Source organism: Actinoplanes utahensis (assembly GCF_016862455.1).
GTDB lineage: Bacteria > Actinomycetota > Actinomycetes > Mycobacteriales > Micromonosporaceae > Actinoplanes > Actinoplanes utahensis.
Genome location: NZ_BOMZ01000002.1, coordinates 56,652 through 112,758 on the forward strand (window position 1 = coordinate 56,652; position 56,107 = coordinate 112,758).

The following is a 56,107-nucleotide window of genomic DNA, read 5'->3' on the forward strand; positions in this document are numbered from 1 at the left end:
CGCGGTGAGGAGGGTGGCGAGCAATCGTCGTCTTCTTCCGGGCATGGCGATGCCCCTCCCTGAGGATCGGGTGGAACGGGGGATGGCCTGTCGGCGCTCGAACGGGGACCCACCGGGATGAGAGCGCTAACAGCTGAACTGAACATTGCCAGGAGATTTCGAGACATTCAAGAGGGCTTTTGCCGTCGGCTCACGGGAAAGGACCGCGGACTTTCCGGAGGCCGGTCGCATAACAGCTTTCTGTGCGGCGATTCTCCGGATGACGCGGAATCGGAGCGCGCGGAATCGTTATGCCGAAGCCGGCACGGTGGTCGTGTCTTGCATTCCCCGGAAATGCGCTGGCAACATTAGCCAACCTTCCTGGGAACGCTCCCAGAAACTTTCGAGACATCCCCCGCTCGGAAAGGTCCCCACCATGTCCCTGCTCCAGAGAGGCCGTTCCCTGCTGCTGGCCTCGGCCGCCGCGGGAGTGGTCGTCGCGGCGAGCGTCGCCGTGATCGGCCCCGCCGACGCCGCCACCACCCTGGGCGCCTCGGCCGCACAGACCGGGCGCTACTTCGGCGCCGCGATCGCCGCCGGCCGGCTCGGCGACGGCACCTACACCGGCATCCTGAACCGCGAGTTCAACTCGGTCACGGCCGAGAACGAGATGAAATGGGACGCCACCGAACCGTCCCCGGGCCGGTTCACCTTCGCCAACGGCGACCGCATCCTGAACCTGGGCCTGTCCAACGGCGCGAAGGTGCGTGGCCACGCCCTGCTCTGGCACGCCCAGCAACCCGGCTGGGCGCGGTCGCTGTCCGGCAGCGCGCTGCGCACCGCGGCGATCAACCACGTCACCCAGGTGGCCACCCACTACAAGGGCCGGATCCACTCCTGGGACGTGGTGAACGAGGCGTTCGCCGACGGCGGCAGCGGTGGCCGCCGCGACTCCAATCTGCAGCGCACCGGCAACGACTGGATCGAGGCCGCGTTCCGCGCCGCCCGGGCCGCCGACCCGGCCGCCAAACTCTGCTACAACGACTACAACACCGACGGGATCAACGCGAAGTCGACGGGCGTCTACACCATGGTCCGCGACTTCAAGTCCCGCGGCGTGCCGATCGACTGCGTCGGCTTCCAGTCCCACCTGGGCACCGGCCTCCCCGGCGACTACCAGGCGAACCTGCAGCGCTTCGCCGACCTCGGCGTCGACGTGCAGATCACCGAGCTCGACGTCGCTCAGGGCGGCAACCAGGCGAACGTCTACGCGGGCGTGACCCGCGCCTGCCTGGCGGTAGCGCGGTGCACCGGCATCACCGTCTGGGGCATCCGGGACAGCGACTCGTGGCGCACCGGCGAGAACCCGCTGCTGTTCGACAACGCCGGCAACAAGAAGGCCGCGTACACGGCGGTGTTGAACGCGCTCAACGCCGGCGGGACCTCGTCGCCCTCACCGAGCATCAGCACCAGCACCTCACCGCAGCCCGGCGGCGCGTGCAGCGCCTCGGTGTCGCTCGACTCCTGGAACGGCGGATTCGTCGCCACCATCCGGGTCACCGCGGGCTCCGCGCCCGTCACCGGCTGGACCGTCGGTCTGACCCTGCCCTCGGGCAGCGCCGTGACCAGCGCCTGGAACGCCACCGCCACCGGCGCCGGCGGCGCCGTGAGCTTCCGGAACGTCGCCTACAACGGGCAGCTTCCGGCCGGCGGCGGCACCGAGTTCGGTTTCCAGGGCACCGGCACCGGCACCGGCCCCACCGCCACACCGGTCTGTTCGGCCGGCTGACCCGCTCCCCCGTCGATCCGGTCCCGGCGCCGGCCACCACGGCCGGCACCGCAAGGAGGGAACACCCGATGTCCCGACGACCTCTCGCCTCACTGATCACCCTCGTCCTGGCGCTGGCCACCGTGACGCTCACCGGCCTGCTGAACACCACCGCGCCCGCCGCGGCGGCGACCGCCGGCTGCGGGAAGGCCCCGGCGCTCGCCAGCGGCGCCCGCACCATCGTCAGCGGCGGCCAGAACCGCTCCTACATCCTGCGGGTCCCGGACGGCTACGACCGCAACCGGCCGTACAAACTGATCTTCGCGTTCCACTGGCTCAACGGCACCGCCAACGACGTGGCGACCGGCGGCCCGGCCGGCGCCACCTGGGCGTACTACGGGCAGCAGCGACTGTCCGACAACAGCGCGATCCTGGTCGCGCCGCAGGGCATCGACAACGGCTGGGCGAACACCGGCGGCCGTGATCTGGCCCTGGTCGACGACCTGACCGCGCTCATCGAGGCCGGCCTGTGCGTCGACACCTCCCAGCTGTTCGCGGTCGGCTGGAGCTACGGCGGCGCGATGAGCTACGCCGTCGCCTGCGCCCGCCCCACCGTCTTCCGCGCGGTCGCCGTCATCTCCGGAGCCAACCTCAGCGGCTGCTCCGGAGGCACCCAGCCGGTGGCCTACCTGGGGATCCACGGCACCCACGACAGCGTGCTGAACATCTCGCTCGGGCGCGGGCTGCGCGACACCTTCGTCCGCAACAACGGCTGCACCGCCCAGAACCCGCCCGAGCCGCCCCGCGGCAGTCTGACCCACGTCGTCACCGCCTACACCGGTTGCCGCGCCGGCTATCCGGTGCGGTGGGCGGCGTTCGACGGCGACCACACGCCGGAGCCCGTCGACGGCTCGACCGGCACGAGCGGCGCCCTCACCTGGACCGGCGGCGAGATCTGGAACTTCTTCTCGCAACTGCCCGGCACCGGCACCTCGCCGTCGGCGTCGGCGTCGGTCAGCCCCTCCACGTCGCCCAGCGGCCCAGCCGGCGCCTGCAGCACCGCGTACCGGGTGGTCAACAGCTGGCCGGGCGGCTTCCAGGCCGAGGTCACCGTGTCGAACACCGGACCGGCGGCCACCTCCGGCTGGCAGGTCGGCTGGACCCCGCCCGCCGGCCAGTCCGTCGCCCAGGTCTGGAACGGCTCCCTGACCGGTGGCGGCGGCGCCGTCACGGTCACCAACGCGGCCTACAACGGCTCGCTGGCGCCCGGCGCGGGCACGACCTTCGGCCTGCTCGCCAACGGCGCCCCGGGGACGGCGCCGGCACTGACCTGCACCCTGCGGTGAGAGGAGACAGATGAGACGCCGTCTGCGCACCGCGCTCGTCGTGGCGCTGGCGCCCCTGCTGGCGGTGGCGGGGCTGCTGGTCGCCCGCCCCGCCGCGGCGGCCGCGCTGACCCAGGTGACCGGCTTCGGAGCCAACCCGACGAACCTGAGGATGTACGCCTACGTGCCCGACCGGGTGGCGGCGCGGCCCGCGTTGCTCCTGCTCGTGCACTACTGCTCCGGCTCGGCCGCGGCCCTCGCCGGAGGCAACGGCAGGGACTTCATCACCGCGGCCGACCGGTACGGCTACGTCGTCGTCCTGCCGGAGGCCACCCGTACCGAGAAATGCTTCGACGTCTCCAGCCCGCAGGCACTGCGCCGGGACGGCGGCGGCGACTCCACCGGGATCATGTCGATGGTCGGCTGGGCACGCGCCCGGTACGACGTGGATCCGGCGCGGATCGTCGTCAGCGGCTTCTCCTCGGGCGCCATGATGGCCAACGTGCTCGCCGCCCAGTACCCGGACGTGTTCTCGGCCGCGTCCGCGTTCTCCGGCGTGCCGGCCGGCTGCTTCGCCACCACCAACGGCTCGCTGTGGAACAGCGTCTGCTCCGGCGGCAACCTGATCAAGCCGGCTCAGCAGTGGGCCGACCAGGCCCGGGCGATGTACCCCGGATACACCGGCGGGTACCCGCGGATGCAGCTGTGGCACGGCACCACCGACGCCACGCTCGCCTATCCGAACTTCGGCGAGGAGATCAAACAGTGGACCGCTCTGCACGGTCTCGGCCCGAACCCGGCCTCCACCGATCGTCCACAGTCGTCCTGGACCCGCACCCGGTACGGCGCGACCGGCACCCGGGCGACGGTCGAGGGCGTCAGCATCGCCGGGGCGGGGCATGTCCTCCCGCAGGCCGGGCAGCTCGCGTACGCCATCTCCTTCCTGGGTCTCGACGTCACCACCACACCGTCGTCGCCCGCATCCCCCTCCACGCCCGCCTCGCCGTCCACGCCGGTCGCGGCGTGCACGGCGGCCGCGTCGGTGAGCGCCTGGAACACCGGCCTGACCGCGAACCTCACCGTCACCAACACCGGCGCGGCCCCGATCGACGGCTGGTCCCTGGGGTTCACCCTGCCCGCGGGACAGACGATCACCGGCGGCTGGAACGCCACGTACGCGCCCGCGAGCGGAACGGTGACCGCACGTAACGTCGCGCACAACGCCACCATCCCGCCGGGCGGCTCGACCACCGTCGGCTTCCAGGCGACCCATTCCGGCGACACCGGCGCGCCGGCCGGGTTCACCCTCAACGGCGGCGCGTGCCGATCGTCGTGAGCGCGGCGACCGCCGCGGGAGACGAGACTAGGTGGTCAGCCCGTACCGTTCGACGATCGCCGGAAGCCACTCGGCCTCGCCGAACCGCAGGCCGTAGCGTTCGGCGAGGTCGCCGCCCTGCCCGGCCGCCTCGGGCCCGGCCGCGATGATCTCCGCCACCTCGCGGAAGAAGTGCTCGAACCCGGCCGGGGTGATGATCTCGATCATCCTGGCCGGGACCGCGCCGGCGTTCCACATCGCGTGCAGCTCGCCGCGCGGCTTGGTGATGTAACCACCCGGGCCGAGCACCGCCTCCCGGTCGCCGGAGCGGAAGCCGATCTCGCCCGCGAGGACGATCGAGTACTCGTCCTCGCGGGTGTGCAGGTGCGGCGCCACCAGCGCGCCGACCGGGAACGGGTGCTCGACCACCGCCATCGCGCCGCCGGTGTCCTCGCCCCACAGCTTGAAATGCACACCGATGTCGCCGAGTGAGCCCACCAGCCCGCCACCCGGCTGCACCACGGTCAACGGCGGCGGCTCCGAAGTCGTCATGCATGGTGACTACCGCATCCCCGGGGCCGCCCGCCAGCGAATTCCCCGGACCGGCGACGGTCACCGGACGGCCGTCGGACGGTGGGCCGCCGGGATGTCCCGGAACCAGACGGTGAACTCGGCCGCGAGATGCCGATCGGCTGATGTCGTTTCGATCCCGCGGCACGGGGCACCTCCCGCACCCGAGGCCGGGATCAGGGAGTGGGCATGTCGTTGACACAACGCAGCGCGGTGGAGCCGGGCACGGCGCTGGAGGATCTCGACGAGATCGCCGAGCGCTACGCGCACGCCCGGCAGACCGCTGACGAGGTACGGGCACGCCGGCTCCGCGACGACATGATCGCCGAGGCGCTGCCGATGGCCGACCGGCTCGCCCGCCGGTACCGGGGCGGGTCGGAGCCGCTGGCCGACCTGGAGCAGGTGGCCCGCCTGGGACTGGTGAAGGTCGTCGACCGCTACGCCCCGGACCGCGGCTCCTTCACCGCGTACGCCGTCCACACCATCGTCGGGGAACTGAAACGGCACCTGCGAGACCGGAGCTGGGCCGTCCACGTGCCCCGCCCTCTGCAGGAGCTGACGATGGCGGTCACCCGGCACGAGGCGGATCTGACCCGGGAACTCGGCCGCCGGCCCACCGACGCCGAGACCGCGCAGCGCGCCGGCATCACCGGCCGCGAACTCGACACGGCACGGATGACCGCGGCCGGCTACCGCTCGATGTCGCTGGACATGCCCCTCGGCGACGGCGACGCGACGTACCTCGACCTGTTCGGCCAGACCGACGCGGCGCTGGAGAAGGTGCCCGACCACCTGACGGTCACCGAACTGATCGCGGCGCTGCCGGCGCGGGAACGGCACGTGGTGATCGCCAGCTACTACGGCGGCCGCACCCAGGCCGACATCGCGGCCCAGCTCGGCATCTCGCAGATGCAGGTCTCCCGCATCCTGTCGCGGGCGCTGATCTGGCTGCGCGAGGGCCTGCTGACCGACCGGGTGCCACGGTGGCCGGGCTCGCACAGCGCGGAGGAGGACGCCTTCGCCATCACGACCGGCAACGGGCCGGACGGGCATCTCGAGATCCGCATCCGCGGCGAGGTGGACCGGGACAACGCCGGCCGCCTGCGGACCGCCCTGCTCGACGTGGTCTGCCGGCAGAGCGCCGGCCGGCAGGTCACCCTGCACATGGCGGAGGTGCCGCTGCTGGACGCGACGGGCGTGCGGGTCCTCCTGGCGGTGTACGAGGCCGCACAGGCCCGCGGCGTCACCGTGACCGCCACCGGATTGACCCCCATGGTCCGCCGGATCGCCGCCACGTCCGGGCTGGCCCCGATGCTCGCCGCGCCGGAGCGGGGCTGACCGTCCGGCGGCCCGTCCTCAGCTCGCGGGGCCGGTCCGCCGGGGTCCCCGAGTCACGTACCCGGCGGCACCGGTGACCGCCAGGAGCGCGGCGGTGACGAGCGCCGTCCGGCTGTCCGGCGGCTGGCCCGCCCAGGTGAGCAGATACAGAGCGAACGGCTCCGGCACGGCGGGGACGCCGGCGGACACGCAGCCCGTCACGACCGGCAGGGTCCAGGCCAGTCGCCTGCCGAACAGCGTGGCGGCCAGGGCGGCGAGCCCGGTGAAGCCGGCCGCGTCCCGCGCGACGACGGCGACCGGAACCGTCGCCACCGCTGTCACCACGGCGACCGCGACCACGAAGATCGTGGCCAGGTGCAGCGCGCGGCGGGGCGCCCAGCGGATCGCCGCGGTCGCGTCCAGGACGCTGTCCGGCCCGCCCAGGCCGTGGCCGAGGACGGCGATGCCCAGCGCCAGCGCGAGGGCCGCGGCCGTGACGGCGTGCCGCGACCCGGCCGGGCCGGCGCCGAGCCAGGCGACGGCGGTCATGGCCGCTACCGCGCACAGGGCCCCGGCCGGCGCCTCACGGGAGCGCAGGAACAGCGCGACGGCGATCACCGGCCGGCTCCGACACCGAGGGCGGCGGCCTGGTCGCCGCAGGCCAGACCGGCCGCGCGGACCGCGGCGACACGGCGTTGCTGCTCGGCGGCGGGCAATGCGACGAGCTTCTTCCACATCGTGTCGCGGATTGCCTGCTCGGCCGGGCCGACGGTCTGACCGGGGACCGGGTGGCTGCCGTGGAGCCAGGCGGCCGTCACGGCCCGGGCCCGCAGCACCGCCAGATGGTCGCCGTCGCCACGGGCGCAGAGCGGTGTGCCGGCGCCGGCCAGGATCCGGGCGGTCAGTTCGGCCGGATCATCGGTCGCGCCGAGGTTGTCGCTGTCCAGCCAGGCTTCCGAGGCCGGCTGCGGACGGCCGGTGCCGGGCGGCGCCTCGTGGACCGAGGCCGGCGCGTTCGGCAGCTTGGCGAGCAGGCGCAACGCCTCCCGGGACGGTGCGACGAGGGCGGGCAACTGCCGCCGGTGGGCCGCGGTGACGCAGACCCGGGGGCCGGCGTCGGCGGTGCAGACCTCGGCGACCGCGGCCGGGTCGACCGGGAAGGCGGTGCCGCTCAGCAGCGGGGCGGCCAGCGCCAGCCCGAGCGCCGGCGGGACGACGGCCAGCGCCCGTGCGAGCCGGCCGGTCGCGAGGAACAGCACCAGTCCCCCGATCGCCAGGCCGCCGAACCACCAGGCCTGACCCGCGCTGACCGTACCGCTGACGGCCTGGAACTCGGAGATCGTGCTGGTGAAGTAAGGCAGCAGCAGAGCGAGCCCGGGTTTCGTGGCGTCGTCGAGTTTGGTCGCCTCGATCGCCGCGAGGAGCCCGGCGAGGCTGCCCACGCCGAGCACGGCGGGGGTGTACGCGTACGGCAGCAGCCGGCCCACACCGAGTCCCAGCATGCCCGCCGTGGCCAGGGCCAGAACGCCGACGGCGGTGACCGCCGGCCAGCCGCTGCCGGGATGGCCGGCGGCGGCCGCGACCCTCGGCGCCCCCGCGCCCAGGACGATCAGGTAGCCGGCGGCCAGGCTGAGGGCCGTGGCCAGGGCGGACGGCCGCAGCCGCCGCCAGCCGGGCGCCGGTGTGGTGCCGAGCAGTTCCGTCATCCGGCTGCGCCGGTCCCGGCCGGCCTGCCAGGCGCCGGCGGCCAGGGCCAGCGGCCAGAGGACGACCAGCATGATGCGCTGGAAGACGGCGAGCAGGTTCCATTGCTGGTCCCACAGGCCGGTCTGTCCGGTGAGCGCGAGCACGTAGAGTCCCGCCACCCCGATCGCCGCCGTCGCGGCCCCGATCGGCAGCGCGGCGGAACGGCGCAGTTCGATCCCGAGGATGCCGATCACCGCGCCACCGCCCGGTGCCGTTCGAGGAGAGCGGAGTAGCCACGTTCGATCGGGCTGTCCCCGGCGTCGGTGGAACCACCGGCGGCCGCGATGTCGTCCGGCGTGCCGTGGAACACGATCCGGCCGGCGTCGGCCAGCACGACACTCGTGCAGGCCGCGGCCACGTCTTCGACCAGGTGGGTGGAGACGATGACGCAGGAGCGTTCGCCGAGGTCGCGCAGCAGCGCCCGGAAGTCGAGCCGCTGCTGCGGGTCGAGGCCCACGGTCGGCTCGTCGAGCAGCAGCAGTCCCGGCTCGTTGACGATGGCCTGGGCGATGCCGGCCCGACGCAGCATGCCACCGGAGAGCGCCTTCATCCGCGATCCGGCCCGGTCGGCCAGGCCCACCCGGGCGAGCGCGTTCTGTACGGCACGGCGGCGCCCGGCGGCGGGCACCTCTTTGAGCCAGGCCATGTACTCGACGAACTCCGCCACGGTGAAACGCGGGTGATAGCCGAACTCCTGGGGCAGGTAGCCCAGGGCGCGCCGTACCGCGCGCAGGTCGGGCCGTGCGTCCATCGGCCGTCCGAGCAGGCGGAGCCGGCCGTCGTACGGGGGCAGCACGGTGGCCAGCGCCCGGATCAGGGTGGTCTTGCCGGCGCCGTTGGGGCCGAGCAGCCCGTGCACGCCGGCGCCCAGGCTCAGGTCGACGCCGTCGACGGCCACGTGCCGGCCCGTTCTCACTCGCAGGCCCTCGGCCTGCACTGTCGTCGCCACGATCTCTCTCCGCTCATCGTCCGGTGCGGTCTCGATCCTGCGGGGAAAGGGCGGGGGCGCGCCTCAGCCGGGTTACCGAGCGGCGCCGCGAGGGCTCGGCCGAAAGAACGAGGCCGCCCGGGTACGGGTGTCGTACCGTGGCCTTCTGTGTTGATCATCTTCCCGGGCCGTTCCGGACCGCAGCGGGTGATGGCGGTCCTGTTCGCCGTCGTGGTGGCCGGTCTCGTCGTCGTCGAGGGGCTGGACGGCCCCACGCTGCCCGCCACGATCGGCGTCGTCGCCAGCGGCCTGTTCGCGGTCGCCGTGGTGCTGCTCGCCGAAGCCCGCCCGTCCGCGGTCGCCGGGGCCGCGGCGACGTCCGTCACGGTCTCGGTGGCCTGCGCGCTGGTACCGGCGCTGCGGTTGGAGCACACGTTCGGCATCGTGGAGTTCGCCGCGCTGTCGGTGGCGGGGATCCGCCTGGTCATGCAGCATCCGGTCCGGCGGGCGGCCGGCCCGGCCGTCCTGACGCTCCTGGCGATCGGTGTGCTCCCGTTGCGGGTCTTCCTTCATCCCGTCAACGTGCGGACGTTGTCGCAGGACGGTGGCCTGGTCGCGGTCGTGCTGACCGCCTGGGTGCTGTTCGTCGCGCTGCTCGGGTCGTACCTGCGCCTGCTGGAGCGCCGCCGGGTCGACGCGGACCGGCTGGCCCGGCAGGTGGAACGCCTGGATCACGCCCGTGACCTGCACGACTACGTCGCCCATCACGTGACCGCGATCGTCGCCCAGACGCAGGCCATCAGGTTCGTCACGAGCTCGGGCGCCGCCCCCTCGCCCGGGGATCTGGACGACCTGCTGGCCGGCGTCGAACGGGCCGGCGGTCAGGCGCTCACCTCGATGCGTACGCTCGTCGGCATCCTGCGCGACGAGACGTCCGCGACCGCGCCCGCCCACGCCACCCTGGACGAGATGCTCACCGCTGTGACCGGCACCCTGCCACCCGGATATCCGGCACCGGCCGTCTCCGTCGACGCGTCGCTGTCGCACCGGCCGTTGCCCGCCGCGACCCTGGACGCGGCGCATCACACCGTTCTGGAGGCGCTGACCAACGTGTTGCGCCACACCACCGGGACCACCCGGATCGACATCCGGATCCGGGTCCGGGACGACCGGCCCGACGTCGCCGAACTGTCGGTCCGCAACGACGGGCGGGCCGCCGTGTCGCCCCTGCCGGCCGGCGGGTTCGGCCTGACCGGGCTCAGCGAGCGGGTCCGGTCCGCGGGCGGCGAGCTGACGGCCGGGCCGGTCGAATCAGGCTGGCAGGTCACCGCGACCCTGCCGATCACCGACGGGAACCTCCGATGACCATCCGGCTTCTGCTGGCCGACGACCAGGACATGATCCGTACGGCGTTCCGCATGATCCTCGGCACGCAGCCGGACATCGAGGTGGTGGCCGAGGCCGCGGACGGTGAGACCGCCGTGGAGCTGGCCCGCCGGCTGCGTCCCGACGTGTGCCTGCTGGACATCCGGATGCCGCGGCTCGACGGCCTGGAAGCGACCCGGCTGCTGGCCGGCCCGGCCGTCCGGGATCCGCTCAACGTTCTCATCGTCACCACGTTCGATCTGGACGAGTACGTGTACCGGGCGCTGCGCAACGGCGCCTGCGGTTTCCTGCTCAAGGACACGTCACCGAACCTGCTGGTGGAGGCGGTCCGGGCGGCCGCCGCCGGGACCACGCTGATCTCGCCGGCGGTGACCGTACGTCTGCTGGCGCACCTCGCTCCCCGCCGCGGCGCCGAACCCGAGGCGCCGGAGGCGCCGCCCACCGAGCCGCTCACCGACCGTGAGCTCGCCGTGGTCCGGCTGGTGGCGCACGGGCACACCAACGACGAGATCGCCGGGCGGCTCTACGTGACGCTGTCGACGGTCAAGACGCATCTGGCGAACGTGCAGCGCAAACTCGCCGCCCGCAACCGGGTGGAGATCGCCGCCTGGGCGTGGCGCAACGACGTCTGCTCCGCGAACTGACCGGGGACGGCGAACAGGCCGTGACCCGTTTCCACGGGTCACGGCCTGGATCTTCGAACGGTCAGATCATCGCGCCGTCGCGGCGCGGACGATCAGGTCCGCGACGGGACGCGGGTTCGACACACCGACCGCGTGCGACGCCTTGCGGATCTCGACCGTGGCCCGGGAGCCGGCCCGGTCGGCCATCCAGCGCTGCGCCGCGACCGGGATGTTGCGGTCGGCGCCGGCGAGCAGGAACCAGGAGGGAATCGTCTTCCACGCCGGTTCCCCGGAGCCCTCGCTGAGCGCCGCGTCCCGGATCGGCCGCTGCGTGACGGCCATCAGCGTGGCCTGCTGCCGGGACACGTCGGCGGCGAACTGCTGCCGGAACAGGTCCTGGCGGATGGCGAGGTCGGTGGTGCCGTCACCGAGCGGCACCGGGGCGAGAGTGTCGCCGAGAGTGCTGCCGGGGAACTTACCGGACAGCTCGAGGGCGCTCTCGCCCTTGTCCGGGGCGAACGCCGCGATGTAGACGAGCGCCTTGACGTCCGGGTCCCCGGCCGCGGCGTTGGTCATCACCGCGCCCCCGTACGAATGGCCGGCGAGCACGATCGGTCCCGGCACCGAGTCGATGACGGTGCGCACGTAGGCGGCGTCGGTGCTGAGCCCGCGCAGCGGGTTGGCGGCGGCGACGACCGGATAGCCGCGCTGCTGGAGCCGCTCGATGACCCCGGACCAGCTGGCGGAGTCGGCGAAGGCGCCGTGCACCAGCACGATGGTCGGCCGGGTGGTGACGTGCGTGCCGGCGACGGCGGCGGCGGCCCCGGAGACCGACGCGGTGCCGGTGAGGACGATGGCGGCGGCGAGAGCCACCACTCGGGAGATACGGACGCGCATGATGCTCTTTTCGATCAGTGGTGAGACAGGGGTTCGGTGCGGCGCCGCCCCCTCGCCGGCGCCGCACGGGGAGGTCAGGCGATCGCGGCGGCGGCCTGCAGGATGATCCCGGCGACCGCGGCGGGTTCGGAGGCGGGGATGGCGTGCGAGGCGCCGGGCAGTTCCACGCGCTCGCGGGCGCCGGCCCGCTCGGCCATGAAGCGGTGCGCTTCGAGCGGGATGTTGTAGTCGGCCTCGGGGTACACGAACCAGGACGGCACGGTCTTCCACGCCGGTTCGCCCGATCCCTCGTTGAGCGCCGTGGTGTTCAGCGGACGCTGGGCGACGGCGTCGAGGGCGGCCTGCGCGGCCGGGACGTCGGCGATGAACTGCTGGTGGTATTTGTCCTGCCGGATGTACAGGTCGACGGTGCCGTCCGGGAGCGGCACCTCCTTGAGGGTCTCGCCGAGCGTGCCGCCGGGGAACCGCCCGGACAGCTCGCCGATGCTCTCGCCGGCCTCGGGTGCGAAGGCGGCGACGAACACGAGGGCCTTGACGTGGTCGTGGCCGACCGCGGCGTTGGACATGACGGCCCCGCCGTAGGAGTGGCCGGCGAGCACGACCGGCCCGTCGACGGTGGCCAGGAGGCTGGAGACGACGGCGGCGTCACCGGACAGGCTGCGCAGCGGGTTGGGCGCGGCGATCACCGGGTAGCCCTCGGCGAGCAGCTGCCGGGTCACCTCGTTCCAGCTGGCGGACTCGGCGAACGCGCCGTGGACGAGGACGATGGTGGGTTTCATGGCAGGCCCCTTCAGTGGGTGGACAGGACGGTGGACAGGAAGTCGGCGGCCTGGCGGATCGCGCCTTCGGCCGCGTGGGTGTCGCGCAGCGCGTTGAGCATCACGAAGTCGTGGATGACGCCCTGGTAGCGCACGGCGGTGACGGGCACGCCGGCGCGGCGCAGCTTGTCGGCGTACGCCTCGCCCTCGTCGCGCAGGACGTCGGCTTCGGCGACGATGACCAGGGCCGGCGGCAGTCCGGTGAGCTGCTCGACGTCGGCGCGCAACGGCGAGGCGGTGATCTCGGCCCGCTGCGCGGGGTCGGTCGTGTACTGGTCCCAGAACCACTGCATGGCGTCGCGGCGCAGGAAGTAGCCCTCGGCGAACTGCCGGTACGAACCGGTGTCGAAGTTCGCGTCGGTGACCGGGTAGAACAGCACCTGGCCGGCGAGCGGCACGTCACCGTGCTGCTTGGCGGTCAGGGTGAGCGCGATGGCCATGTTGCCGCCGACCGAGTCCCCGGCGACGGCGATGCGGGCCGGGTCCAGCCCGTGGGTGGCGCCGTGCGCGACGACCCACTGGACGGCGGCGTAGTTCTCCTGGACGGCGATCGGGTACGCGGCCTCGGGCGAGAGGCTGTACTCGGGGAACACCACGGCCGCACCGACCCGGACGGCCAGTTCCCGGGCGAGCCGGTCGTGGGTGTGGTCGTTGCCGAACACCCAGCCCGCGCCGTGGATGTAGAACACCACCGGCAGCGGGCCGGTCACGCCGGTGGGCCGGAAGACGGTCACCGACACCGAGCCGGTGGGACCACCGGGAATGGTGAGCGTCTCCTTCTCGGTGCCCGGCACGTCGACCGTGGGGCTCTGCACGCCGTCGACGGCCTTGCGGCCCTCGGCGGGAGGGATCTGGAACAGGTACGGCGGGTCGGCGGTCGCTTCGACGAAGGCCTGCGCGGCCGGTTCCAGTACGGGTCTGCTCATCGTGTCTCTCCAGTTCGTTCGGTGCGGTCAGGACGCGATCTCGACCTGCAGTTCCACCTCGACCGGGCTGTCCAGCGGCAGCACCGCCAGGCCGACGGCGGAGCGGGCATGGATCCCGGCCGGGCCGAACACGTCGTGCAGGAAGGTGGAGGCGCCGTTGAGGACCTGGGCCTGACCGGTGAAGGACGGCAGCGAGGCGACGAAGCCGGTCACCTTGACGATGCGGACCACCGCGTCGATGCCGGCCACGGCGTCCACCGCGGCGAGGGCGTTCAAGGCGGCGGTGCGGGCCAGGTCGGCTGCCTGGGCGACGTCGACGCTGTCGCCGACCTTGCCGGTGACCGGCAGGGTCCCGCCGACGAAGGGCAGCTGGCCGGAGGTGTAGACGTACATGCCGGAACGGATCGCCGGCGTGTAGCCGCCGACCGGTGCGGCCACCCGCGGCAGCGTGATGCCCAGCTCGGTGAGCCGGTCGTTCCAGATCCCCATGGTGTGCGCCTCTCGTGATGGTGGGCGGGCCGCTGCGCGGCGCCCGAGTCGATCTCACCTGGCCGCGGCGCCGCGGAACATGCGGGACCGCATGCAGAAGCACTTCCGCATGTGCGGTCGCGCGGCGGCCGCTACGCCGGGACGGGCCCGGCGGGCGGCTCCTCCTCGCTGAGCCGTTCGCGGGCGAACAGGCGGATCAGGTTGTGGAAGCGGTATCGGCCGTCGACGTGGGCCTGCAGGAGGCTCAGCTCGACGAGTTCGTCGAGGGCGTCCTCGATGCCTTCCGGGTCCGCCGGGTCGAGGGCGCGCGCGAGCCGCGCGTCGAAGTCCGAACCGGGCGCCAGCGACAGGCGGCGGAACAACCGGCGCGCCTGCGGCGACAGCTGGGTGTACGACAGGCTGAAGGCGGCCGCGATCCGCAGGTCACCGGCGATGAGCTGGTCGAGGCGCCGGCGTTCGTCGGACAGCCGGTCGGCCAGGTGCCGCACCGTCCACTGCGGCCGGCTCACCAGCCGATTGCCGGCGATGCGCAGCGCCAGCGGCAGCCGGCCGCACAGCTCGGCCACCTCGGCGGCCGCGTCGGGCTCCCGGTCGCCGATGATGCTGCGCAGCAGTGCCGCCGCGTCCCCGGCCGGCAGCTGCGTGAGATTGAGCCGGCGGACGCCCTCCAGCCCGGCGAGCAGCCGGCGGCTGGTGATGATCGTCAGCGACGGTCCGGGGCCGGGCAGCAGGGGCCGGACCTGTGCCTCGTCCGCGACGTTGTCGAGCACCACGAGCACGCGCCGGTGCTGCAGCAGTTCCCGGTACATGCCGGCCCGGTCCGTCTCGTCGTCCGGGATGTCGTCGTCCCGGACGCCGAACGCGCCGAGCAGACGGGCGAGCGTCTCCGCGGCTCCCGCCGGGCGGGCGTCCATGCCCCGCAGGTCGACGAAGAGGACCCCGCCCGTGAACGTCGTGCCGAGCAGGTGGGCCGCCTGCACGGCGAGCGTCGTCTTACCGGCCCCGGCCGTTCCGGACACCGTCACCACCGGCGCGACCGCCGGCGCCGGCTGGGCCGAGGCCGCGACCCGGCTCAGCTGGGCCAGCTCCCGGTCACGGCCGGTGAAGTCGGGTACCGGGCGGGGCAGCGCACAGCAGCCGGCCGGCACGGTCGCCGTGGCCTTCGGGCGGCCGGCCCGGGCCGCGGCGAGAAAGGCCGGCTGCTCCGCCTCGGGCAGGGCCAGTGCCTCGGCGAGGGCCTGGACGGTACGCCGCTGCGGCGCGACACTGCGCTCGCGTTCCATGTCGCTGATCGCGCGGGCGCTGACCCCCGAACGCTCCGCCAGCTGCTCCATCGTCAGCCCGGCCGTGTGCCGGTGTTCGCGCAGCCGGCGGCCGAACGTGTCACTCATCGATCAGGCCGGCCGTTCGTCGCCGGTCGGGCTCACACACTTCGCATCCTCTCGTCCCCGTACCGCCGTACGCTGGCATGGGGTGCGCTCTCCTGCCAGGGACGGACGATCCCTGGCAGGCGCGCCGGCCGCGGCCGGGCCGGCTCTATTCCTTGACGCCGAGGTGTTCCAGCGGCGGCGTCCGCAGCAGATGGCCGATCGGCAGGATCGTCGTGGTCAGCGCCAGCAGCGCGGTACCGCCGACCACGGCGAGCAGACCCAGCGGCGGCACGTACGGGACGAGGCTGCCGGTCAGCGCGCGGACCACCGCGACGAGCGTGAGGGCGGCGACCGTCCCGCCGATCACCAGCGCCACGCCGAGCAGGCCGGCCTGTTCGGCGTGCACCATCCGGCGGGCCTGCCGGGGGGTCACCCCGACGATGCGCAGCAGCGCCAGTTCGCGGCGCCGGGCCAGCGCGGCCATCACCAGGGTGTCGGCCACCGCCAGGGCGGCGTAGCCGATCATCACGCCGACGAGCAGTCGGTTGAGCCAGGCGGACAGGGCGAGGTCGGCGGCGAGCCGCCCGGGGCGCAGGCCGGTGTCGTCCAGTGTGGCCGCCGGGGCGAGGCCGGCCAGGCGCGGATCCGGGACGGCGCCCGGGGCGAGCCGCACGAGCACCTCGTCGTCGGTGCCGCGGGCGGTGTGGCCGGCCACCTCGTCGCGGGGCAGCACGATGTCGCCGAACCCGAGTCCCCGCTCGTAGATCGCCGCCACCCGCAGGGTGACCGGGGTGCCGTCGCCCAGCCACAGCGGCACCTCCTCGCCGAGGTCCCAGCCCTGGCTCCCGGCACGGACGCCGGAGACGGCCATCGCCCGGCCGTGCAGGTCCGCCATGCTGCCCGCGGTGACGCCCAGGTCGAAGGCGGACACGTCGTCCACGGCCATCACCGGCACGGTCTCCACCTCCCCACCGAAGATCTTGACGACGACGGACGTACGCCGGACCGCGGTGGCCGATTCCACGCCGGGCACCGCGCGGACCGCCGTCGCCGTCGTGGGCGCGAGACCGGCCGGGGAGCTCAGCGACCAGGAGGCGACCAGGCCGTCCCGAGCCTGCGTGACAGCGCTGCGCTCGATGTTGTCCTGCAGGAACCAGACCGAGCCGCCGAACCCGACCGCCAGGACCAGGCCGGTGAGCACGGTGGCCGTTCCGCGGGCGTTGGCGCGCAGATTGGCGCCGGCCAGGTGTCCCCCCGCGCCCCAGATGCGCGACAGCAGCGGCTGGAGGACGCGGGCCGCCGCCCGGTTGATCCAGGGCGCCAGCAGCGCCACCGCCGTCACGTACAGATAGAGCATGCCGAGCGCTCCGGCGAGGGCGACCTGTCCCCCGGCGCCGATCGTGACGGTGCTGGAACCGGCTGCGCCGGCCAGGGCGATCAGGCCGCTGATCAGGCGTACCCGGCTGTTGCCGGCCGGTTCGACGGCGACCTCCCCGAGGGCCTCGACCGGGCGGATCCCGGTGACCCGGCGGGCCGCGAGCAGCGCCGCGAGCACGGCGACCAGGATCGTGGTCAGGGCGACTGCCGCCGCCGACAGGAGACCGGGCGACAGGGGGAAACCGTCCGGCAGGAAGCCGCGCGTGATCAGTTCGCCGCGCAGCAGGCGGCTGGCGAACAGGCCCGCGGGCACCCCGAGGGCGACACTCGCGGCGCCGATCAGCGCGGCCTCGGCCATCACCATCCGGCGCACCTGGGCCGGGGTGGCGGCGATGGCGCGCAGCAGGGCGAAGTCACGGCGGCGGTGCCGCACCGAGAGGCTCACCGTGCCGGCGACCACGAAGACGACCAGCAGCACGACGTAGCCACCGAACGAGGCGCCGATCTGCACCAGCAAACCGGCGGCTGCCGTGTCGCCGGTGCGTTCGAGCCGGCCGCGGGCGTCACCGGCGTACACCTCGGCGTCGGCCTCGGCGGCCAGCCGGTCCACCGCGGCACGGTCGGCCCCGGGCGCCAGCAGCAGGCCGATGGCGTCGACGCGGCCCGGGCGCGGGGCGAGCGCCGCGGCCCGGCCCTCGGTGAAGAACACGTGCGGCGCCGGGGCTTCCACGATGCCGCTGATCCGGAAACTCTCGGCGACACCGCCGACCACCAGATCGGCACGGGCGCCGGGTGGTGAGCCCGCCGCCGTGCCCGCGTCGAGCACGACCTCGTCGACGTGCCGCGGCGGCTGCCCGGCGACGAGACGGTACGGCGCCAGCGCGGCGCCGTCCCAGCCCTGCCCGACCGCCGGCCCGGCCGCGGTGAACACCGGGATCGTCCGGTCGGCGACGGCCGCCGACACGCCCGGCACCTGCCGCAGGCGCTGCGCCAGATCGGCCGGCAGCGTGCCGCCCTCGGGCGGATCCACCCGGCTGGTCAGCGTGGTCCCGTCGAAGTCCTTGCTGGTCACGGTGAGTTCGGCCGGGGCGACGACCAGGTCGGCGGCGGCGTAGCGACGCGGTTCCGGCCGGTGCAGCAGCCCGGATTCGACGAGGACGGCCATCGCGACGAGGATCGCCGCGCCGACGGTGAGGGCGAGGAAGGTGGCGAGTGCGGAACCCGGGCGATGCCGGAGCATGCGGACGGCCAGGCCGATCATCGGACGGCTCCGCGGCGGTCCAGGACGGCGAGCCGCTCGGCGATGCGGGCCGCTCCCGGCTGTGGCGTGTCGGACACGATCCGGCCGTCCGCGAGGACCATGACGCGATCGGCGTACGAGGCGGCGACCGGATCGTGGGTGACCATGACGACCGTCTGCCCGTGCTCGTCGACGACCGCCCGCAGCAGGGCGAGGACCTCCGCGGCGGTGTTGCTGTCGAGTGCCCCGGTCGGTTCGTCGCAGAAGATGACGTCGGGCCGGGTGGCGAGCGCCCGGGCGATCGCGACGCGCTGCTGCTGACCGCCGGACAGGTGCGCGGGCCGGTGCCGCAGCCGCTCGGTCAGCCCGATCCGCTCGACCACGTGGGCCAGCCAGGCCCGGTCGGGGACGGCGCCCGCGAGACGCAGCGGGAGCACGATGTTCTCCTCGACGGTGAGCGCGCCGATCAGGTTGAACGCCTGGAACACGAAGCCGATCCGGTCCCGGCGCAACGCGGTGCGCTCGGCCTCGGCCATCCGGGAGATCTCGGTGTCGCCGATCCAGACCCGGCCGTCGTCGGGCCGGTCGAGACCCGCGGCGCATTGCAGCAGCGTGCTCTTGCCGGACCCGGACGGACCCATCACCGCCGTGAACGTGCCGCTGCCGAACGTGGCGTCGACGCCGGACAGCGCGGTCACCGCGGCGGTTCCGCCGCGATACGTGCGGGTGAGTTTCTCGACCCGGACCGTCATGTTCTTTCCTCCGTGTGTCGTGGCTTCGATGCGCACGGAGAACGCTAAGGAGATCGGCGGCCGGCTCCCATCCCGCTGGCCGCCCGATCAGGAGTACAGCAGGCGCTACCGTCGCGCGGTCGTGTCGAGGTAGCGCAGCACCGCGGTGACCCGGCGGTCGGCCCGGTCGGTGGGGGCGAGGCCCAGCTTGGCGAAGATGGCGCGGATGTTCTTGTGCACCGCGCCGTCGGTCACGAACAGGCGCTCCGCGATGGCGGTGTTGCCGAGCCCTTCGGCCATGAGGGACAGCACCTCGCGTTCCCGCGGGGTGAGCCGGCCCAGCCCGGCGTCGGAACGACCGCGGGCCAGCAACTGTCCCACCACCTCCGGATCGATGGCGGTGCCGCCACCGGCCACCCGGTGCAACGCGGTGAGGAACTCCTCGACCCGGCCGACCCGTTCCTTGAGCAGATAGCCGAGCCGCTCGGCGCCGCCGGCCAGCAGTTCGGTGGCGAAGGTCTGCTCCACGTAGGCGGAGAGGACCAGCACCGCCAGCCCGGGACGGCGGCCGCGGGCCGCGCGGGCGGCCACGATGCCCTCGTCGGTGTGGGTGGGCGGCATCCGCACGTCGACGATCGCGACGTCCGGTTCGTGCGCGTCCACCGCGGCGAGGAACTCCGCGGGCGTTCCCGCGGTGGCCACCACGTCCAGGCCCTCGGCCCGCAACAGCAGGGCGAGGCCCTCCCGCAGCAGGGCGTCGTCCTCGGCGATCACGATCCGCATGGCAACTCCACGTCCATCGTCGTCGGCCCACCGGGTGGGCTGGTCAGGGTGAACCGCCCGTCGTGCGCCTCGACCCGGCGCCGGATCCCGGCCAGGCCGGACCCCGCGCTCTCGTCGGCCCCGCCCCGGCCGTCGTCGCCGACGCCGATCAGCAGCCGGTCGCCGTCGACACGCACCGAGACGGTCGCCGCCGTGGCTCCGCTGTGCCGGACCGCGTTGGTCAGCGCCTCGGCGACCACGAAGTAGGCGGTGGCCTCGACCGACACCGCACACCGGACCGGCAGCTCGACGGCGAGGTCACAGGGCAGCGCGCAGCCGGCCACCAGACCGTCGAGCGCGCCGGCCAGGCCCCGGTCGTCGAGCACCGGGGGAAGGATGCCGCGGACCACGGTACGGAGTTCGCCGAGCGCCTCCTCGGCGGCCTGCTGCGCCCGGTCCAGCAGTTCCGCGCCGGTCGCCGGATCCCGGGTGTACGCCCGGCGGGCCGCACCGAGCAGCACGGTGACCGCGACCAGCCGGTTCTGTGTGCCGTCGTGCAACGAGCGCTCGATGCGGCGCAGCTCGGCGGCGTGCGCGTCGAGCGCCGCGGCCCGGGTCGCGGTCAGCTCGGCGACGCGCAGGCTCAGGTCGGCGCCGGGTACCGGTCCCAGCAGACGGCGGCCCGGCCAGGCCTGCGACCGCGCCAGAGCGCCGCCGGCGAGCAGGAGCACGGCCAGCCACCCCAGCCCGGCCAGCGCCACACCGAACGCCTCGGCCAGGCTGTCGACGTTCCAGAACGGAATGCCGGGCGCGCCCTCGCCCGGGGGCGCCAGGTGGTACCAGAGCGGGTACGTCAGATCCTGGAGCGCGGAGAGCGGCAGCGACAGCCCGAAGATGCCCACCGCGAAGCCGAACGTGGCGTGCACCGGCACCCAGGCCAGTTCCCGGCGGACCGCCGGGTCACGCAGCGCGGCCGACGGCCGGTCCGGCACCGGAGGCGGGCCGACGATGGCGGGACCCCACCGGGAGAGGCGGCCCCGCTCCCGGTCGGCGATCGAGCGCACCGCTCGCAACGAGCCGCCGATGAGCGGCAGCCCCACCCCGACCAGGCTCGACACCACGACGGCGAGCAGCCAGAACAGTCCCGCCATTGCCAGGATCGAGGTGCCGAGGCCGCCGACGAGATGTTCCAGCGCGTCGACCGCGATACGCACCCGCCGCCGCATGTCACCTCCCGTGCAGAAGAGTAGGACGTTGCCGGTAGGGCAGTGCAGCAGGCTGTACCACGGATCGTCGCGGTGGCGGGATCGTGTCCGGGCGCCCGGCTACCTAGCGTGGAACCATGCCGAACCGCTACCGCATCACCGACACACCCGACACCTCGCCCGGCCCGATGCGTGCCGGGCGTCTACGCCCGGCACTGTGGCTCCTGCTGATCGTCGGTCTCACCGCCAACGCCGCCGCCTCGACGATCGGGGCGACGGCCGTCAGCGTCGTCTTCGGGCTGATCACGCTGGGCTGCGCCGCCGGATTGGTGGTCGACCACTACCGGCGCCGGGACCGATGACCCGTCACCGGCGGCCCGACCCGGCGCGTGCCCGGGCCCGCGCGGCGTCGGGTCGCTGCGGCATCTCGCCGAGCACACCGGTGAACAGCGCCTCGCGCAGCGCCACCTCGCGCGGGTCGTCCCACAGGTGGAAGCCGAGCCGGTTCATCGCGTACGCGAATCCGATCCCGGTGTCCGGGTCGGCGAACCCGAAGGAGCCACCCAGGCCCATCGTGCCGAACGCCGTGCCGGCGGCGGACCCGAAACGGAACGCCGGGAACGGTTTCATGTATCCCAGCGAGTACTGGGTGAGCAGCCGCAACACTTGATCGGCGGGGCCCCGGGACGGTGTCGCCGCCGGGCTCTTCAGCGCGTCGAGCGTCGACGCGGTGAGCCCGAGCCCGGTGCCACCGGCCGCGGCGTCGCCGTAGAGCCGCGCGATCGACCGTACGTCGCCGATGCCGTTGACCGCGGGGATCTCGGCGGCCTGCACGTCCGGCCGGTTGATGTTGTCGGGGACGCCGAGCACCCGCGGGTTCTGGAACGCCCGGGCGGTCAGGCTCCGCGGGTTCGCGAACGCCCACGCGAAGGCCGGCGGCATCGCGGTGATGTGCAGCATCATCTCCCAGGTGCGGAAGCCGTGGATCCGGGCGATGCGGCGGCGGTCGGCGTTCTCCGGCAGGCCGATGTGGAAGCCGAGGTCCAGTGGCGCGGCCACCTCCTCGGCGAAGAACCTGCCCAGGTGGCGGCCCTGCGGATCGACCCGGCTGACCAGCTCGCTCTCGTACCAGCCCAGCGTCTGGCCGTGATAGCCGTGCCGCTCCCCCGGCGTCCAGGCCGGCCGCTGCTCCGCCAGCGCCGCGGCCAGGGTCGCCGAGCCGGACAGGTCGGCCAGTTCGAGCGGGCGATCGATCACCGGCAGACCGGCCTGGTGCGAGAGCAGCTGACGAACCGTGACGTCGGCCTTGCCGGCGGCCGCGAACTCGGGCCAGTAGGCGGCCACCCGCTCGTCGTAGTCGAGCAGGCCCCGGGCGTGCAGGACCGCGACCGCCATCGACGACACACCCTTGCTCGTCGAGAAGACCGGCACCATCGTGTCGTGCTCCCACGGCTCGAAGGTCACGCCGTCGCGGTAGCCGCCCCACAGATCGACCACCTTCCGGCCGTCGCGATAGACCGCGCAGGCCGCGCCGATCTCTCGCCCCTGCTCGAAGTTGCGCCGGAACGCATCGGCGACCGGGCCGTAGCCCTCCTCCACATCACCGTGCACCATGGCGGACGGCACGTTCACTCTGAGCACCAACTCGACCTCTCCTCATTCGCGGGACACCGAACGGTGACATGGGCGCCAGGGCCCTACCAGGGACCGGCAGTCCCTGTCACGGCAGGCACAACAGGAGGTCAGCGGGCCACGTCGTAAGATCACGAGGTGAATCGCGAAGAGTTGGCAGACTTCCTGCGACAGCGGCGGGCGGCCCTCACCCCCGTTCACCGCACGGCCCGCCGGACCCGCGGTCTACGGCGTGAAGAGGTCGCCGAGCGCGCCTACATCTCGATCGACTACTACACGCGGCTCGAGCAACGGCGCGGCCCGCGGCCGTCACCCGAGGTGACGTCGGCGCTCTCCCGGGCGCTGGACCTGACCACCGACGAGCGGGACCACCTGTTCCACCTGATCGGCCACAACCCGCCGCAGCAGACCACCGACCTCGACCGGGTCGATCCGGGGCTGCGCCGGGTGCTGCACGCGCTCGACGGGAATCCCGCGATGATCATGTCGAACCTGGCGCACACCCTGCTGCAGAACCCCCTCGCCCTCGAACTGTTCGGCGACCAGACGCAGTACACGGGCCTGGCCCGCAGCGGCTACTTCCGGTGGTTCATGACCCCGGAGGAACGCGACATCTATCCCGCGGACATCTACGACGCCCAGAGCGCGACCTACGCCGCCGCCGTCCGGGCGGCGGCCGACCTGGAACCCGATCCCGCCGAAGCCGAGCAGATGATCGCGACGATGCTGGCCGGGAGCGCCGAGTTCCGCCGGCTGTGGGACGACCACCAGGTACGGCTCTGCCGCCAGGAGACCACCTCGCTGCTGCACCCGACAGCGGGCCGGGTCGACTTCGACTGCGAGGTCGTCTTCACCCACGACCGCCTGCAGCGGATGCTCGTCTTCACCGCCCGCGACGGCAAGGACCTGCGCGGCCTGGTCACCTCCGGCCGGTCGGGCAACCTGGTGGGATGACGCCCTCGGCCCGCAGCGCGGCCAGGATCGGCGGCAGACAGACGGCGGCCATCCGGGCGTACCCGTCGGGCGAGGGGTGAAAGCGGTCGGCGCCGAACATGCGAGCCGGATCGGCCTCGAAGAAGGGGTTGAGCAGGGCGGCCAGCGCGATCGGATGCCCACCGGCGGCCTCCACCTCCGCCGTCTGCGCGGCGGCCAGCCGGCGGCTGCGCACGGACGCCAGCCAGCGCAGCGGCGGCCGCAGCGGTGGCAGGACCCGCAGGTCCGGACAGGTGCCGACGACGACGTGGCAGCCGGCGGCCCGGAGTCGCCCGACCGCGTCACCGAGCTGCCGGGCCGCCGCCCGGAGCGGCGCGAACCGGGTGACGTCGTTGCCACCGACGAAGATGACCGCGAGATCCGGCTCATGGGCGAGCGCGGCGCGCACCTGGTGCGGCAGATCCGACGACATGGCGCCGACGAAGGCCGGCTGACGTAGCCGTACCGGCCGGCCGGTGCGACGGGCGACGGCGGTGCCCAACAGGACACCCGGCGTCTCCCGGCGGCGGCCGGCCCCGTACCCGGCGGCGAAGGAGTCCCCGAGGATCGTCATGGTCAGCGGCGGGCCCGGGAACCGCGCACCGATCAGGCCCTCCGCCCGGGGCGGCGGTCGCATCGCGACGGGAACGACACGTTGCACGCCGCGGGCCTGCCCGACGATGACGACGACCGTACCGGCCAGCACGGCCACCACCACACCGAACACCACACCGAGAAGTACGCTCACCGGCGCGAACCCGGATCGGCCACCGCGCCCGGGACCGCACGCCGGCCGCCGGGTCCCCCCTCACCGTGCCGTCGCATGCGTCTCTCCCGTCGACCTTCGCTGCGGGGCGGCTTCCGCCCGCGGAGGTCGAACGATCGCATGTGGAGCGCGGCCCTGCCAGGGACCGTCGATCCCTGGCAGGCGGGACGATGCGGCGACATCCTCGGCGGGCAGGAGGCAGACGAAGGGGCCGGAGGAGAACCGCCGCGGCGGTCAGGGCTGGTGAATGGCGGGGCGTGGGGGCGTTCGCATGTCGGCGCCGATGAAGAAGCCGGGGTGCGGTGGCTGGTTGTACGCGGTGTTCTGCCAGGCCAGCGCCAGCCGGTACCGGGCGTCCTGGAGCAGGGTGGTGATCCGCCGGTCGGTCGGTGGGGGCGTGGAGTAGATGCGCAGGGCCGTGTTGTCGGTGGTCGGCCAGACCTGGCCGGTACGCGCGTCGGCGAACCAGGACGACGGTTTGGCGGCGTCCTCGCTCACCTTGAAGACCTCCAGCCCGGGCGGGCCGGGTCGAGGTCCCCGACGTGTCCGGCATCGCCGTGTTGCCGTTGCCGGAACGCACACTGATGAGCCCTCGGTCGAGCCGTTCCATCTGCCGCCCGGCACCGCTCAGCGGCGAGGTGGACGGTTGCGGGCTCGACGGTGGAGCGGCGGGGGCGGTGAGGACAGCGGCGCTGGTCGCCGCGATGGACAGTGCTGTGCGGGGATGTGCCATGGCCGGGTGACCCTTCTGGCGCTCGGGGACGACGCGCCGGCGAGGTGGTCCGTGGGCTGAGGATGCCCCGCCTGCCCGGGCGGTGAGCCGAAGGCAGGCGGGGGCGCGCTCAGTAGCCGATGCGGAAGGTGGCGTCCTGCCGGTCCGCTGCGGCGGAGGTGCCGCTGAGGGGATCGATCCGCAGCACGTAGCCGGAATGGCGGATGTAGTGGGTCGGCAGGTTGTGCGACCGGAACGAGGTCCATCCGCTGTCGGCGAGGCCGGCGGTGCGGTGGAACGTCGCGTCGCCGGCGAAGGTGCTCGTGCCGTCGTTGGCTACGAGTACCAGGTGGTAGCCGGAGTGCCGCAGGTAGTGGTTGGCGACGTCGACCGGTTGGAAGGACACGCCGCTGGAGTCGGCCAGCCCAGGGACGAGCCGCCATTGAGAGTCGGCGTACGGGTCGAACGGGTACGCGTCGATGCGGGCGGCGTAGTTCGCGTGCCGGATCAGGTGGTCGGGGTAGTTGTAGGACGTGATCCGGTTCCAGGCGGGCGCTCCCCACCGGGACAGCAGGTTCGCGTGCTCGGTGGCGGTGATGGGGCAGATGGTCGGGTGTTTGGCGTTCAGCGGCTGGTGGTACTGCGCCTTGGTCAGCGGGCTCCAGCTGTTGGCACCGATGTCGCCGGACCGCCACACGTACAGTTCGCCGTTGTTCGGGGAGAACGAGTCGCCGTACAGATACCACTCGTTGCGGTCGTTGGCCTTGACGACGATCGGCGCCTCGATGCCGCCGTTCACCACACCACTGGTGTAGGTGCCCCGGTCGAAACCGCGAGGGTTCAGCGTGCTGGAGCGGGCGCCGTAGAGCCGGCCGTCGGCGAAGCTCTTGTAGTACAGATAGTTGACGCCGTCGTGGATGTGCATGGTGGCATCGAGGACGTCGAAGCCCGGGTCGAAGAACAACTGCGCCGAGCCGACCGTACGGAAGTCGCCGGTGTAGTTGACGTGGAAGGCGTCCCGGCCGCCGCTGTTGGCGGAGTAGATGATGCCGTACTGCCCGCGGGCGGCGTCCCAGAACGCCTCGGGCGCCCAGGTGTGCGTGTTCATGGTGTGCATGCGCAGCCGGCGGTAGCCGGTGAAGCTGCGCAGGTCGGCCGAGTCCCAGCAGTGGATGTACTGGTTCGGCTGGGTGAAGTCGGTGCCGGTGAGGTCGGTGGCCAGCACGACGAAGGCGCCGTCCTGCTTGCGCATGATGAACGGGTCGCGCAGGCCACGGGTGCCGGCGGTCGGGGTGACGACCGGGTTGTTCTGGTTGAGCGGCGTCCAGTCCAGGCCGTTGGAGCTGACGGCCAGGTGCAGGCCGTAGTCGTCGGCCAGCTTCGACGGCGACTCGGTGAAGTAGCCCATGACGTAGCCGCTGTAGGTGGCGGCGTGCGCCGGTCCGGCCGGGCCGAGCAGGGTCGCACCGGCCGCGGCGGCGCCGGAGGCGAGGAGGGTACGCCGAGAGAGGTTCACGGTTCCGCTCCTCATTCCCCGGCCGGCGCGGTGAGGGTGGCGCCGAGACGGACCGGGGTGCCGAAGTTCGGGGTGCCGTCGGCGTTCCAGGTGAACTTCTGGGCCCGGGTGGAGCGGTTCATGTCGCAGCCGCCGCCCGCGGAGTCGTTGGCGTGGTAGACGATCCAGTCCTCGGTGCCGTCCGGGCTCTTGAAGAAGCCGTTGTGGCCGGGCGCGAAGACCCCGTTGGCGTCGTTGCGCTGGAACACCGGCGTGGACTTCTTGGTCCAGTGGGCAGGGTTGAGCGGGTCGGTTCCGGTCAGCGTGAGCAGGCCCAGCTTGTAGTCCGGGCCCCAGCACGCGGACGCCGAGTAGACGACCATCACCTTGCCGTCGTGGTACAGCGGTTCGGGGCCCTCGTTGACCGCGCCGGTCTGCCGCTCCCAGGACAGCGTGGGCGAACTGAGCCGGGACCGGGAGCCGGACAGGGTCCACGGGTTGGACAGCCGCTGAATGAAGTTCGACTGTCCCGCGCCGTCACCGCCGTAGGTCGCCATCAGGTACAGGCTGCTGCCGACCTTGAGCACGCTGGCGTCGAGGGACCAGTCGCTGCCGAGGTCGGCCTTGAAGGTGTACGGGCCCATCGGGTCGGTGCCGGCCGATTCGAGGACGTGCAACCGCTGGGTGGGGTTGTAGTCGGACACGTTCTGCCCGGCGGTGTAGTAGAAGTACCAGCGCTTGCCGTTGGGGCCGTCGAGCAGGTGGAACTCCGGCGCCCACATGTTGCAGCAGCCGTTCGGCCGGCCCGCCAGGTTGAAGATCACCTGGTCGGCGGCGGTGGCCAGCCCCGCCAGCGTGGTGGCCCGGCGCATGGTGATGGTGGAGTTCCACGTCGTGGTGGCCAGGTGGTAGTAGCCGTTGTGGTGCTGCAGCCACGGATCCGGGCCGTTGCGTTTGATCGGGTTGGTGAACGTCCGCGCCGCACCGGTCAGCGCGACGAGCTGCCACTGCTGGTTGGCGCCGTCGAGGTCCTGGTACTGCGACACCCTGGCCCCGTCGGCGGTGGACCACTCCCAGACCTCGAGGGCCTTGCCACTGTTGCGGTTGATCAGCCGAACGTGGCCGCCGGCCGAATCGGCCAACCGGAACTGCTGCCGGGCATCGCCACGGTCGGTGTTCTGCACCAACTGAACACCGTCGGCCGTGGTGGGCAGGTCGAGCACCTTGCCGCTGTGCACCGACTGCACCCGGTACCAGCCGCCACCGGAGTCCAGGAACCTCCACTGCTGCCAGGCACCGTCGTTACGGGCGTACTGGTTGATCGGAGCACCGTCGCCGGTGGCCAGGTCGTAGACGTCGAGGGCCTTGCCGCTGTTGCGGTTGACCAGCACGTACGGGGTGCCGACCTGGACCGTGGCAGCCTCGGCGGAGGTCGTGACGGCAACCGTGCCGGTGACCGCGAGCACCATGGTGGCGGCCGCCGTCAGGAATCGCTTCTTCATCGCCAAGGCTCCTCTCAGTAGACGAACGGCCAGCCGGCGGCGTCGTACCCGAGGCGGTTGAGCCCGAGCCGCGAGGCGCCGTTGTCGGCGTAGTAGTGGTAGACCAGCACGTCGCCGTCGGTGTCCTGGAGGACGGCCTGGTGGCCGGGACCGTGGACGCTGCCGTGCCCGGCCAGCACCTGGGTGCCGCCGCCGGAGTTCATCGCGGTGCCGTTGCGGTCCACGAACGGCCCGTTCGGGCTCGCCGAACGGCCGACCATGATGCGGTACGTGCTCGCCGCGCCCTGGCAGCAGCGGTCGAACGACACCCACAGGTAGTAGAAGGAGCCGTGCTTGACCATGTGCGGCGCTTCGATCGCCCCGCCGTTACGGCCGGCGATCAGCCGGATCGACGAGTCGGCCCGCAGGCCCGTCGAGGGGTTCAGGGCGATCTGCTGCATGCCGGACCAGAACGAGCCGAAGTTCAGCCACCACCGGCCGGCGTCGTCCACGATCAGGTTCGGGTCGATCGCGTTGTAGTTGTTCGACGTGGTGGACTCGATGACCAGGCCCCGGTTCGTCCAGGTTCCGGAGGCGCCCGTCGGGCTGGTCGCCAGGAAGATCGCCGAGCGGTTGGAGCCGAAGGTCGAGGCGGAGTAGTACAGGTAGTACTGGCCGTTGCGGTACGAGATGTCCGGCGCCCACAGGTTACGGCTGCCACCGGTGTAGGTGGTGGTCCACGGCGCCCCGTTGGGGAACGCCGCTCCCGCCTCCCGGAACGTCGTGCGATCGGTGGACGTGGTCAGCCGAATGTCGTCGCCGGTCTGCGCGACGATGTACGAGCCCGCGGGCGTCCTGACGATCGTCGGGTCGTGCGTTCCCGTCGCACCCGAGACGGCGCCCGGCCCGGGGTACGACGACGGCGGCGTGGTCGGGGTGCCGGTGGGAGCGGGGTTTCCGGCGCCCAGCCGGGCCAGTTGCCACTGCTGGTTGGCGCCGTCGAGGTCCTGGTACTGCGACACCCTGGCCCCGTCGGCGGTGGACCACTCCCAGACCTCGAGGGCCTTGCCACTGTTGCGGTTGATCAGCCGAACGTGGCCGCCGGCCGAATCGGCCAACCGGAACTGCTGCCGGGCATCGCCACGGTCGGTGTTCTGCACCAACTGAACACCGTCGGCCGTGGTGGGCAGGTCGAGCACCTTGCCGCTGTGCACCGACTGCACCCGGTACCAGCCGCCACCGGAGTCCAGGAACCTCCACTGCTGCCAGGCACCGTCGTTACGGGCGTACTGGTTGATCGGAGCACCGTCGCCGGTGGCCAGGTCGTAGACGTCGAGGGCCTTGCCGCTGTTGCGGTTGACCAGCACATAGGAGGCGGCAGGGTCGACGACGGCCGCCGCGGCGGAACGGGTGGCCACCGCGACGCCGGCGGCGGCGAGACCGATGGTGAGCGCTGCCAGGGCGACGCGTCGCAGCGAGCGTGCTCGCTGCACGGGGGGAGCGGACGAAGACATGACGGTCCTTCGGTCGGGGGACCGTGACAGCTGGGGAATACCGCCACGGAACACCTGGTCGCGGACAGGAGACCACCGGGGCGATGAGGTGGGGAAGCACCGGGCGGTCATCCGTACGAAACAGGTGTGAATCAATGTTTGCGATAACAACACATCGCGTCAAGGCCGCCCGCGCACGTAAGTCTTTCCAGTTCTTTACATTCTTGCAGCGCTGCAATCCACGCAGTGGAGCCATCCAGTCGTTGTTAACGCAAACAGGAGCGCGGTCAGAAGCGGCCGTCCCCTCGGGCGGAGAGTCGAGGCCCGATAGGGACCGTCACTGACTGGCAGCCATCCCTCCTGCTGCAACCACTACCGGGTCTCGGTCCGGATCACTCTTTCGGGGTGTTGCGGATACCGGCATCGGCGGGCCGGGGCGGACGGCGGCGACCGGGCGTACGGTTGGGGCAGATCTGCCGTAGGTACGGATGGTGCCGTTTCGGTGGGACGCCGGCTCTCGTGATGCCGGGTCCGAATTCGCGGTCACCCCGGGGCGGAGTCGGAGGTTGCCGTCATGGTGGCCGAGCGGTGTGTGCGCAAGGGTGGGGCTGGCCGTGGTCCTGGTGGATAGCGATGGCCGGCGGCCTCGGGTGGCTCGGCTGGTGGCCGCGCACGGTCCGGATGTGGGCGAGTTGTGCCGGGCGTGCGTGACGCATTTCCCCGATGTGCGGGGTGTGGGTGTGGCGGTGATGACCGGCACGGCGCGGCAGGTGCGTTATGCCAGTGACGCCGTCAGCGAGCGGGTGGAGCGGTTGCAGGTGCTGCTGGGTGAGGGCCCGTGCCGGGATGCCTTCGGCATGGGTGGCCCGGTTCTGGCCGAGGATCTTGAGGCTGCGGTGTGGCGGGAGCGGTGGCCGGCGTTCGCCGGGGCGGCGCTGCAGGCGGGGGCGGCGGCGGTGTTCGCGCTGCCGTTGCGTGCCGGCACGCTGGGCGTCGGCGTCCTCGATCTGTATCGCGACAGCCCGGGCGCCCTGGCCGATCAGGATCTGGCGGACGCGCTGGACTTCGCCGACGCGGTCACCGACCTGCTGCTGGCCGAGGCTCTGCCCGGCGACAGCAGCGGTGACCTCGACACCAGGGCCGGAGGTCACCTGGCGCAGCGGGCGGTGGTGCACCAGGCCACCGGCATGGTCAGCGTGCAGCTCGAGGCGGGACCCGAGGAGGCGTTCGCTCGGCTGCGCGCCCACGCGTTCGCCGCGGAACGCGAGTTGGAGGCGGTGGCCGCCGACGTGGTCGCCCGGCGGCTGCGCTTCGACGAGCTTGACGACGATCCTGGCCGCGGTGCCCTGGACAGTGATGGAGCGAAATAACATGTCGCGGGCGGCAGCGGCACACCGATCGCCGTCCTCAACCTCTACGGCCGCGATACCGCTGCGATGGCCCCGCTGATCGCCGGCGTCCGCACCGTCTACACCACGCAGGCACCACCGGCCGGCACCCGGCCGGACATCGACGACGGCGCTCGGCAGCTTCTCACCGGGCTGGCACGAGCCCTGTCCGTGCGCGCCACCATCCAGCAAGCGGTCGGCGTCCTCATGGCCCGTAACGGCCGCGATGCCGCTGAAAGGTACCGGCGACTCCGCCTCCGCGCCGCCGAGACCGGCAGCTCGCTGACCGACACCCCGACCGCTCTGCTCGACGGCGCAGCCACGCCCCCGCCGGCCCCGCCGGGAACGGTCCGGTGCGAGCGCCGGCCGCAGTAGCGGCTCTTGGCGACGTAGGCGAGGGTGTTGGCCTTCGGCGCGCTGTCGCAGGCGACGCCGCCCTCGGCCTCCACGCCGCCCGCCGTCACCTTGCTGGTGGCGCTGAGGGAGCCCGCCATCCGCACCGCTCCCCCGCGACGCCGGCCCGAACCCGCCGGGCCGCCGAACGGCCGACCATGCCCCGGCCCGGCGGGCCGTGTCGCCCGCCGTGCGGGTGGCGGCCAGCTCGCGGCGGGCGGCGAGCTCGAACGACATCCCGGCGGTCAGGGCCAGCACGGCTGCCGTCGCCCCGATCAACGGCAGATTGAAAGTACGGCGGAAACGCCGGCTCAGGAACACCTGTGTGACGACCAGCAGCCCGAGCAGAACGACCACCGGCGGGATCCAGGTGGCCGCCCAGCCCGGTGCCGTCCGGCCGCCGGTGACCTGCTCCTCGAGGGCCCGCTGTTCGACGGTGAACAGGTCGTCGAGTCGGGTGAGGATGCCGCCGTCGGGCATGTGCAGCAGGCGCGAGGCGTACCACCGGTCGGCGGTGGCCGGCACCGATGCGGGATCCTTGCGGTACTGCGCGTCGGCCTGCTCGATCAGCGCGGAGTACGCGGCCAGCTGCCCCCGCACGAGCTGGATGCTCAGGGTGACGCCGTCACCCGCGATGCTGTCCACGGCGAGCGGGGTGAGGCTCTGGCCGGCGAGGGCGATCTGGTCCTGATAGCGCTCGCCGGGACCGGTCAGGCCGGCCGTCCCGCTCCGGAAGCTGCCGACGGCGGCCTCGTCGGCCGCCACGAGCGCGGCATGCGCGGCGAGGATGTGCTGAAGGGACGGCACCGAGTGGGCCGCGACCCGCTCGGCGGTGGCACGGGTGAGCCGCGTACCCCGTCGCCGGACGGCCTCGCGTTTGCCGTCCTTCTCCCTGATCCGCCATGATGCTCACTGTCGTACCGCGCCCGTGGTCGCGGACGGTGCCCGTTGGCCGGGTTGGTCCTGTCGTGTCGGGGTATGTGGGATCACCGTCACGGGGACACGGGGAAGTCGTCATGGTGAGCGAACTGAGCGCCGAGATCGAGCTGCCGGCCGGGAACGGCGCGGCCTCGGCGGCGCGCGGTGCCCTGCGCGCGGTGCTGCTCGGCTGGGGTCTCACCGACGAGGACTGGATGTACGACGCGACGCTCATCGCCAGCGAGCTGGTCACCAACGCCATCCGGCACGGCGGCGGCTGCCGGGCCCTGCGCGTGCACGCCGAGGACAGCACGGTCATGCTCTCCGTCGCCGACGGGTCGACGGCCGTCCCGCACCGCCGGCACAGCGACGAGCACACCGCCGGCGGGCGTGGCCTGACCTTCGTCGACGCGTTCGCCCAGATCTGGGGGGTGCGGGCGCACGAGGACGGTAAGCAGGTCTGGGTGCGTCTCGCGCCCTATCCCCACCGGCCACCCGAACGTGATGGATCATTGACGCGATGACTGATGACGACGTGCCGTTGCAGGTCCTGATCGTCGAGGACGACCTCGCCGACCTGGCGCTGATGGAGAACGCGTTCACCGAGCACATGGCGCCCACCGTGTTGCACCATGTCGCCGACGGCGCGGAGGCGATCCTGTTCCTGCGGCGGGCCGAGCCGTACGCCGGCGTGCCCCGGCCGGACCTGATCCTGCTGGATCTCAACATGCCGCGCGTCGACGGCCGTCAGGTCCTGTCCGCGATCAAGGCCGACCCGGGTCTCAAGGCGATCCCGGTGGTGGTCTTCACGACGTCGTCGACACCGGCGGACATCCTCTCCAGTTACCGGTCGCACGCCAACGCGTACGTCACCAAGCCTCTCGACCTCGACGACTTCGAGCGGGTCGTGGCGGAGATCCGCAACTTCTACGGCAGCACCGTCAGACTGCCGCGTCGCGCCGCGGACCATCCGCCGTCCGGGTGAGGCACAGCAGCGCGATGTCGTCACGGCGGGGGCGGGGCCCGACGTCGCCGGCCAGGATGTGATCGAGGATGGCCGCCGGGTCGCCGGCCGGTGCGGTGCGGACGGCGGCGGACAGCTCCGCCATACCGCGGTCGAGCGGGTGCGCGCGGTCCTCCACGAGCCCGTCGGTGTAGAGCACCATCGTCGCCGCGGGCCCGAGGACGAGACGGGTCTCGCGGTAGTCGACCCGGTCCGACACGCCCAGGGGGGCCTGCGTCGGCAGGGACAGCAGGCGCACGGTGCCCGCGTCGCGCAGGATCGGCGGCGGATGCCCGGCGAGCACCCCCGTCACGACGCCGCCGGCCACCTCCAGTTGCAGGTAGCAGCAGGTCGCCCAGGTGTCCAGGCGCAGAGCGCGGATCAGGTGGTTCGTGTTCCGCATGACCTCGGCGGGCCGGTGACCGGCGACGGCGTACGCGCGCAGGGCGTCGCGGATCTGTCCCATCGCCGCCGCGGCCGTCGTGTTGTGGCCGGCGACGTCACCGATCACGACGCCGACGACACCGTCCCGGATGGCGATGATGTCGTACCAGTCGCCGCCGACCTCGGCGCCGCGCGTCCACGGCAGGTACCGGGCGGCGTACCGGAGGCCGGCCGTCTGCGGCAGGGTCGCCGGCAGCAGGGCGTGCTGCAACTCGGAGGCGATCGACCGGCTGGTCTCGAACAGCATCGCCCGTTGCAGGGCCTGCGCCCCCAGCCCGGCCAGCGCGGCCAGCATCGATCGGGTGTCGTCGTCGAAGTCGCGGGGCTCCCGGTAGCCCACGACGAGCACACCCAGCACCTCCCCACCGGCGGTCAGGGGCAGGAAGGCCCAGGCCTGGCGTTGCCCGGGCGGGACGGCCGAGGGGTGGTCCGGCTGCGCCGCCCGGAACTGCGCCAGGGAGCTCAGGTACGCCGCGTGCCCGGTGCGGGCGGCGGCCACCGCCGGATAGGGGTGATCCATCGGCAGCTCGTGCAGCCACGCGACGACCTCCGGCTCGTATCCGGCATGATAGGCCAGGTGCAGCGACTGGTCCTGGCGCAGCAGCAGGGCCAGGCCCTGTCCGCCGGCCGACGGGCGTAGCACCGCTCCGAGGGCGGCGTACACCTGCGCGGTGGTGCTCGCCGCCACCAGCGCCGCGGTGACGCTCTCCAGGCTACGGGCGCGGGCGACGCTGCGGGCCAACTGCCGCTGCCGGTCGACCTGGTCGGTGATCTCGCGGAACGACACCGCCACATGACCGCCGGCGGTGCGCCCGACCTTGATCTCCCACACCTGCCCGATCTCGGGATGGGGCAGGTCCTGGCGCCACGGCCGTCCGGTGACGGCGACCGCCCGGTACCTGTCGAACAGGCCGTTCGCCCGGCTCTCGGGGGAGATCTCGCTGAGCGGGCGACCGATCACGTCCACCACGTCCCGGCCGGCCAGCTTGGCGCCGCGCCGGTTGACGTACTCGCAGACGAAGTCGGTGATCTCCCCGCCGGGATCGCGGACCGGCGCGAGCACGGTGAATCCGTCGAACGCGGTGTCGAGGATGTCGTACAGGCGCTCGCCACCGGCCGACTGCGGGGAGACGGTCACCCGGCGCAGATCGACGAACCGGACCATGATCCCGTCCCGGTACGGGCCCACCCGGAACTCGAAATGCCCGCAGACGCTCGGCTGCTCGTAGTACACCGTGCGCACGGCCGGGACGCCGGTCTCCACCACCGCGCGGTAGAACGGCAGTGTCCCGTCGTGCACCGTCTCCGGCCACAGCTCCCGGTACCGCCGGCCGAGCAGGTCGCCGCGCGTCCGGCCGACCAGCTCGCAACCGGCGTCGTTGAGGTAGAGCAGCTCGAAATCGGCGACCACGGCGCCGTCACGCACCGCCCGGGCCAGTGCCCAGCCCGTCGGCTCCGCGTCCAGCATGGCGAGCACCTGGGCATCGGGCAGCCAGTCGACCACCTCGCCACCTCCCGCCGCGCGCCGTACCGCACGGCCATCTTCGCCCGCCGCGGGGGCCATCACCTAATCGCTTCACGCGACAGCGGACGAAGACGCGACCGGCTCCGGTACGGGGAGGTCCCGCCGTACCGGAGCCGTCGCCGGGTGTCACACCCGGCACTGCCAGGAGCGCGCGTCGTGGAAGTCGGCGAACCGGTCGACGGTGGCGTAGCCGAACGTGGTCTCCCGGCAGGCCGCCAGGACGTCGATGTCCGACGGCCGGCCGCCGGTGACGCAGTGCCAGTCGTAGACGGTGCCGCCGGTGAGTGCCGCGCCGTCCGCGCCGGTGCTGCGGCAGTACCTGTCGAAGTCCGGCGCGACGATGTCCGAGCGCACCCGCCAGCAGCCGATGCTGTCCGGGCGATGGAAGTCGCCGATCCGGTCGACGGCCTGGTCGATGCCGTGGGTCCAGCGGCAGGCGGCGTCGAGAGCGATGCCGGTGTCGCGGCCGCCGGTGGTGCGGCAGTGCCACCCGTAGGCGGTGTCACCGGTCAGGGCGGCGCCGGCATGACCCTGCGACCGGCAGTATCCGCCCAGGTCGGGTGCGCCCAGGTCGCGCGGCGGCGGCGGGGACGCCGAGCCGGGCGCGGCGGTGAGGACGGCGCAGGCGCCGAAGAGCAGGGCGATCAGGAGGCGTACGGCGAGGCGCATGGTGATCTTCTCCCGGTGGCGTCAGGCGACGGCGTACGCGTAGTTGGCGCCGAAGTCGGAGTCGTAGGCGGTGCATCCGCTGCGCTGGCCGGTGACCCGGAACCACATCTCCACCCGTCCGCTGCCGGGCGTGACGTCGAGGGTCACCGGGACGGCCCGGCCGTCGCTGCCGGTCAGGGTGCGGGACTGGACCGGGCCGCCGTCGAGGCGGTGGAGGACGTCGATGTGCCAGGCCGGTGCGCCGTTGTAGGTCTCCCGGCACTGCGGGAGGCGGGCGGGGTCGTACGCGACGACCAGGCCGTGGCCGGCGCGGATCGGGCCGGTGACCGATTCGGACCAGTCGGCGCCGAACGTGGCGACCGCCGGCTGCTCGATCGTGTAGTGGTAGTTGGCGCCGGAACGGGAGTCGTACTCGCTGCAGCCGGTCCGGTCGCCGGCGTGGAACCACATCTCCAGGTCGCGCCCGCCGAGCGGCAGGTCGACGCGGACCGGCACCGCGACGTTGTGCCGCGTCTCGTCGAGCCGGGTGACCGGCTCGGTGCGGATCGGGCCGCCGTCGATGCGGTAGTAGACGCCGATGCTCCAGGCGTCGCCGCCGGCGTACTGGTTGCGGCACGCCGGGAGGCGCGCCGGGTCGTAGTGGACCAGGACGGACCGGTTGGCCTCCAGGATGCCGTCGAGCCGGTCGGTTCCGTCGGCGGCGAAGCGCAGCGTGGTCGTGGGCGTGGCGGCCGCGGCTGCGGTCGGCGCCGTGATGGTCGCGGCTTCGGCCGGCGCCGCCAGGGCGACCAGGGCGGCCGCGCTGACGGCCAGGATGCGGGCGATGCCGGCGATGGCGCGCCGCTTCGGGGTGATGCCAGTGTCGCGATGCATCGGTTGTCCTTCTCACAGATCGCGGGGAAGGCGCCGCCGGGACGGCGACGCCACAGCGAGACTGCAAGTTCTTGCATGATCAGGCAACCGCCATCATTACTATCAGTGTTCATAATTTGTCGCAAAGTCACGGGCGCAAGCGGTTCGACGGAGGTCAGCGCGGTTCGCAAACGACACAAAGGGCCGATGTGGGCACGGTCACGTCGCGCAAGAATTCGACATAGTTCGCAAGGAATTGCAGGTGTCTCACCGCGCCCGCTGCCCGTCTCGGAGCTCCCGGTCGGCGCCGGGCCGCCGGTGCTGCCGGCGGCGTTCCAGCGTGATCGAGTACATGGCCGCGTCGGCCTGTTCGACGGCGGCCGCGAAACCGTCGGCCATGGTGACGGCGGCCCAGCCGATCGCTCCCCTCATCCCGGCCGCCCGGAGTTCGGCGTCGATCCGCTCGATGACGGCCGGAGCGTCGTCCTCGGTGCAGTCGCGCAGCAGCAGGCCGAACTCGTCACCGCCGAGACGGGCCACGGTGTCGGTGTCGCGCAGGGCTCGCCGCAGAGCGGTGGCGGCGGCCGCGAGACGGGTGTCGCCTGCGACGGCGAGCGGATCGAGGTCGAGGTCGAGGTCGAGGTCGAGGATCGCGATCACGGTCGGGTCGGCGAGGCGTTCGTAGCGTTCCCGGGCCTGTTCGAGGATGTGCTGCCACGCCCGCCGGTTCGGCAGCCCGGTCAGCGTGTCGGTCTCCGCGCCGATCTGCGCGCGCAGGCGGGGGCCGATGAAACGGTCGTGGGCGCGTTCGGCGGCCAGCACGGTGGTGAGCAGCCGGCCGAGCCGAGCCAGCAGGGTCTCGGCGTCGGCCATCCGCGGGGCGCCGCTGTGGGTCTGCGGGTCGAGGCCGCAGATGGTGCCGAACAGGGAGCCGTCGGGTTCGGTGATGGCGGCTCCGGCGTAGGTGCCGATGTCGATGAGTTCGTTGACTCCGGCGTTCGCGTACGCCGGCACCGCCTGGGCGTCGCGGGCGACCGCCGGGGCCCGGCCCGCGGCCATGTGGACGCAGAAGCTGTCCTCCCAGGGATGGCTTCCGCCCTGTGACAGGCCGTACCCGTTGCCGGCGTCCAGATAGAGGTAGGTCTGCCGGCCGTTCTCGACCCGGGTGACGGCCCAGAACGTCAGCGGCATCCGTTCGTGCAGATAGTCGAGCACCAGGTGGGCCGCCTGCTCGAAGGCCGCCACCGGAGCCATGGCAGGCGGTTCGGCGGCCGCGGTGGTGTCCGCGGTCGTGTCCGCGGCGGGTACCGGCACGGCAGCCGGGGGCGGGTCGGCGGCCTCCACCGGTGCGAGCGTGGCGGCCGTGATCGCGTCGGCCGGCAGGGTGACGGTGATCCGGGTGCCCCGCCCGGCCGGGTTGGCCGACGCCCGGATCGACCCGCCGTGGCGTTCGACGATGCGTTTGCAGATGCCCAGGCCCAGTCCCGTGCCGGTGTAGCCGGTCCCCCGGTGGGCGCGGTGGAAGTCGTCGAAGATCGCCTCGTGCTGGCCCTCGGGGATGCCGATGCCGTTGTCGTCGATCGTCACCGTGGTCATCGCCCCGGACCGTTCGGTGCTGACGGCGATGTGCGGCACGACGCCCGGCCCGGTGTACTTGACGGCGTTGCCGATCAGGTTCTCGAACAGCTGACGCACCAGCACCGGGTCGGCATGAACCGGGTGCAGCTCACCGATGCCGAAGGTGGGGACCGGGGTGCCGTTGCTCTGCGCCTGGTCGATACGGGCGATCGCGATGTCGTTGACCAGGTCGCCGAGTGCGACGGGCGCCGGTGACATGGTGGCGTTGCGGGCGGTGGTGTACTCCAGCAGGTCGTTGATCATGTTGCGCATGCGAGCGGCGGCCCGGCTGATCCGCCGTACCGGGTCCGCCAGTTCCGCCGCGGCGGCCCGGTCGGCGGCCTCCTCGATCATCTCGGCGAGGGCCTCGGTCCAGCCTTCGACGGTGGCGAGCGGATTCTGCAGGTCGTGGGCGACGACACCGGCGAAGGAGGCCAGCTCGTTGCGGTGCCGGCGTTCGGCGGTGACGTCGTGGAACACCGTCACGGCGTAGCCGTCACCGTCACCGTCACCGTCGCCGGGCAGAGCCGTGGAGCTGACACTGAGCATGCGGCCCTCCGTCAGGCCGGGATTGCGGACGAGGATGTCCACGTCCCGGACGTCCGTGCCGGCCAGCGCCCGCCGGTAGGGCATCTCGTCCGGTGCCAGCGGACGGCCGTCGGGGTGGAACAGGCCGTACTGGTCCGGCCGGCCCATCCGGTCGGAGCCGCTGACCGTCCCGCCGACGAGCCGGCGCACCGCCGGGTTGCGCAGCAGGAACCGGCCCTCCGCGTCGACCACCATGAGCCCCTCGGCCATCGAGTCGACGATCGTGTTCAACATCCTCGCCTGCCGGGCCGCGGCGTGCTCGGCGCCGCGCAGCTGCCTGATCAGAGCGGCCCGTTCGTCCCGGCCCAGCGCCAGGGCCAGCCCGATCACGGTGATCATGCAGACGAACGCCTGAGCCACCAGCGCCCGTACCGGATCGGACCCGATCTGCGCGAACACCCCGCTGCCCCGCAACGTGAACAGGATCGTCACCGTTCCGAACACCAGAGTGTGCAGGCCCACGAAGGTGGTGTGCAGCCGGGAACCGGCCCAGACGGTCAGGGCGAGGACGGTGAAGGCCAGCGGCAGCCGCTGACCGAAGCCGAAGACCGCGGTGTAGGTGACAGCCGACAACACGGTCAGGACGAGGTAATCCAGCCGCCGGATCAGCGGAAGCCCGGCCCACCAGGCCCGCACACCGAGACGCGGCGCTCCCTGCCGGCGGGCGTGCGCCATCGCGCCGATCCGCAGACCCGCCGCGCCGATCAGCAGGATGCTCACCGTGTTGCGGGTCATCCACACCGCGGTCGCCGGCCACGAGTAGACCCCGTTGACGAACCACACCCCGGTGGGCCCGAGCACGGCCCCGCACCCGGTGCTGACGAGCGCGATGGCCGCCAGCCGCCACAGCTCCAGCACCCTGGCCAGGGCCTGTCCCCCGCCGCCGCCCCACAGATGGGGCAACCAGCGGGCGAACAGCCAGGCGAAGACCCACGCCTGCGCGATGTTGGCCGCGGCGAACCACAGCGTCAGCACCGCCGGGGCGCCGGTCGCCATGTTGACCACGAACGTCACCGCGCACAACGCGGCCGCGTCCAGAACCCGCCAGGGGGACCGGAACTGCGCCGCCGCCCACACCGCGGAGACGCCGGCGGCGGGCCAGACGAGGCTCAGATTCGTCTCGTCCATCACCGTGAGCCGCCCGGCGTAGGTCGCGCCCAGGTAGACGACGGCGAAGCCGAGCGTCCGCAGCAGGGACGCCCCGAAGCCCATCAGCTGTCCCCCGTGCCGTCGTCGCCATACCCCTGTTCGTCTGTTCGGCAGCAGGCGCCCGTTCGTGAGGGACTCACCGGCCGGATGGATGTCAACACCCGATCGGTTGACAGCGGACGACGAGCATGACGGCGACCATCCGGCTTTCTCCGTGTTCCCGTTCACAGATCAAAAGCACGTCCGCGTGACCGTACGAATACCGAGAGTGACGAAAAACTTCGCGGCGCCCTTCCCAACCGGACAATCCCCACCTGGCGCGATACGCAGCGTCATCACGGCGGCGGAGGCAGCGGGTCGAAAGCCGGGCTATCAAGGAGGGGCGGCGGGCACCTGCTCGCCGGTCGTGCCGTACGGATCACGCCGAGCCCTGCCCCGGTCCGGCGGCACGAGCCCGCATGACGAGTCATGAGGCAATCGGGGGCAGGGACGGGGAACCCACATATCGACCCTCGGCCGGCCCGCCCTTCACGGTGGCCGGACCGGAGAGTCTCGGGGTGAAGCCGCGACCAGCGGCCGGGCAATCCTTCGCGCCCGAACCCGACAGCTAACCCCGCAGGCGTGCCGGAGGGATTCCTTCACCGTGCGCACCAGCACCTCGAGCCGGCCCACCCGCACCCTGGGCGCCGGCACCATCGCCCTGTCCGTGAGTCTCGGTCTCCTGACCGGCGGGCTCGGTACACCACAGGCCGCCTCCGCCGCCCCGCAGACCGCCGGCGTCACCGTCGCCCGGGCAGTGCCGCAGGCCGGCACGACCGTCGCCGTCAAGGTCGCGACCGCCCGCGCCCAGGCGGCCGGTGTCCGGGTCGTCAACGAGGCGGCCCGGCACAAGGGCAAGAAGTACAAGTTCGGCGCGGTCGGGCCGAACCGCTTCGACTGCTCCGGGTTCACCCTGTACGTCTACAAGAAGACCACCGGGCGCAAACTGCCGCACAAGGCGAACCTGCAGCAGAAGTACGGCAAGCCGGTCGCCAAGGCCAACGCCCGCCCCGGTGACCTGATCATCATCCGCAAGGGCTCGTACGGCACGCACGCCGGCATCTACGCCGGTGGCGGCAAGATGTGGTCGGCGCCGCGCACCGGCAAGACGGTCAGCAAGCAGAAGATCTGGAGCAGCAACTACGTCGTACGCCGTCTGGCCTGACCCGGACGCCGTCTGCCCACCGGGACGCTCCCACCGGAGTGTCCCGGCGGGAGCCCGACGGGAGATCGACACACTGCCGCCCGAAGCGGACCGGGCCCGCGCCGACTCGCCGGCCCGGGAGATCTCCTCGGCGCACGCCGGCTGGGCGACCTCGGCGAGACCCGGGTCGGGGTGGGGGAGCTGACCGCCGGGACGGTCACCGACACCGAGGTCGACGAGATCTTCCTCGTGCTGTCCGGTGACGGCGCGGTCGCCTTCACCGACGGCTCGGAGATCGCGCTGGGCCCTGGCGTCGCCGTACGCCTGCACGCCGGCGACCGCACCGTCTGGACCGTCCGCCGGACCCGGCGCAAGCTCTACATCGCCTGGCCCCGAACGGTTCCGGGGGCAGCGGGTTTGAGCACCCGCTCGATCGTGGTACTGGACGGCCTCGACCGAACGAGGAGGCCGTGTGAACGCCCAGAACCGGATCAACGACTACTGGACCGGCCGCGCCTCCGGCTACGACGCCGAGCAGCAGCGTCCCGACCGGCTCGCCGACGACGACCGGGCGTGGTCCGCCATCTGGGCCGAGGCGCTGCCCGCCGGACCGCTCGACATCCTGGACGTGGGCACCGGATCCGGCCAGGCCGCGTTCACGCTCGCCGCCCTCGGGCACCGGGTCACCGGCATCGACCTGTCCGACGGCATGCTCGATCTGGCCCGCCGGCACGCCGCCGGCCTGGATGACGCCCCCGACTTCCGGCTCGGCGACGCGGTCGCCCCCGACTTCCCGGCCGCCAGTTTCGACGCGATCGTCGGCCGGTACGTGATGTGGACGCTGCGGGAGCCGGCCACCGCGGTCGCCAACTGGCGGAAGCTGCTGCGCCCCGGCGGCCTGGTCGCCATGGTCGACACCACCTGGTTCCCGAACGGCCTCGACGAGGGCCCGCGCCGGTTCGCCGAGTCCTACGACGACGACGTCCGGGCCGTGCTGCCGCTGGCCGCCGCCAAGTCCATCGACGAGACCGTCCTGGCGCTCGCCGACGCCGGCCTCGAGAACGTCACCAGCATCCCGCTGACCACGATCTACGAGCTGGACCAGCGGTACGGGGTGACGCCCGGCCACGACGTCCAGATGCACTTCCTGATCACCGCCCGGGTCTGATCAGGCCGATCTCCGGTACGCCCGGACAGGAACCTCCGGGCGCTCGTGCCCGCGGCTCGGGCGCTCCGGCGGTGGAACCCGGCGGACGCGGACGACGGAGATCGCCGTGGGGAATCCGCCGGCATAGCATCTGAGCGCGGTGAGTCGTTCGTAGACGGCAGGCGGCGAGACGCAGCCGCCGGGACAACGGGGATGTGGGATGACGCGGTACTTGATCTCGTTCGACGACGGCGCGATGGACCACATCCGGGACGAGGAGTTCCCCGAGGTGGGCGAAGCCGCGCACGCGGTGATGCAGGAGGCCGTGAACGCCGGCGTGTTCGTGTCCGGCGGCGGGATCGGCCGCCAGAGGGCGAGCATCGTGGCCCCGGACGGAACGGTCACCGATGGCCCGGACCCGGAGACCAAGGCCGTCATCGGCGGGTTCGTGGTGTTCGAGGTGGCCTCCCGCGAAGAGGCGCTGACATGGGCGGCCAAGATCGCTTCCGCTTGCCGCTGCGCCCAAGAGGTCCGCGAGATCATGCCCGATGCCGAGACGGACGCGATGCTCGCCGCTCAGTGAGATCTCCGCGGGATGTGGGCGGCGGGTTGCCGGGGACGGCCAGAATGGGCCGGTGATCAGGAACCGGGTCTCCCGCTGCTTCGTCGTGCCGGTGCTCGTGGCGTCGCTCGCCGGCTGTGCCCGGCCGGTGAGCCGGCCGGACTCGTCGGCGGGCCGCCCCTCGGGGCCGGCGATCACCCTGCCGGGGCAGGTGACGCCGTCGGCGACCGCCGTGACGTGCCCGCCGGAGGGTGTCCGGTTCGAGGTCGGCGAGGGGGACGCCGCGATGGGGCTGCGGGTGCTCGGCATCAAGTTGATCAACTGTGGGTCGGAGACCTACCGGCTGAACGGCTACCCGGCGGTGCGGCCGCTCGACGAGGACCTCACGAAGCTGAAGGTGCGGATCCTTCACGGCGTGACGGAGATCACCGGCACCATGCCGTGGGACGGGCCGCCGAAGCCGGTGACCCTCGAGCCGGGACAGCAGGCCGGCACGGCCGTGGCCTGGCGCAACACCTACGACGACGTACGGCAGCCCCCGGTGCGGGTGGAGTTCCTCGACATCGCCCCACTGGCCGGTCGCCCGTCCCGGATCGTCGACCCGCGCGGTGGTCTCGACCTCGGCAGCACCGGCCGGTTCGGGGTCAGCGCCTGGCGCCTGCTTCCGGACGACGAGACCACCCCGTCCCCCACCGACCCGGTCTCCCCCGGCGCCACCACCGCGGAACCGGTGGAGACCGTCGGCCCCCTGCCGTGACAGGGCGCGGGACTCACGTCCAGTAAAGGACGCGGCAGGTCGGCAGCCGGCGGGCGATCTCGTTCTCGAACCAGGTGCGCAGGTCGGCCATCAGCGAGGCCGGATAGACGTACTTGACCGCCCCGAACTTGCCGCGTTTGCGGGACCGGGCCTCCTCGTCCATCTCCAGCCGGGTACGCGGATACCAGCCGAGCAGCACCTCCTTGCTGCCCGGCGTGAACCGGTGGGTGATCAGTTCAGCGGTCAGGTCGAGATCGGGCACACCCTCGACGGCGGCCTCCACCGCAGCGATCAGTGCCCCGTACGCCGTACGCCAGTCGTCGACCGGCATGATCGGCGCGATCGTCAGACCGACCGGGTACCCGTCGAGCGCGAGCCGCCGCAACCCGGCCGGCCGGTCCCCAGCGGGCTCGTGCCGCCTTCGTACCGGGTCGTCACCGGCAGGCAGTCGACGCTGAACCGGACCCGGGTACGCCCGTGGTGCCCGAGCCCCACCAGCGACGCCACGTCGCCGAACTTGGTGGTCCACCGCAACTGCACCGGGGCGTCCCACGCGCCGAAGTGCTCGATCGCCCGCCGCCAGCTGCCGGTGAGGTGTTCCAGCGCGAGCGGATCGGTGTAGCAGGACGCCTCGAACGTCGTACCCTCGTCGCGTCTCGCCGCCCGGCGGCTGGTGATCGTGCCGCGTCCTTCGTACTCCGCGAGCCCGTCGAGGATCTCGTCCAGGTCGGCGTAGACCCGGGTGACCGGCGGCCCGGACAGCGAACCGGCGAGGTAGCAGTACTGGCAGTGCGCTGGGCAGCCCTCGGCGAGGTCGAAACGCCAGTCCGCGGAACCCACCGCCGCGCCGGCCGGGCCGGTGGCGCCACCCCACTGAGATCGAACGTGGCCACCCGCTCCCCGCCGGCGCTGTGCGGCGCGGGCGGCACATCCCGGGCGAGCGGCCGGTCGAGATCCGTCATGCCCGGGGATCACCCCTGGTGGAGCCGCTGTACCGCGGAGGGCGGCCGGGAATGTCGTACCCACCGGTTAGCTTTTCCGGCGTTCCCCCCTCTGCCGAAAGGTGGCCCGGATGCCGGCCGAAACGACGTACCTCGAGCTCTCCGAAGACGCCGGGAGTTCCCACAAGTTCTACGAGGTGACGGTCGACGGCACCGATCTGACCGTCCGCTATGGGCGGATCGGTGACCGGGGCCAGGTCAAACAGTCGTCGTTCACGACCGTGGACAAGGCGCGGGCCGAGGCCGCGAAGAAGATCGGGGAGAAGGTCCGCAAGGGGTACGCGCCGGCGGTCATCGGTCAGCGTCAGCCCCGTTCCGTCACCCGGCGGCAGATCGTCAGCACCCGCTCCACCGCCAAGAGCGCTCCCGTGCTGTGGCGTTACCGGTCCGGCAGCCCGGCGTTCGGGGTGTTCGTCGACGGCGACGTCTGCATGGTCGGCAACGAGGCCGGTCTGATCACCACGCTGAACCATCGGGCCGAGGTGCAGCAGCAGGTTCGGCTCCCGGACGGTGTCAAGTGCATCGTCGCCGACGACGGCTGGATCTACGCCGGCTGCGACGACGGCAACGTCTACGACCTCTCCGGCAAGGTGCCCCGCCTGGCGTACCGGATCGCGCCCGAGATCGACATCTACTGGCTGGACATCCACGACGGTGTCCTCGGGGTCTCCGACGCCAACGGCGGCATCTCCGCCATCGACCACGAGGACCAGTTCCTGTGGCAGCGGCCCGGCCGTGGCACGTCGGCGTGGATGGTCCGCTGCGACGACGACGCCGTCCATCACGGTCACAGCGCCGGTGTCACCAGTTACGACTGGCGGACCGGCCAGGAGCTGTGGCACACCGGCACGCGCGGGGCCGTCCTGTTCGGCTGGCAGGAGCGGGACACCGTCTACGCCGGCACCTCGGCCCGGCAGGTCGCCGAGCTGGGCAAGGACGGCACGCACCGCCAGACCTACCAGTGCGACGCGGCGGTGTTCTCGTGCGCCGCCGCCGCGGACGGGCGGTACATCTTCGCCGGTGACAGCGCCTCCTCGGTGTACTGCTTCGACGCCGCCGGCACCCGCCTGTGGAAACTCGCCACCGGCTGCGGCTCCGCCTATTCCATGCAGTACCACGACGAGCGGCTCTACATCGTCACCACCGACGGGTCGCTCGCCTGTATCGACGCCAGCGAGCAGGCCGTCCGGTCGGCTGTCGACGGCACCGTTCCCCAGGTCGTGGACGTCAAGGCGCCCCCGCGGATGGCCGAGGTGGCGCCGTCCACCACCGTCGAGATCGTCCAGGATCCGGCCGGCGGCATCGTCGTCGAGTGCGTCGAGGAGTCCGGGCGCCTGCGCATCCGCGTGGTCTCCAGCGGCTACCAGCGTGACTGGCAGGTCCAGTTCCCCAAGGGCATCCGGGAGAGCGGCGCCCGCTACGTGGTCACCGGGATCCGCGAGGCGTCCCGCGGCGGTTTCTACCGCGCCTACGGCGACATCCGCCGGCTCCGCTGACGACCCGGGGCGGGATGTCCCGCCCCCACAGCGCAGCGATACCCGCCTATCGTCGGCCGGTGGGAGAAGCCTTGCTGTTCGTTCCGTTCCTCGTCGTCACCGTGCTGCTGTTCGGGGCGGTCATCCGGCGGCTGCTCGGCGTCCGGGTCGGTCCCGGGCGGACCCTGTTCGCGGCCGTGCTCGCGGTCGTGGTGACGTCTCCGCTGCTGGCCGGGCTCGCCCCGCCGGATCCGGCGGCGGTGACACTCACCGAGGGCCTCCTGCTGATGCTGGCGTCGACCGGAGTGGCCACGCTGATCGCGATGGCCGCCCTGGTGATCCTGGAGGTGCTGCTGCCGACCGGGTCACTGCCGGGGCCGGTGGAGGTGTGGCGCGGCACCCGGCGTCGGATCGCACGGACCCGGCGGTACTCGCAGATCGTCCGGATCGCCCTGCGGCACGGGCTCGGCCGTTTCCTGCGCGGGCGGCCACCGGCCGGGCCGAGCTCCGCGGCCGCCCGGCGCCGGCTGGCGCGGTCGCTGTGCGCCGCGCTCGACGAGGGCGGTGTCACCTTCGTCAAGGTGGGCCAGCTGCTGTCGACCCGCCGCGACCTGCTGCCCGCCGAGTTCGTCGACGAGCTGACCGCATTGCAGGACCGGGCCACGCCGGTGCCGTGGGAGCAGATCGCCGCGGTCCTGGACAGCGAACTCGGTGATCGGGTCTTCGCCGGCATCGAGCGGGAGCCCCTCGCGGCCGCGTCGATCGCGCAGGTGCACGCCGCCCGGCTGCCGGACGGCACCCCGGTGGTGGTGAAGGTGCAGCGGCCGGGCATCGCCACCGTCGTCGAACGGGACCTGGACATCCTGTTGCGACTCGCCGGGACCCTGGAGGCGCGGACGTCGTGGGGCCGGTCGTTCGGCGTACGCAAACTGGCTCTCGGTTTCGCCGAGGCGCTGCGGGAGGAGCTCGACTTCACCGTGGAACGCGACAATCTGCAGACGATGGCGGCGGCGCTCGCCACGTCACCGCAGCGCGGGGTCCGGGTGCCGGCGGCGTACCCCGCCGTCAGCTCGGAGCGGGTCCTGGTGATGGGCCGGCTGCCGGGCGCTGCGCTGGGCACCGCCGAACCGCTCCTCGCCGAACTCGGTGACGACCGGCGGCACGCCCTCGCCGCCGGTCTGCTCGACAGCCTGCTCGACCAGGTGCTGGTGCACGGGATCTTCCACGCCGACCTGCATCCGGGCAACCTGCTGGTCGGCGCCGACGGCACGCTGGGCATGCTCGATCTCGGTTCGGTCGGCCGGCTGGACACGATGACCCGGAACGCGGTCGGCCGGCTGCTGAACGCCGTCGGCAGCGGTGACGCGGCCGGCGCCACCGACGCGCTGCTGGATCTGGCCGACCACAGCGGCGAGGTCGACGAGCGGGAGTTGCAGCGGGCGATCGGCATGCTGCTGGTGCGGTACGCGGCGGCCGGCAGCAGCGCCGGGGTCGCCGCGGTCACGGCGCTGCTGCGGACCTTCACCTCGTACGGGCTCGGTGTGCCCGCGCCGGTCGCCGCGGTGTTCCGGGCGTTCACCACCCTCGAGGGCACGCTGCGGGTGCTGCGGCCGGAGTTCGACCTGATCGGGCAGGCGCGAGCCGTCGCCGGGCGGCGGCTCGCCGAGATGCTCGACCCGCGGCAGGTGCACCGCGGTGTGCAGGAGGAGCTGATCGCGCTGCTGCCGATGCTGCGCGGGCTGCCCCGCCGGCTGGACCGGCTCGGTGACACGGTGGAGAGCGGCCGGCTGCGGTTCAACGTCCGGCTGTTCTCCGACGACCAGGATCGCCGCCTGGTCACCGGCCTGATCCAGCAGACCCTGCTCACCGTGATCGGCGCGGCCGCCGGCGTGATGGCGGCCATGCTCCTCGGCAGCGACGACGGACCCCGGGTGAGCGCGCACATCGGCCTGTTCCCGCTGCTCGGCTACTCCCTGCTGGTCGTCTCGGCGATCCTGGTCCTGCGGGTGCTGGTGGTCGCCCTCCGGCGCGACTGAAGACCCGAGGACCTGGGATCGGCGAGAGCTCAGGCGATGTCGGTGATGAACGGGTGCTGCACCGTCCGACCCCGGCCCGCGTCCATCAGTCACTGGGTGGTCGGCCGGCCGAGCACGGCGGTCCGGTCAGCCGCGAGTCATCGGCACGGTGCGCAGGTCGAGGTCGAACGGGTTCCGGAGCCGTTGCATCGCCTCGACACTGCGGTCGATCTCCGGCCGCGCCGACTCGTCCTGGTCAGGACGGTTGTCGCCACGAAACTCCACTGCACGCACGGACATGCGGGCTCCCCGTTCATCAGTTGCACCGTTACGCGGCAGTATTACCCGTACGCCCGCGTTTGGGAACCTGCTTCTCGCCGATGATCCCCGTGCCCGGCCGGATCGATAGGGTGATCCACTATGGAGCATCGTCGACTCGGGCGCAGCGGCCTCTACGTCAGCGAGATCACGTACGGCAACTGGCTGACGCACGGCGAACTCGTCGCCCGGGACACCGCGCTCGCCTGCGTCCGGGCCGCGCTGGACGCCGGGATCACCACCTTCGACACCGCCGACGTGTACGCCATGGGCGCGGCCGAGGAGGTGCTCGGCGAGGCCCTGCGAACGGTCCGCCGATCGTCGGTCGAGATCGCCACGAAGGTCTGCCTGCCCACCGGCGACGGACCCAACGATCGCGGCCTGTCCCGCAAGCATGTCATGGAGTCCTGCCACGCGTCGCTGCGGCGGCTCGGCACCGACTACGTCGACCTCTACCAGGCGCACCGCTTCGACGAGCGCACCCCGCTCGAGGAGACCCTGATCGCCTTCGACGATCTGGTACGCCAGGGCAAGGTCCTCTACCTCGGCGTCTCGGAATGGACCGCCCCGCAGATCGAGGCCGCCCTGACGGTCGCCACCGACCTCGGGCTGCGCAGCCGGATCGTCGCCAACCAGCCGCAGTACAACATGCTGTGGCGGGTCATCGAGCCTGAGGTCCTGCCGCTGTGCGAGCGCGAGGGCATCGGCCAGGTCGTCTTCCAGCCGCTGGCCCAGGGCGTGCTGACCGGCAAGTACCGGCCGGACGGGCCGCCGCCGGCGAACTCGCGGGCCACCAGCGGCGGACGGGCACCCCGGTTCATCGGCCGGGTGCTCGGCCCGGTGCTGCTCGATCGCGTCCGGCGACTGCGCCCGCTCGCCGACGAGGCCGGCTTGTCGATGGCCCAGCTCGCCATCGCCTGGACGCTGCGGTCGGCCGCCGTCAGCTCGGCGATCATCGGCGCGTCCCGGCCCGAGCAGGTCACCGAGAACGCGACCGCCTCCGGCGTGCCGCTGCCGGCCGCCCTGCTGGCGGAGATCGACGAGGTGCTGGGCGACCTGGTCGATCGCGACCCGGCCAAGACCGCCCGGATGATGTCGGTCAAACCCGAATGGAGCAGCCCGGCCTGACCGTACGCCCGGCGCTCCTCACCCGTTCCCGAGCGTGACCGCGTGCTGCTGGAGCCCACGGGTGATCTCGTCGGCCGGCATCGGCCGGGCCAGGTGGAAACCCTGCGCCAGGTCGCAGCCCATCTCGCGGAGGACGGCGAGGGTGGCGGCGTCCTCGATGCCCTCGGCGACGACGGTCAGGCCGAGGGTGTGGCCGAGTTCGGTGGTGGAGGCGACGAGCGCCCGGCTGCTGAGGTCGGTGCCCATGTCCTTGACGAACGACTGGTCGATCTTGAGTTCGTCCAGGGGCAGCAGCCGCAGGTAGGTCATCGAGGAGTAACCGGTGCCGTAGTCGTCGATGGACGTCTTCACGCCGAGGGCACGGATGTGCTTCAAGGTCTCGATGGCGGTGTTCGGGTCGCTCATGATGCTGTGCTCGGTGACCTCGATGCAGAGCTGGTCGCCGGGCACCCCGGTCTGGTGCAGCAGGGCGGCCAGCCGCTGTGGGAACGTCGTGTCCAGCAGCGACCGGGTGGAGAGGTTGACGGCGACCGGGATCCGGTGGCCGGCGTCGAGCCAGGCGCGGGCCTGGGTCAGCGCCTGCGTGAGCACCAGGTGGGTGAACCGGTGGATCAGGGTGGTGGCCTCCAGGACGGGGATGAACTGTCCCGGGGAGATCGGCCCCTTGGCGGGGTGCTGCCAGCGGGCGAGCGCCTCGACACCGGCCAGCGCACCGGTCCCGATGGCGAACTTCGGCTGGTAGTGCAGGGTGATCCCGGTGCCGCTGTCGAGGGCGCGGCGCAGGTCGCCGAGCAGGGTGAGGCGGGCGGTGCTGTCGTCGCCGGTGTCGCCGCCGGTGAAACGGCGGAAGCCGAGACGCTGCTGTTTGGCGTGGTTCATGGCGCTGTCGGCGTGCCGCAGCACGGCCGGCACATCCTCGCCGGGGCCGGCGGTGGCGGCGCCGATGCTGATCTCCAGGTCGACGGTGAGGTCGTCGATGACGAACGGCTCGTCGAAGGCGTCGGTCAGCCGGGTGGCGACGGCCTCGCCGATGTCCGGGTCGGCGTCGTGCAGCAGGACGGCGAACTCGTCGCCGCCGAGCCGGGCCACGAAGTCGTGCTCGCGCACCGAATCCCGCAGACGGCGGCCGACATGGGTGAGCAGCAGGTCGCCGATGCGGTGGCCGAGCTGGTCGTTGACGTCGCGGAAGCCGTCGAGGTTGACCACCAGCACGGTCACCCGGCCGCGGCGGCCGTGGTCCGGCCGGCGACGGTGGCTGGCCGCCGCGGTCAGCGCCTGCCGGGTCCGGGCGGTGAACCCGTTGCGGTTCGGCAGGCCGGTGAGCGGATCGGTGGCGGCGGTCGCCTCCACCTGACGCCGGTGCGCCCGCGCCGCCCACGCGAACAGCACGAGCACCACCAGGCTCAGCGCGAAGGCCAGCGCGTTGCGCCACAGCACCTGCCGCGACTCGTGCTGGCCGGCCGCCTGCTTGGCGGCGTGGTCGGCGAGGTGGTGTTCCCGCTCAGCCAGCACCAGCGTCATGATCGACGTGGTGGCGGGTTCGATGACGTCCTCGAGGGTCGCCTCCGCGGTCCCCAGGTCCCCCAGGTCGATCGAGCGCAGGTAGGCGACGATGTCCGGCCGCATGCTGCGGTGCGCCTGCACGAGGCCGGAAGCGAGCGTCCGATGCTCGCCGTCGACGGCCGCCATGTGCTCCATGGCGTGCTGGGTCCGCTCGTACACGGCGAAGAGCTGTGTCCGTTCCTCGCCGTCGGGTTCCCGCAGCGACGCCTGGATCAGCGCCATCTCCCAGTTGATCAGGGAGGCGGCCTCCTGGTAGGCGTCGGTGTCGGCGCTGTCGTCGGCCAGCTCGGCGACGATGTCCGCCTGCCGCCGGCTGCCGGACACCGCGTACCCGGACAGGCCGGCCAGCAGGACGGCGAGAAGCCCGGCCAGCCACCACGAAGCGACCCGTGCCGAACCCATCACCACCTCCGCCCAGCCCACCCTCCGATCCCATCGGCACCGACGGCCCGGAGATGACGACTCGCGGCGGTGCGATCAGCGGTTGACGTAGGCGGCCAGGCCGCCGAGCTCCTCGCTGGCGATGAAGACCGACCGCACGTTGAGGATCGCCTCCTCGACGTGGACGGGACAGCCCCACGCCGAATCCCCCCACGAGTCGGCGACCTTGAGCTCGGCCGCGGCGGTGCAGCCGGAGGCGCCGCCGAGCTGGCAGTGCTCCGGATGCGGGGCGGCGGCCTGTGCGGCCGCGGCGGCGCGCATCCGCTCGGTGAGCTCGGCCGCGGCGGCGGCCCGCTCCTCGGCGGCGGCCCGCAGCGCCTGCTCGGATCGGACCGTCCTGGCCAGCTCGTCGTGAGCGGCCTTGGCGCGGGCCTCGGCGGCCTGCTGGGCCTGCTCGATGTGGTGACGCTCGATGGCCAGGGCGGCGGTGCCGGCGAACAGGTGCGCGAGAGCGAGGTCGGTGTCGTGCGGGATCCGCGGGGTGCGGTGGTACATGGCGAAGGTCCCGAGCAGGGCGCCGTCGCGGGCCAGGATCGGGGTGGACCAGCAGGCGGCCAGACCGGCACGCCCGGCCAGGTCCCGGAAGTCGTCCCAGAACGGGTCGGTGGTGATGTCGGTGACGATGACCGGTTCCCGACGATGGGCGGCGGTGCCGCAGGAGCCGACGCCCTCGCCCGTGGCGATGCCGTCGATGGCCTCGTTGTAGAAGCCGGGCAGGCTGGGCGCGGCGCCGTGGCGCAGATGCCGGCCGTCGGGGTCGGCGAGCAGGACCGAGACGAGCACCTCGTCCGCGGACAGCTCCTCGATGCTGCGGGCCATCCCGTCCAGCACCTCGGCCAGTGGCGCCCGGCGGGCGATCTGCTCCAGCAGCGCCCGGTGCTCGGCCATCAGCCGCTGGGCGTGTTTGACCTGGGTGGTCTCCATGCCGATCACCCGGATCCCGGTGACCGTGCCGGCGGCGTCGCGGTGCGGCTCGTAGGTGAAGTCGAAGAACGCCTCCCGCGGGTGCGGGCCCTCGCCCAGCAGCACCCGGGCGTCCCGGCCGGTGTACGGCTCGCCGGTCCGGTAGACCCGGTCCAGCAGGTCCAGGAATCCCTGGCCGGCCAGCTCGGGCATCAGCTCGGCGAGCGGGATGCCGGTGCGGGCCCGGTCACTGCCGCCGATGGCGGCGAAGAACGCCGGGTTCGCCGTCACGACGATGTGCTCCGGCCCGGTGAGCTGGGCGAAGACGGCGATGGACTGGCCGAACAACGTCCGCACGTCGTCGGATGCCATCAGTCCGGCAGCCGCCGGGTCCGCTGCGTGCTGCCGGCCCGAAACCGCCGTCATGTCTGGCCTGCCCGTCGTTGTGGAGGGTGCGATAGTTGCCTACCGGCAAACGATGGGATCAGGATACGCGCGGACCGGCGAGACCGCCCGCTCAGAACGGGCGCCGAACGCCTCCTCAGGGATCAGGTCGACCGGAACCGAAAATGTCAGGGGGTGCTGCTAGCTTTCCGGCACCACTCACCCACGAAGGAGTCCCGGTGACGATCAACTTTTTCCTCGACACGTTCGCGGGGCTGCCCGTCGTGCAGTGGGACGAGGAGGTGGATCCCGCCGACCCCGCCGCGGTGGCCTGGCGCATCGACATGGAATACGACACGCCGCAGAGGAAATTGCTGGCCGCGTTCGAGCATGTGCTGAGGCGCTGTGGCGCGGCCGGGCCGACCGCGCTGATCTTCGGTTCGTGGGGGGAGCCGTTCGAGGATCCGTTCCCGTTCGACCTGCTGATCCGCAACACCGCGCGGCTCAGTGGCCTGCGGGCGCTGTTCGTCGGCGAGATGGGCTCCGAGCAGTGCGAGATCTCCTGGATCGTCCAGGACGACTACGCCCCGGTGCTGCAGGCGTTCCCGGCCCTGGAGCGCCTGTGGATCCGCGGTGCGCAGAAACTGGCGTTGACCCCGCTGCGGCACGAGAGCCTGCGGGAGCTGGTGATCCAGTCCGGTGGCCTGCCGACCTCGGTGATCCAGCAGATCCTCGCCTGCGACCTGCCTCAGCTGGAGCATCTGGAGCTGTGGCTGGGGGTCGACAACTACGGCGGCGACGCGACCGTGGAGGATCTCGCTCCGCTGCTGTCCGGCCGGCTGTTCCCCACGCTCACCCGTCTCGGCCTGTGCAACGCCGAGATCGTCGAGCAGCTCGCCACCGCGGTGGCCGCCGCCCCGATCGTCGCCCGGCTCAAGGCTCTCGACCTGTCCTATGGTGTGTTCGGCGACGCGGGCGCCGAGGCGCTGCTGGCCGGGCAGCCGCTCACCCACCTCGACGAGCTCCGGATCACCACCACTTCATGTCCGCCGAGATGGCGCACCGGCTGGTCGACGAGCTGCCGGGTGTCGCCGTCGACGTCTCCGACCGGCAGGACGAGTCGCGGTGGGGCCGGTACACCGTCGCGGCGGAATGATGCGGCTCGCCGTCGTCGGCAACCCGGAGAACCGCCGGGTCACCCTGTTCACCGCCGCGGTCCGGCGGTTCGGGCTGCCCGCGCCCGAGGTCTTCCCGTGGCTCGACGTGCTGACCGCGGGCCGGGTCCCCGGGCCGGGCACGGTGGTGCGCGTCGACTCGCCCGGCGAGAACGCTGAGGTCGACCGGCTGCTGCGCGGCGCCTCCGGCCCCGCCGAGCACGGCGAGATCGTCGGCGCCGCCGCCGCGTTCCGGGGCCTGGGTCGGGCCCTCGCCCGGATCCGGGATGGCGGCGGTCATCAACTGCAGGACACCGGCGACATCCTGCTGATGACCGACAAGCCGCGATGCCACGGCTTCCTGCGGGAGGCGGGGATCCCGGTGCCGGAGGCGCTCGGCCCGATCGGAGGTTATGAAGCGCTGCGCGCCTCCGGGTGGAAACGGGTCTTCGTCAAACCGGCCTACGGTTCGTCGGCCTCCGGCGTGATGGCCGTCGCCTTCGCGGGGCGGCGGGTCACCGCCGTCACGTCCGCCGAGCTCAGCGGCGGCAGGATCTACAACAACCTCCGGGTACGCCGTTATGACGACGAAACCTCGATCCGGGCCGTCGTCGACCGGCTGGCCGTGGACGGGCTGCACGTCGAGCGGTGGTACCCGAAGGCCTCCCTCGGCGACCGGGTGCTGGACCTGCGGGTGGTGGTGATCGCCGGGGAGCCGCGGCACGTCGTGGTGCGCACCAGCCGCACCCCGATGACGAACCTGCATCTCGGCAACGCCCGGGGTGACGTGGCCGCGGTCCGGGAGGCCGCCGGGGAGAAGACGTGGCGCGCCGCGATGGGGACCTGCGCGTCGGTCGCCGCCCTGTTCCCCCGCAGTCTGCACATCGGTGTCGACCTGATGTTCCGGGTCGGGTGGCGTGATCATGCGGTGGCCGAGGTCAACGCGTTCGGTGACCTGCTGCCCGGGGTCCTGGTCGACGGTCGGGACACCTACGGCGCGCAGGTCGGCGCGATCGTCGGGGGCCGGGCGGGTGTGCCGTGCGCGATCTGATCGGCAGCCACGATCTGCTGTTCGTCACCCTGGACACGCTGCGCTACGACGTGGCCGTGGACCTCCTGGCCCGCGGGCGCACCCCGAGCTTGGCGAAGGTGCTGCCCGGCGGTGTGTGGCAGCGGCGGCACACGCCGGCCAGTTTCACGTACGCGGCGCATCACGCCTTCTTCGCCGGGTTCCTGCCGACCCCGGTGACGCCGGGACCGCACGAGCGGATGTTCGCGGCCCGGTTCGGCGGCAGCGAGACCAGCGGCCCGGGGACGTTCGTGTTCGACGCCCCGGACCTGCCGACCGCGCTGACCGCGGCCGGCTATCACACGGTCTGCCTGGGCGGTGTCGGCTTCTTCAACCCGGCGTCCCCGCTCGGCCGGGTGCTGCCGGGCCGGTTCGCCGAGGCGCACTGGGAGCAGGCGTTCGGGGTGACCGCCCCGGACTGCCTCGGCGCCCAACTGGACCGCCTGGAGACGATCGTCGCCGGGCTTCCGCGGCGGCGGCCGCTGTTCACCTTCGTCAACGTGGCGGCCATGCACCAGCCCAACCGCCACTACCTGCCCGGCGCCACCGACGACGGCCCGGCGTCCCACGGCGCCGCCCTGGAATACGTCGACGGCCGGCTCGACCGCCTCTTCGCCCTGGTCACCGGCCGGGGACGGCCCTGCCAAGTGATCATCTGCTCGGACCACGGCACCCTCTACGGCGAGGACGGCCACACCGGCCACCGCGTCGCCCACGAGACCGTGTGGACCGTGCCGTACGCCGACTTCATCCTGGACCCCACATGAACCTGGACGACTCCCCCTATCAGGGTTACCTGTACGCGTACCCGCACAAGACCGCCTACCGGCGTCTCGATCCGCGCCCCGCGCTCACCGACGTGTGGGCCGCCGAACGGCAGGACTCCCTCTTCGGGTACGTGCATCTGCCGTTCTGCGAGATGCGCTGCGGCTTCTGCAACCTGTTCACCCGCGCCAACCCGCCGGCCGAGCAGGTCACCGCCTACCTGGCCCAACTGCGCCGCCAGGCCACCGCGGTCCGCGACAGCCTCTCCCCCGCCGCCCGGTTCTCCCGCCTGGCGATCGGCGGCGGCACCCCCACCTACCTGACCGCCCCCGAACTGGAGTCGCTGTTCACCGTCCTCGCCGACGCCTTCCCC

Annotated in this window: 51 protein-coding genes, 3 pseudogenes and 1 riboswitch (2 of these 55 only partly in view); of the genes and pseudogenes, 24 read left to right on the forward strand and 30 right to left on the reverse strand. The window is 72.5% G+C overall.

The window, feature by feature from the left end; genetic code table 11:
- Positions 1 to 24, reverse strand: partial view of a ricin-type beta-trefoil lectin domain protein gene (locus Aut01nite_RS00730; RefSeq protein ID WP_373871425.1) — the start only. The gene continues 1,050 nt to the left of window position 1, outside the view; the window shows 24 of its 1,074 coding nt (coding positions 1-24); the start codon lies at positions 22 to 24; the stop codon falls past the left edge of the window.
- Positions 25 to 415: 391 nt separating this feature from the next.
- Between Aut01nite_RS00730 and Aut01nite_RS00735 the strand changes: the two genes are divergently transcribed.
- The 3 genes from Aut01nite_RS00735 to Aut01nite_RS00745 all read left to right on the forward strand — a co-directional run bounded on the left by Aut01nite_RS00735 (position 416) and on the right by Aut01nite_RS00745 (position 4,408).
- On the forward strand, positions 416 to 1,768 hold the full coding sequence (locus tag Aut01nite_RS00735) for a glycoside hydrolase family 10 protein (protein ID WP_043527063.1): 1,353 nt from the start codon (positions 416 to 418) through the stop codon (positions 1,766 to 1,768).
- Positions 1,769 to 1,836: 68 nt separating this feature from the next.
- Positions 1,837 to 3,093: a CE1 family esterase gene (locus tag Aut01nite_RS00740; protein ID WP_043527065.1), complete on the forward strand. Its 1,257-nt coding sequence runs from the start codon at positions 1,837 to 1,839 to the stop codon at positions 3,091 to 3,093.
- Between the two features lie 10 nt (positions 3,094 to 3,103).
- Complete coding sequence (locus tag Aut01nite_RS00745; protein ID WP_043527067.1) at positions 3,104 to 4,408, forward strand: extracellular catalytic domain type 1 short-chain-length polyhydroxyalkanoate depolymerase; 1,305 nt, start codon at positions 3,104 to 3,106, stop codon at positions 4,406 to 4,408.
- Between the two features lie 27 nt (positions 4,409 to 4,435).
- Here the strand turns inward: Aut01nite_RS00745 and Aut01nite_RS00750 are convergent, their stop codons facing one another.
- Complete coding sequence (locus Aut01nite_RS00750; RefSeq protein ID WP_043527068.1) at positions 4,436 to 4,939, reverse strand: cupin domain-containing protein; 504 nt, start codon at positions 4,937 to 4,939, stop codon at positions 4,436 to 4,438.
- A gap of 207 nt (positions 4,940 to 5,146) precedes the next feature.
- On the opposite strand from Aut01nite_RS00750, the gene Aut01nite_RS00755 reads away from it, so the two are divergent.
- Positions 5,147 to 6,295, forward strand: a complete 1,149-nt coding sequence (locus Aut01nite_RS00755) for a sigma-70 family RNA polymerase sigma factor (protein WP_052163949.1) — start codon at positions 5,147 to 5,149, stop codon at positions 6,293 to 6,295.
- A gap of 18 nt (positions 6,296 to 6,313) precedes the next feature.
- Here the strand turns inward: Aut01nite_RS00755 and Aut01nite_RS00760 are convergent, their stop codons facing one another.
- Genes Aut01nite_RS00760 through Aut01nite_RS00770 form a run of 3 tightly spaced genes read right to left on the reverse strand, consistent with a single transcriptional unit; the run spans position 6,314 to position 8,969 of the window.
- A complete protein-coding gene (locus Aut01nite_RS00760) occupies positions 6,314 to 6,892 on the reverse strand; it encodes a hypothetical protein (protein WP_052163950.1) in 579 nt (192 codons plus the stop codon).
- Complete coding sequence (locus Aut01nite_RS00765; RefSeq protein ID WP_043527072.1) at positions 6,889 to 8,214, reverse strand: hypothetical protein; 1,326 nt, start codon at positions 8,212 to 8,214, stop codon at positions 6,889 to 6,891. The genes Aut01nite_RS00760 and Aut01nite_RS00765 overlap by 4 nt, the downstream gene beginning before the upstream one ends.
- Entirely contained in the window at positions 8,211 to 8,969 is a 759-nt protein-coding gene (locus Aut01nite_RS00770; RefSeq protein ID WP_043527073.1) for an ATP-binding cassette domain-containing protein, read from the reverse strand. Before Aut01nite_RS00770 ends, Aut01nite_RS00765 begins: the two co-directional genes overlap by 4 nt.
- Positions 8,970 to 9,116: 147 nt before the next feature.
- Between Aut01nite_RS00770 and Aut01nite_RS00775 the strand changes: the two genes are divergently transcribed.
- Both Aut01nite_RS00775 and Aut01nite_RS00780 read left to right on the forward strand, forming a co-directional pair.
- Positions 9,117 to 10,313 (forward strand): sensor histidine kinase, encoded by a 1,197-nt coding sequence (locus Aut01nite_RS00775; RefSeq protein ID WP_043527075.1) that lies wholly within the window; start codon positions 9,117 to 9,119, stop codon positions 10,311 to 10,313.
- Positions 10,310 to 10,978: a response regulator gene (locus tag Aut01nite_RS00780; RefSeq protein ID WP_043527077.1), complete on the forward strand. Its 669-nt coding sequence runs from the start codon at positions 10,310 to 10,312 to the stop codon at positions 10,976 to 10,978. The genes Aut01nite_RS00775 and Aut01nite_RS00780 overlap by 4 nt, the downstream gene beginning before the upstream one ends.
- A 66-nt stretch (positions 10,979 to 11,044) precedes the next feature.
- Here the strand turns inward: Aut01nite_RS00780 and Aut01nite_RS00785 are convergent, their stop codons facing one another.
- The 9 genes from Aut01nite_RS00785 to Aut01nite_RS00825 all read right to left on the reverse strand — a co-directional run bounded on the left by Aut01nite_RS00785 (position 11,045) and on the right by Aut01nite_RS00825 (position 20,793).
- Positions 11,045 to 11,854 (reverse strand): alpha/beta fold hydrolase, encoded by an 810-nt coding sequence (locus Aut01nite_RS00785; RefSeq protein WP_043527078.1) that lies wholly within the window; start codon positions 11,852 to 11,854, stop codon positions 11,045 to 11,047.
- A 74-nt stretch (positions 11,855 to 11,928) separates the two neighbouring features.
- Positions 11,929 to 12,633 (reverse strand): alpha/beta fold hydrolase, encoded by a 705-nt coding sequence (locus tag Aut01nite_RS00790; protein ID WP_043527080.1) that lies wholly within the window; start codon positions 12,631 to 12,633, stop codon positions 11,929 to 11,931.
- An 11-nt stretch (positions 12,634 to 12,644) separates the two neighbouring features.
- On the reverse strand, positions 12,645 to 13,598 hold the full coding sequence (locus Aut01nite_RS00795) for an alpha/beta hydrolase (protein WP_043527082.1): 954 nt from the start codon (positions 13,596 to 13,598) through the stop codon (positions 12,645 to 12,647).
- A gap of 27 nt (positions 13,599 to 13,625) precedes the next feature.
- Entirely contained in the window at positions 13,626 to 14,087 is a 462-nt protein-coding gene (locus tag Aut01nite_RS00800; RefSeq protein ID WP_043527084.1) for a RidA family protein, read from the reverse strand.
- Positions 14,088 to 14,218: 131 nt separating this feature from the next.
- A complete protein-coding gene (locus tag Aut01nite_RS00805; protein ID WP_052163953.1) occupies positions 14,219 to 15,478 on the reverse strand; it encodes a helix-turn-helix domain-containing protein in 1,260 nt (419 codons plus the stop codon).
- Between the two features lie 145 nt (positions 15,479 to 15,623).
- Positions 15,624 to 18,095: an ABC transporter permease gene (locus Aut01nite_RS00810; protein ID WP_043527085.1), complete on the reverse strand. Its 2,472-nt coding sequence runs from the start codon at positions 18,093 to 18,095 to the stop codon at positions 15,624 to 15,626.
- Complete coding sequence (locus tag Aut01nite_RS00815) at positions 18,092 to 18,826, reverse strand: ABC transporter ATP-binding protein (protein ID WP_043527087.1); 735 nt, start codon at positions 18,824 to 18,826, stop codon at positions 18,092 to 18,094. Before Aut01nite_RS00815 ends, Aut01nite_RS00810 begins: the two co-directional genes overlap by 4 nt.
- A 105-nt stretch (positions 18,827 to 18,931) precedes the next feature.
- Positions 18,932 to 19,588, reverse strand: coding sequence for a response regulator transcription factor (locus tag Aut01nite_RS00820; RefSeq protein ID WP_043527089.1), 657 nt, complete (start codon positions 19,586 to 19,588; stop codon positions 18,932 to 18,934).
- The gene (locus tag Aut01nite_RS00825; RefSeq protein ID WP_043527090.1) at positions 19,576 to 20,793 is read right to left on the reverse strand and encodes a sensor histidine kinase; all 1,218 of its coding nucleotides are present in this window, start codon (positions 20,791 to 20,793) and stop codon (positions 19,576 to 19,578) included. Before Aut01nite_RS00825 ends, Aut01nite_RS00820 begins: the two co-directional genes overlap by 13 nt.
- Before the next feature lie 116 nt (positions 20,794 to 20,909).
- On the opposite strand from Aut01nite_RS00825, the gene Aut01nite_RS00830 reads away from it, so the two are divergent.
- Positions 20,910 to 21,134, forward strand: coding sequence for a hypothetical protein (locus Aut01nite_RS00830; RefSeq protein WP_043527092.1), 225 nt, complete (start codon positions 20,910 to 20,912; stop codon positions 21,132 to 21,134).
- Positions 21,135 to 21,138: 4 nt separating this feature from the next.
- On the opposite strand, the gene Aut01nite_RS00835 is transcribed toward Aut01nite_RS00830, so the two are convergent.
- Positions 21,139 to 22,413, reverse strand: coding sequence for a serine hydrolase domain-containing protein (locus Aut01nite_RS00835; protein ID WP_201775545.1), 1,275 nt, complete (start codon positions 22,411 to 22,413; stop codon positions 21,139 to 21,141).
- 129 nt (positions 22,414 to 22,542) lie between these two features.
- Between Aut01nite_RS00835 and Aut01nite_RS00840 the strand changes: the two genes are divergently transcribed.
- Complete coding sequence (locus Aut01nite_RS00840; RefSeq protein WP_043527093.1) at positions 22,543 to 23,358, forward strand: helix-turn-helix transcriptional regulator; 816 nt, start codon at positions 22,543 to 22,545, stop codon at positions 23,356 to 23,358.
- Here the strand turns inward: Aut01nite_RS00840 and Aut01nite_RS00845 are convergent.
- From Aut01nite_RS00845 to Aut01nite_RS00865, 5 genes are all read right to left on the reverse strand, one after another.
- Positions 23,324 to 24,124 (reverse strand): SGNH/GDSL hydrolase family protein, encoded by an 801-nt coding sequence (locus tag Aut01nite_RS00845; protein WP_236642803.1) that lies wholly within the window; start codon positions 24,122 to 24,124, stop codon positions 23,324 to 23,326. The genes Aut01nite_RS00840 and Aut01nite_RS00845 overlap by 35 nt on opposite strands.
- Positions 24,125 to 24,376: 252 nt before the next feature.
- Positions 24,377 to 24,640 carry a rhamnogalacturonan lyase family protein gene (locus Aut01nite_RS00850; protein ID WP_043527095.1) on the reverse strand — a complete coding sequence of 88 codons (264 nt, stop codon included), beginning with the start codon at positions 24,638 to 24,640 and terminating at the stop codon, positions 24,377 to 24,379.
- 344 nt (positions 24,641 to 24,984) lie between these two features.
- Entirely contained in the window at positions 24,985 to 26,370 is a 1,386-nt protein-coding gene (locus tag Aut01nite_RS00855) for a glycoside hydrolase family 43 protein (RefSeq protein ID WP_236642805.1), read from the reverse strand.
- Positions 26,371 to 26,381: 11 nt separating this feature from the next.
- On the reverse strand, positions 26,382 to 27,851 hold the full coding sequence (locus tag Aut01nite_RS00860) for a family 43 glycosylhydrolase (protein ID WP_043527098.1): 1,470 nt from the start codon (positions 27,849 to 27,851) through the stop codon (positions 26,382 to 26,384).
- Between the two features lie 14 nt (positions 27,852 to 27,865).
- Complete coding sequence (locus Aut01nite_RS00865) at positions 27,866 to 29,323, reverse strand: family 43 glycosylhydrolase (RefSeq protein ID WP_373871426.1); 1,458 nt, start codon at positions 29,321 to 29,323, stop codon at positions 27,866 to 27,868.
- A 683-nt stretch (positions 29,324 to 30,006) separates the two neighbouring features.
- Between Aut01nite_RS00865 and Aut01nite_RS00870 the strand changes: the two genes are divergently transcribed.
- Positions 30,007 to 30,693, forward strand: coding sequence for a GAF and ANTAR domain-containing protein (locus tag Aut01nite_RS00870; RefSeq protein ID WP_201775546.1), 687 nt, complete (start codon positions 30,007 to 30,009; stop codon positions 30,691 to 30,693).
- Between the two features lie 66 nt (positions 30,694 to 30,759).
- Positions 30,760 to 31,086, forward strand: coding sequence for an ANTAR domain-containing protein (locus Aut01nite_RS00875; protein ID WP_043527101.1), 327 nt, complete (start codon positions 30,760 to 30,762; stop codon positions 31,084 to 31,086).
- A 486-nt stretch (positions 31,087 to 31,572) separates the two neighbouring features.
- Here the strand turns inward: Aut01nite_RS00875 and Aut01nite_RS45115 are convergent.
- Positions 31,573 to 31,911, reverse strand: a pseudogene (locus Aut01nite_RS45115) (GlnX family signal transduction membrane protein); the annotation flags it as partial.
- A gap of 209 nt (positions 31,912 to 32,120) precedes the next feature.
- Between Aut01nite_RS45115 and Aut01nite_RS00885 the strand changes: the two are divergent.
- Positions 32,121 to 32,546: an ATP-binding protein gene (locus tag Aut01nite_RS00885; protein ID WP_236642806.1), complete on the forward strand. Its 426-nt coding sequence runs from the start codon at positions 32,121 to 32,123 to the stop codon at positions 32,544 to 32,546.
- Entirely contained in the window at positions 32,543 to 33,007 is a 465-nt protein-coding gene (locus Aut01nite_RS00890) for a response regulator (RefSeq protein ID WP_043527104.1), read from the forward strand. The genes Aut01nite_RS00885 and Aut01nite_RS00890 overlap by 4 nt, the downstream gene beginning before the upstream one ends.
- Here Aut01nite_RS00890 and Aut01nite_RS00895 read toward each other — a convergent pair.
- From Aut01nite_RS00895 to Aut01nite_RS00910, 4 genes are all read right to left on the reverse strand, one after another.
- Positions 32,964 to 34,973: a SpoIIE family protein phosphatase gene (locus tag Aut01nite_RS00895; RefSeq protein ID WP_161790668.1), complete on the reverse strand. Its 2,010-nt coding sequence runs from the start codon at positions 34,971 to 34,973 to the stop codon at positions 32,964 to 32,966. The two genes, Aut01nite_RS00890 and Aut01nite_RS00895, sit on opposite strands and share 44 nt — an antisense overlap.
- Before the next feature lie 147 nt (positions 34,974 to 35,120).
- Positions 35,121 to 35,663, reverse strand: a complete 543-nt coding sequence (locus tag Aut01nite_RS00900; protein WP_043527106.1) for a hypothetical protein — start codon at positions 35,661 to 35,663, stop codon at positions 35,121 to 35,123.
- A 21-nt stretch (positions 35,664 to 35,684) separates the two neighbouring features.
- Positions 35,685 to 36,536, reverse strand: coding sequence for a DUF6209 family protein (locus Aut01nite_RS00905; RefSeq protein ID WP_043527107.1), 852 nt, complete (start codon positions 36,534 to 36,536; stop codon positions 35,685 to 35,687).
- Between the two features lie 246 nt (positions 36,537 to 36,782).
- Entirely contained in the window at positions 36,783 to 39,932 is a 3,150-nt protein-coding gene (locus Aut01nite_RS00910; RefSeq protein ID WP_063958799.1) for an ATP-binding protein, read from the reverse strand.
- 441 nt (positions 39,933 to 40,373) lie between these two features.
- A riboswitch (cyclic di-AMP (ydaO/yuaA leader) is annotated at positions 40,374 to 40,506 on the forward strand.
- A 6-nt stretch (positions 40,507 to 40,512) separates the two neighbouring features.
- Here Aut01nite_RS00910 and Aut01nite_RS00915 point away from each other — a divergent pair.
- From Aut01nite_RS00915 to Aut01nite_RS00930, 5 genes and pseudogenes are all read left to right on the forward strand, one after another.
- Entirely contained in the window at positions 40,513 to 41,073 is a 561-nt protein-coding gene (locus tag Aut01nite_RS00915) for a C40 family peptidase (RefSeq protein ID WP_052163958.1), read from the forward strand.
- A 141-nt stretch (positions 41,074 to 41,214) separates the two neighbouring features.
- Positions 41,215 to 41,421: pseudogene (locus Aut01nite_RS44710) on the forward strand (cupin domain-containing protein); the annotation flags it as partial.
- Between the two features lie 103 nt (positions 41,422 to 41,524).
- Entirely contained in the window at positions 41,525 to 42,220 is a 696-nt protein-coding gene (locus Aut01nite_RS00920) for a class I SAM-dependent methyltransferase (RefSeq protein ID WP_052163959.1), read from the forward strand.
- A 199-nt stretch (positions 42,221 to 42,419) separates the two neighbouring features.
- Positions 42,420 to 42,782, forward strand: coding sequence for a YciI family protein (locus Aut01nite_RS00925; RefSeq protein ID WP_043527109.1), 363 nt, complete (start codon positions 42,420 to 42,422; stop codon positions 42,780 to 42,782).
- 52 nt (positions 42,783 to 42,834) lie between these two features.
- Positions 42,835 to 43,518, forward strand: a complete 684-nt coding sequence (locus tag Aut01nite_RS00930; RefSeq protein WP_052163960.1) for a DUF4232 domain-containing protein — start codon at positions 42,835 to 42,837, stop codon at positions 43,516 to 43,518.
- A gap of 13 nt (positions 43,519 to 43,531) precedes the next feature.
- Here Aut01nite_RS00930 and Aut01nite_RS43145 read toward each other — a convergent pair whose 3' ends face one another.
- Both Aut01nite_RS43145 and Aut01nite_RS43150 read right to left on the reverse strand, forming a co-directional pair.
- Positions 43,532 to 43,849 (reverse strand): spore photoproduct lyase family protein, encoded by a 318-nt coding sequence (locus Aut01nite_RS43145; RefSeq protein ID WP_236642807.1) that lies wholly within the window; start codon positions 43,847 to 43,849, stop codon positions 43,532 to 43,534.
- A 14-nt stretch (positions 43,850 to 43,863) separates the two neighbouring features.
- Positions 43,864 to 44,358 (reverse strand): SPL family radical SAM protein, encoded by a 495-nt coding sequence (locus tag Aut01nite_RS43150; protein WP_236642809.1) that lies wholly within the window; start codon positions 44,356 to 44,358, stop codon positions 43,864 to 43,866.
- Positions 44,359 to 44,590: 232 nt separating this feature from the next.
- Between Aut01nite_RS43150 and Aut01nite_RS00940 the strand changes: the two genes are divergently transcribed.
- On the forward strand, positions 44,591 to 46,015 hold the full coding sequence (locus Aut01nite_RS00940) for a WGR domain-containing protein (protein WP_204037395.1): 1,425 nt from the start codon (positions 44,591 to 44,593) through the stop codon (positions 46,013 to 46,015).
- A gap of 59 nt (positions 46,016 to 46,074) precedes the next feature.
- The gene (locus Aut01nite_RS00945) at positions 46,075 to 48,030 is read left to right on the forward strand and encodes an ABC1 kinase family protein (protein ID WP_043524954.1); all 1,956 of its coding nucleotides are present in this window, start codon (positions 46,075 to 46,077) and stop codon (positions 48,028 to 48,030) included.
- 126 nt (positions 48,031 to 48,156) lie between these two features.
- On the opposite strand, the gene Aut01nite_RS00950 is transcribed toward Aut01nite_RS00945, so the two are convergent.
- Complete coding sequence (locus tag Aut01nite_RS00950) at positions 48,157 to 48,309, reverse strand: hypothetical protein (RefSeq protein WP_161790634.1); 153 nt, start codon at positions 48,307 to 48,309, stop codon at positions 48,157 to 48,159.
- A 120-nt stretch (positions 48,310 to 48,429) separates the two neighbouring features.
- Between Aut01nite_RS00950 and Aut01nite_RS00955 the strand changes: the two genes are divergently transcribed.
- Complete coding sequence (locus Aut01nite_RS00955; RefSeq protein ID WP_043524953.1) at positions 48,430 to 49,455, forward strand: aldo/keto reductase family protein; 1,026 nt, start codon at positions 48,430 to 48,432, stop codon at positions 49,453 to 49,455.
- A gap of 18 nt (positions 49,456 to 49,473) precedes the next feature.
- Here the strand turns inward: Aut01nite_RS00955 and Aut01nite_RS00960 are convergent, their stop codons facing one another.
- On the reverse strand, positions 49,474 to 51,441 hold the full coding sequence (locus tag Aut01nite_RS00960) for a putative bifunctional diguanylate cyclase/phosphodiesterase (protein WP_052163692.1): 1,968 nt from the start codon (positions 51,439 to 51,441) through the stop codon (positions 49,474 to 49,476).
- 54 nt (positions 51,442 to 51,495) lie between these two features.
- Positions 51,496 to 52,719, reverse strand: coding sequence for a GAF domain-containing protein (locus tag Aut01nite_RS00965; protein WP_239124586.1), 1,224 nt, complete (start codon positions 52,717 to 52,719; stop codon positions 51,496 to 51,498).
- 371 nt (positions 52,720 to 53,090) lie between these two features.
- Here Aut01nite_RS00965 and Aut01nite_RS00970 point away from each other — a divergent pair.
- The 4 genes and pseudogenes from Aut01nite_RS00970 to Aut01nite_RS00985 all read left to right on the forward strand — a co-directional run.
- Positions 53,091 to 53,717: pseudogene (locus tag Aut01nite_RS00970) on the forward strand (STM4015 family protein); the annotation flags it as partial.
- Between the two features lie 184 nt (positions 53,718 to 53,901).
- Positions 53,902 to 54,951, forward strand: a complete 1,050-nt coding sequence (locus Aut01nite_RS00975) for an STM4014 family protein (RefSeq protein ID WP_052163700.1) — start codon at positions 53,902 to 53,904, stop codon at positions 54,949 to 54,951.
- Positions 54,939 to 55,736, forward strand: a complete 798-nt coding sequence (locus tag Aut01nite_RS00980) for an STM4013/SEN3800 family hydrolase (protein WP_043524950.1) — start codon at positions 54,939 to 54,941, stop codon at positions 55,734 to 55,736. The genes Aut01nite_RS00975 and Aut01nite_RS00980 overlap by 13 nt, the downstream gene beginning before the upstream one ends.
- Positions 55,733 to 56,107, forward strand: partial view of an STM4012 family radical SAM protein gene (locus Aut01nite_RS00985; RefSeq protein WP_043524949.1) — the start only. The gene runs 936 nt beyond the window's last position; the window shows 375 of its 1,311 coding nt (coding positions 1-375); the start codon lies at positions 55,733 to 55,735; its stop codon lies off the right edge, out of view. The genes Aut01nite_RS00980 and Aut01nite_RS00985 overlap by 4 nt, the downstream gene beginning before the upstream one ends.

What these genes read in the sequence shown, in the direction of transcription:
- Aut01nite_RS00735 (WP_043527063.1), top strand. Translation starts at nt 416, where the DNA reads ATGTCCCTGCTCCAGAGAGGCCGTTCCCTGCTGCTGGCCTCGGCCGCC.
- Aut01nite_RS00740 (WP_043527065.1), top strand. Translation starts at nt 1,837, where the DNA reads ATGTCCCGACGACCTCTCGCCTCACTGATCACCCTCGTCCTGGCGCTG.
- Aut01nite_RS00745 (WP_043527067.1), top strand. Translation starts at nt 3,104, where the DNA reads ATGAGACGCCGTCTGCGCACCGCGCTCGTCGTGGCGCTGGCGCCCCTG.
- Aut01nite_RS00750 (WP_043527068.1), bottom strand. Translation starts at nt 4,939, where the DNA reads ATGACGACTTCGGAGCCGCCGCCGTTGACCGTGGTGCAGCCGGGTGGC.
- Aut01nite_RS00755 (WP_052163949.1), top strand. Translation starts at nt 5,147, where the DNA reads ATGTCGTTGACACAACGCAGCGCGGTGGAGCCGGGCACGGCGCTGGAG.
- Aut01nite_RS00780 (WP_043527077.1), top strand. Translation starts at nt 10,310, where the DNA reads ATGACCATCCGGCTTCTGCTGGCCGACGACCAGGACATGATCCGTACG.
- Aut01nite_RS00785 (WP_043527078.1), bottom strand. Translation starts at nt 11,854, where the DNA reads ATGCGCGTCCGTATCTCCCGAGTGGTGGCTCTCGCCGCCGCCATCGTC.
- Aut01nite_RS00790 (WP_043527080.1), bottom strand. Translation starts at nt 12,633, where the DNA reads ATGAAACCCACCATCGTCCTCGTCCACGGCGCGTTCGCCGAGTCCGCC.
- Aut01nite_RS00795 (WP_043527082.1), bottom strand. Translation starts at nt 13,598, where the DNA reads ATGAGCAGACCCGTACTGGAACCGGCCGCGCAGGCCTTCGTCGAAGCG.
- Aut01nite_RS00800 (WP_043527084.1), bottom strand. Translation starts at nt 14,087, where the DNA reads ATGGGGATCTGGAACGACCGGCTCACCGAGCTGGGCATCACGCTGCCG.
- Aut01nite_RS00805 (WP_052163953.1), bottom strand. Translation starts at nt 15,478, where the DNA reads ATGAGTGACACGTTCGGCCGCCGGCTGCGCGAACACCGGCACACGGCC.
- Aut01nite_RS00810 (WP_043527085.1), bottom strand. Translation starts at nt 18,095, where the DNA reads ATGATCGGCCTGGCCGTCCGCATGCTCCGGCATCGCCCGGGTTCCGCA.
- Aut01nite_RS00815 (WP_043527087.1), bottom strand. Translation starts at nt 18,826, where the DNA reads ATGACGGTCCGGGTCGAGAAACTCACCCGCACGTATCGCGGCGGAACC.
- Aut01nite_RS00820 (WP_043527089.1), bottom strand. Translation starts at nt 19,588, where the DNA reads ATGCGGATCGTGATCGCCGAGGACGACGCCCTGCTGCGGGAGGGCCTC.
- Aut01nite_RS00825 (WP_043527090.1), bottom strand. Translation starts at nt 20,793, where the DNA reads ATGCGGCGGCGGGTGCGTATCGCGGTCGACGCGCTGGAACATCTCGTC.
- Aut01nite_RS00830 (WP_043527092.1), top strand. Translation starts at nt 20,910, where the DNA reads ATGCCGAACCGCTACCGCATCACCGACACACCCGACACCTCGCCCGGC.
- Aut01nite_RS00860 (WP_043527098.1), bottom strand. Translation starts at nt 27,851, where the DNA reads ATGAAGAAGCGATTCCTGACGGCGGCCGCCACCATGGTGCTCGCGGTC.
- Aut01nite_RS00875 (WP_043527101.1), top strand. Translation starts at nt 30,760, where the DNA reads ATGGCCCCGCTGATCGCCGGCGTCCGCACCGTCTACACCACGCAGGCA.
- Aut01nite_RS00885 (WP_236642806.1), top strand. Translation starts at nt 32,121, where the DNA reads ATGGTGAGCGAACTGAGCGCCGAGATCGAGCTGCCGGCCGGGAACGGC.
- Aut01nite_RS00890 (WP_043527104.1), top strand. Translation starts at nt 32,543, where the DNA reads ATGACTGATGACGACGTGCCGTTGCAGGTCCTGATCGTCGAGGACGAC.
- Aut01nite_RS00900 (WP_043527106.1), bottom strand. Translation starts at nt 35,663, where the DNA reads ATGCGCCTCGCCGTACGCCTCCTGATCGCCCTGCTCTTCGGCGCCTGC.
- Aut01nite_RS00905 (WP_043527107.1), bottom strand. Translation starts at nt 36,536, where the DNA reads ATGCATCGCGACACTGGCATCACCCCGAAGCGGCGCGCCATCGCCGGC.
- Aut01nite_RS00910 (WP_063958799.1), bottom strand. Translation starts at nt 39,932, where the DNA reads ATGGGCTTCGGGGCGTCCCTGCTGCGGACGCTCGGCTTCGCCGTCGTC.
- Aut01nite_RS00925 (WP_043527109.1), top strand. Translation starts at nt 42,420, where the DNA reads ATGACGCGGTACTTGATCTCGTTCGACGACGGCGCGATGGACCACATC.
- Aut01nite_RS43145 (WP_236642807.1), bottom strand. Translation starts at nt 43,849, where the DNA reads ATGCCGGTCGACGACTGGCGTACGGCGTACGGGGCACTGATCGCTGCG.
- Aut01nite_RS00940 (WP_204037395.1), top strand. Translation starts at nt 44,591, where the DNA reads ATGCCGGCCGAAACGACGTACCTCGAGCTCTCCGAAGACGCCGGGAGT.
- Aut01nite_RS00950 (WP_161790634.1), bottom strand. Translation starts at nt 48,309, where the DNA reads ATGTCCGTGCGTGCAGTGGAGTTTCGTGGCGACAACCGTCCTGACCAG.
- Aut01nite_RS00955 (WP_043524953.1), top strand. Translation starts at nt 48,430, where the DNA reads ATGGAGCATCGTCGACTCGGGCGCAGCGGCCTCTACGTCAGCGAGATC.
- Aut01nite_RS00975 (WP_052163700.1), top strand. Translation starts at nt 53,902, where the DNA reads ATGCGGCTCGCCGTCGTCGGCAACCCGGAGAACCGCCGGGTCACCCTG.